The 57018-nt window shown below is 64.2% G+C and carries 52 protein-coding genes and 1 riboswitch (1 of these 53 only partly in view); of the genes, 31 read left to right on the top strand and 21 right to left on the bottom strand.

The genetic code is table 11. The features are described 5' to 3' along the window. The 3 genes in view from VSR72_RS16665 to VSR72_RS16675 are tightly spaced (at most 4 nt apart) and all read left to right on the top strand, a layout consistent with a single transcriptional unit that may run on beyond the window. Nucleotides 1-546: the final stretch of an efflux RND transporter periplasmic adaptor subunit gene (locus VSR72_RS16665; protein ID WP_342953430.1), read on the top strand. Its footprint begins 639 nt before the window's first position; 546 of the gene's 1185 nt are visible here — the last part of the coding sequence; its start codon lies beyond the left edge, outside the window; it ends in the stop codon at nt 544-546. Nucleotides 547-550: 4 nt separating this feature from the next. Then, nucleotides 551-3700, top strand: coding sequence for a multidrug efflux RND transporter permease subunit (locus VSR72_RS16670; protein ID WP_342953431.1), 3150 nt, complete (start codon nt 551-553; stop codon nt 3698-3700). Between the two features lie 3 nt (nt 3701-3703). Then, nucleotides 3704-5140, top strand: a complete 1437-nt coding sequence (locus VSR72_RS16675) for an efflux transporter outer membrane subunit (protein ID WP_342953432.1) — start codon at nt 3704-3706, stop codon at nt 5138-5140. A 117-nt stretch (nt 5141-5257) separates the two neighbouring features. On the opposite strand, the gene ugpB is transcribed toward VSR72_RS16675, so the two are convergent. The 8 genes from ugpB to VSR72_RS16715 form a co-directional block, all read right to left on the bottom strand. Beyond that, nucleotides 5258-6550, bottom strand: coding sequence for a sn-glycerol-3-phosphate ABC transporter substrate-binding protein UgpB (gene ugpB, locus VSR72_RS16680; RefSeq protein WP_342953493.1), 1293 nt, complete (start codon nt 6548-6550; stop codon nt 5258-5260). A 268-nt stretch (nt 6551-6818) separates the two neighbouring features. Continuing rightward, nucleotides 6819-7217 carry a VOC family protein gene (locus VSR72_RS16685; protein WP_342953494.1) on the bottom strand — a complete coding sequence of 133 codons (399 nt, stop codon included), beginning with the start codon at nt 7215-7217 and terminating at the stop codon, nt 6819-6821. Between the two features lie 123 nt (nt 7218-7340). Continuing rightward, on the bottom strand, nt 7341-7781 hold the full coding sequence (gene aroQ / locus VSR72_RS16690; RefSeq protein WP_342953433.1) for a type II 3-dehydroquinate dehydratase: 441 nt from the start codon (nt 7779-7781) through the stop codon (nt 7341-7343). A 19-nt stretch (nt 7782-7800) separates the two neighbouring features. Next, nucleotides 7801-8637, bottom strand: coding sequence for a shikimate dehydrogenase (aroE, locus tag VSR72_RS16695; RefSeq protein ID WP_342953434.1), 837 nt, complete (start codon nt 8635-8637; stop codon nt 7801-7803). A 6-nt stretch (nt 8638-8643) separates the two neighbouring features. Then, nucleotides 8644-9855, bottom strand: coding sequence for a CoA transferase (locus VSR72_RS16700; protein ID WP_342953435.1), 1212 nt, complete (start codon nt 9853-9855; stop codon nt 8644-8646). Beyond that, complete coding sequence (locus tag VSR72_RS16705) at nt 9855-10313, bottom strand: MaoC family dehydratase (RefSeq protein ID WP_342953436.1); 459 nt, start codon at nt 10311-10313, stop codon at nt 9855-9857. The genes VSR72_RS16700 and VSR72_RS16705 overlap by 1 nt, the downstream gene beginning before the upstream one ends. A gap of 2 nt (nt 10314-10315) precedes the next feature. Next, entirely contained in the window at nt 10316-10708 is a 393-nt protein-coding gene (locus VSR72_RS16710; protein ID WP_342953437.1) for a VOC family protein, read from the bottom strand. Further along, nucleotides 10705-11655 carry a ketopantoate reductase family protein gene (locus VSR72_RS16715; RefSeq protein ID WP_342953438.1) on the bottom strand — a complete coding sequence of 317 codons (951 nt, stop codon included), beginning with the start codon at nt 11653-11655 and terminating at the stop codon, nt 10705-10707. The genes VSR72_RS16710 and VSR72_RS16715 overlap by 4 nt, the downstream gene beginning before the upstream one ends. Before the next feature lie 106 nt (nt 11656-11761). Here VSR72_RS16715 and VSR72_RS16720 point away from each other — a divergent pair, with 106 nt between their 5' ends. After that, a complete protein-coding gene (locus VSR72_RS16720; RefSeq protein ID WP_342953439.1) occupies nt 11762-12667 on the top strand; it encodes a LysR family transcriptional regulator in 906 nt (301 codons plus the stop codon). A gap of 95 nt (nt 12668-12762) precedes the next feature. Here the strand turns inward: VSR72_RS16720 and VSR72_RS16725 are convergent, their stop codons facing one another. The 3 genes from VSR72_RS16725 to VSR72_RS16735 all read right to left on the bottom strand — a co-directional run bounded on the left by VSR72_RS16725 (nt 12763) and on the right by VSR72_RS16735 (nt 14046). After that, nucleotides 12763-13446, bottom strand: a complete 684-nt coding sequence (locus VSR72_RS16725) for a methyltransferase domain-containing protein (RefSeq protein WP_342953440.1) — start codon at nt 13444-13446, stop codon at nt 12763-12765. A 114-nt stretch (nt 13447-13560) separates the two neighbouring features. Further along, entirely contained in the window at nt 13561-13716 is a 156-nt protein-coding gene (locus VSR72_RS16730; protein WP_342953441.1) for a hypothetical protein, read from the bottom strand. Between the two features lie 96 nt (nt 13717-13812). Continuing rightward, the gene (locus VSR72_RS16735; protein ID WP_342953442.1) at nt 13813-14046 is read right to left on the bottom strand and encodes a DUF4148 domain-containing protein; all 234 of its coding nucleotides are present in this window, start codon (nt 14044-14046) and stop codon (nt 13813-13815) included. A 440-nt stretch (nt 14047-14486) separates the two neighbouring features. Here VSR72_RS16735 and VSR72_RS16740 point away from each other — a divergent pair, with 440 nt between their 5' ends. Together VSR72_RS16740 and VSR72_RS16745 are read left to right on the top strand one after the other, a co-directional pair. Further along, the gene (locus VSR72_RS16740) at nt 14487-15659 is read left to right on the top strand and encodes a porin (RefSeq protein ID WP_342953443.1); all 1173 of its coding nucleotides are present in this window, start codon (nt 14487-14489) and stop codon (nt 15657-15659) included. Nucleotides 15660-15731: 72 nt separating this feature from the next. Then, nucleotides 15732-15866, top strand: a riboswitch (yybP-ykoY riboswitch). Between the two features lie 146 nt (nt 15867-16012). Beyond that, complete coding sequence (locus VSR72_RS16745; protein ID WP_342953444.1) at nt 16013-17011, top strand: sodium:calcium antiporter; 999 nt, start codon at nt 16013-16015, stop codon at nt 17009-17011. A gap of 17 nt (nt 17012-17028) precedes the next feature. On the opposite strand, the gene VSR72_RS16750 is transcribed toward VSR72_RS16745, so the two are convergent. Continuing rightward, entirely contained in the window at nt 17029-18120 is a 1092-nt protein-coding gene (locus tag VSR72_RS16750) for an HPP family protein (RefSeq protein WP_342953445.1), read from the bottom strand. A 162-nt stretch (nt 18121-18282) separates the two neighbouring features. Between VSR72_RS16750 and VSR72_RS16755 the strand changes: the two genes are divergently transcribed. From VSR72_RS16755 to VSR72_RS16795, 9 genes are all read left to right on the top strand, one after another. Continuing rightward, a complete protein-coding gene (locus VSR72_RS16755; RefSeq protein ID WP_342953446.1) occupies nt 18283-18885 on the top strand; it encodes a TetR/AcrR family transcriptional regulator in 603 nt (200 codons plus the stop codon). 45 nt (nt 18886-18930) lie between these two features. Continuing rightward, nucleotides 18931-20370: an MFS transporter gene (locus VSR72_RS16760; protein WP_342953447.1), complete on the top strand. Its 1440-nt coding sequence runs from the start codon at nt 18931-18933 to the stop codon at nt 20368-20370. Nucleotides 20371-20590: 220 nt separating this feature from the next. Then, a complete protein-coding gene (locus VSR72_RS16765) occupies nt 20591-20968 on the top strand; it encodes a hypothetical protein (protein ID WP_342953448.1) in 378 nt (125 codons plus the stop codon). A 129-nt stretch (nt 20969-21097) separates the two neighbouring features. Next, complete coding sequence (locus VSR72_RS16770; RefSeq protein WP_342953449.1) at nt 21098-22033, top strand: LysR family transcriptional regulator; 936 nt, start codon at nt 21098-21100, stop codon at nt 22031-22033. A gap of 40 nt (nt 22034-22073) precedes the next feature. Further along, nucleotides 22074-22748 carry a response regulator transcription factor gene (locus VSR72_RS16775; protein ID WP_342953450.1) on the top strand — a complete coding sequence of 225 codons (675 nt, stop codon included), beginning with the start codon at nt 22074-22076 and terminating at the stop codon, nt 22746-22748. A 201-nt stretch (nt 22749-22949) separates the two neighbouring features. Then, nucleotides 22950-26210, top strand: coding sequence for an efflux RND transporter permease subunit (locus VSR72_RS16780; protein ID WP_342953451.1), 3261 nt, complete (start codon nt 22950-22952; stop codon nt 26208-26210). After that, complete coding sequence (locus VSR72_RS16785) at nt 26200-27417, top strand: efflux RND transporter periplasmic adaptor subunit (RefSeq protein WP_342953452.1); 1218 nt, start codon at nt 26200-26202, stop codon at nt 27415-27417. Before VSR72_RS16780 ends, VSR72_RS16785 begins: the two co-directional genes overlap by 11 nt. Continuing rightward, nucleotides 27410-28864 (top strand): efflux transporter outer membrane subunit, encoded by a 1455-nt coding sequence (locus tag VSR72_RS16790; protein WP_342953453.1) that lies wholly within the window; start codon nt 27410-27412, stop codon nt 28862-28864. The genes VSR72_RS16785 and VSR72_RS16790 overlap by 8 nt, the downstream gene beginning before the upstream one ends. Before the next feature lie 216 nt (nt 28865-29080). Then, complete coding sequence (locus tag VSR72_RS16795) at nt 29081-29365, top strand: DUF4148 domain-containing protein (RefSeq protein WP_342953454.1); 285 nt, start codon at nt 29081-29083, stop codon at nt 29363-29365. A 138-nt stretch (nt 29366-29503) separates the two neighbouring features. Here VSR72_RS16795 and VSR72_RS16800 read toward each other — a convergent pair whose 3' ends face one another. The 5 genes from VSR72_RS16800 to VSR72_RS16820 all read right to left on the bottom strand — a co-directional run bounded on the left by VSR72_RS16800 (nt 29504) and on the right by VSR72_RS16820 (nt 34719). Then, nucleotides 29504-30232, bottom strand: coding sequence for a response regulator transcription factor (locus VSR72_RS16800; RefSeq protein WP_342953455.1), 729 nt, complete (start codon nt 30230-30232; stop codon nt 29504-29506). Nucleotides 30233-30265: 33 nt separating this feature from the next. Further along, on the bottom strand, nt 30266-31696 hold the full coding sequence (locus VSR72_RS16805) for a HAMP domain-containing sensor histidine kinase (protein ID WP_342953456.1): 1431 nt from the start codon (nt 31694-31696) through the stop codon (nt 30266-30268). A 6-nt stretch (nt 31697-31702) separates the two neighbouring features. Continuing rightward, nucleotides 31703-32377 (bottom strand): response regulator transcription factor, encoded by a 675-nt coding sequence (locus tag VSR72_RS16810; RefSeq protein ID WP_028208339.1) that lies wholly within the window; start codon nt 32375-32377, stop codon nt 31703-31705. 149 nt (nt 32378-32526) lie between these two features. Continuing rightward, complete coding sequence (locus VSR72_RS16815; protein ID WP_342953457.1) at nt 32527-33225, bottom strand: response regulator transcription factor; 699 nt, start codon at nt 33223-33225, stop codon at nt 32527-32529. Nucleotides 33226-33240: 15 nt separating this feature from the next. Then, complete coding sequence (locus tag VSR72_RS16820; protein ID WP_342953458.1) at nt 33241-34719, bottom strand: HAMP domain-containing sensor histidine kinase; 1479 nt, start codon at nt 34717-34719, stop codon at nt 33241-33243. 433 nt (nt 34720-35152) lie between these two features. On the opposite strand from VSR72_RS16820, the gene VSR72_RS16825 reads away from it, so the two are divergent. The 9 genes from VSR72_RS16825 (at nt 35153) to VSR72_RS16865 (ending at nt 46507) form a co-directional block, all read left to right on the top strand. Then, nucleotides 35153-35467 carry a DUF4148 domain-containing protein gene (locus VSR72_RS16825; protein ID WP_342953459.1) on the top strand — a complete coding sequence of 105 codons (315 nt, stop codon included), beginning with the start codon at nt 35153-35155 and terminating at the stop codon, nt 35465-35467. A gap of 1524 nt (nt 35468-36991) precedes the next feature. Next, nucleotides 36992-38365: a replication initiation protein gene (locus VSR72_RS16830; protein ID WP_342953460.1), complete on the top strand. Its 1374-nt coding sequence runs from the start codon at nt 36992-36994 to the stop codon at nt 38363-38365. A 952-nt stretch (nt 38366-39317) separates the two neighbouring features. Then, nucleotides 39318-40007, top strand: a complete 690-nt coding sequence (gene parA / locus VSR72_RS16835; RefSeq protein WP_342953461.1) for a ParA family partition ATPase — start codon at nt 39318-39320, stop codon at nt 40005-40007. Beyond that, nucleotides 39997-41022 (top strand): ParB/RepB/Spo0J family partition protein, encoded by a 1026-nt coding sequence (locus VSR72_RS16840; RefSeq protein WP_342953462.1) that lies wholly within the window; start codon nt 39997-39999, stop codon nt 41020-41022. Before parA ends, VSR72_RS16840 begins: the two co-directional genes overlap by 11 nt. 516 nt (nt 41023-41538) lie before the next feature. Next, nucleotides 41539-43137, top strand: a complete 1599-nt coding sequence (gene ilvA, locus VSR72_RS16845; protein ID WP_342953463.1) for a threonine ammonia-lyase, biosynthetic — start codon at nt 41539-41541, stop codon at nt 43135-43137. 183 nt (nt 43138-43320) lie between these two features. Next, complete coding sequence (locus VSR72_RS16850) at nt 43321-44301, top strand: ABC transporter substrate-binding protein (RefSeq protein WP_342953464.1); 981 nt, start codon at nt 43321-43323, stop codon at nt 44299-44301. Nucleotides 44302-44320: 19 nt separating this feature from the next. Continuing rightward, nucleotides 44321-45295 (top strand): ribose ABC transporter, encoded by a 975-nt coding sequence (locus VSR72_RS16855; RefSeq protein WP_342953465.1) that lies wholly within the window; start codon nt 44321-44323, stop codon nt 45293-45295. Further along, on the top strand, nt 45292-46068 hold the full coding sequence (locus VSR72_RS16860; RefSeq protein ID WP_342953466.1) for an ATP-binding cassette domain-containing protein: 777 nt from the start codon (nt 45292-45294) through the stop codon (nt 46066-46068). Before VSR72_RS16855 ends, VSR72_RS16860 begins: the two co-directional genes overlap by 4 nt. Nucleotides 46069-46153: 85 nt before the next feature. Then, the gene (locus tag VSR72_RS16865; protein ID WP_342953467.1) at nt 46154-46507 is read left to right on the top strand and encodes a DOPA 4,5-dioxygenase family protein; all 354 of its coding nucleotides are present in this window, start codon (nt 46154-46156) and stop codon (nt 46505-46507) included. 42 nt (nt 46508-46549) lie between these two features. Here the strand turns inward: VSR72_RS16865 and VSR72_RS16870 are convergent, their stop codons facing one another. Next, the gene (locus VSR72_RS16870) at nt 46550-47908 is read right to left on the bottom strand and encodes an MFS transporter (RefSeq protein ID WP_342953468.1); all 1359 of its coding nucleotides are present in this window, start codon (nt 47906-47908) and stop codon (nt 46550-46552) included. A gap of 283 nt (nt 47909-48191) precedes the next feature. Here VSR72_RS16870 and VSR72_RS16875 point away from each other — a divergent pair, with 283 nt between their 5' ends. Then, nucleotides 48192-48452: a hypothetical protein gene (locus tag VSR72_RS16875; RefSeq protein ID WP_342953495.1), complete on the top strand. Its 261-nt coding sequence runs from the start codon at nt 48192-48194 to the stop codon at nt 48450-48452. A 15-nt stretch (nt 48453-48467) separates the two neighbouring features. Here VSR72_RS16875 and VSR72_RS16880 read toward each other — a convergent pair whose 3' ends face one another. Next, nucleotides 48468-49484 (bottom strand): aldose 1-epimerase, encoded by a 1017-nt coding sequence (locus VSR72_RS16880; protein WP_342953469.1) that lies wholly within the window; start codon nt 49482-49484, stop codon nt 48468-48470. 198 nt (nt 49485-49682) lie between these two features. On the opposite strand from VSR72_RS16880, the gene VSR72_RS16885 reads away from it, so the two are divergent. The 5 genes from VSR72_RS16885 (at nt 49683) to VSR72_RS16905 (ending at nt 55760) form a co-directional block, all read left to right on the top strand. Further along, the gene (locus VSR72_RS16885) at nt 49683-50771 is read left to right on the top strand and encodes a LacI family DNA-binding transcriptional regulator (RefSeq protein WP_342953470.1); all 1089 of its coding nucleotides are present in this window, start codon (nt 49683-49685) and stop codon (nt 50769-50771) included. A gap of 190 nt (nt 50772-50961) precedes the next feature. Further along, a complete protein-coding gene (locus tag VSR72_RS16890; protein ID WP_342953471.1) occupies nt 50962-51996 on the top strand; it encodes an ABC transporter substrate-binding protein in 1035 nt (344 codons plus the stop codon). Between the two features lie 14 nt (nt 51997-52010). Beyond that, complete coding sequence (locus VSR72_RS16895; protein ID WP_342953472.1) at nt 52011-53627, top strand: sugar ABC transporter ATP-binding protein; 1617 nt, start codon at nt 52011-52013, stop codon at nt 53625-53627. A gap of 44 nt (nt 53628-53671) precedes the next feature. Continuing rightward, entirely contained in the window at nt 53672-54700 is a 1029-nt protein-coding gene (locus VSR72_RS16900; protein ID WP_342953473.1) for an ABC transporter permease, read from the top strand. Between the two features lie 4 nt (nt 54701-54704). Then, complete coding sequence (locus VSR72_RS16905) at nt 54705-55760, top strand: ABC transporter permease (protein WP_342953474.1); 1056 nt, start codon at nt 54705-54707, stop codon at nt 55758-55760. A 39-nt stretch (nt 55761-55799) separates the two neighbouring features. Here VSR72_RS16905 and VSR72_RS16910 read toward each other — a convergent pair whose 3' ends face one another. Continuing rightward, on the bottom strand, nt 55800-56237 hold the full coding sequence (locus VSR72_RS16910) for a hypothetical protein (RefSeq protein WP_342953475.1): 438 nt from the start codon (nt 56235-56237) through the stop codon (nt 55800-55802). 143 nt (nt 56238-56380) lie between these two features. On the opposite strand from VSR72_RS16910, the gene VSR72_RS16915 reads away from it, so the two are divergent. Beyond that, nucleotides 56381-56611: a hypothetical protein gene (locus VSR72_RS16915; protein ID WP_342953496.1), complete on the top strand. Its 231-nt coding sequence runs from the start codon at nt 56381-56383 to the stop codon at nt 56609-56611. Between the two features lie 181 nt (nt 56612-56792). Here the strand turns inward: VSR72_RS16915 and VSR72_RS16920 are convergent. After that, the coding region (locus VSR72_RS16920) for a hypothetical protein (protein WP_342953476.1) at nt 56793-57018 on the bottom strand (226 nt) is incomplete at its 5' end.

Genomic DNA, 57018 nt, shown 5'->3' on the forward strand with positions numbered 1-57018 from the left:
TCGCTGTCCGAAAACGAGATGCTCGACGTGCGCACGCAAACGCAGAACGGCACGCTCAAGCTCCCGCCGCTCGGCAAGCTCGAGGTGCAGATCGTGCTCGCCGACGGCAGCACCTACCCGCAGGTCGGCCACATCTCGTTCACCGACGCAGCGCTGAGCGAGGAAACCGGTACCTACCGCATCCGCGCCGTGGTGATGAACAGCACGGGTTCGCTGCGCCCCGGCCAGTTCGTGCGCGTGCACCTGATCGGCGCGACGCGCCCGAACGCGATCGCCGTGCCGCAGAACGCGGTGCAGCAAGGGCCGCGCGGCGCGTTCGTGTGGACCATCGACAAGGCCGGCCGGGCGCAGCAGCGCGCAGTCGAGACAGGCCAGTGGAACGGCAACGCCTGGCTGATCCTCTCCGGCCTGCACGCGGGCGATCACGTCATCGTCGACAACACGTTGCGGCTCATGCCCGGCGTGCCGGTGAACGAGCATCTCGTACCCGCAGGGGTGCACGCCGCGCCCGCACCCAACGCTGCATCCAGCGCCTCGGGAGGCTAAAGCGATGAAGTTCTCCCACTTCTTCATCGAGCGGCCGATCTTCGCCTCGGTGATCTCGATCGTGCTCGTGGTCGCGGGCTTCGTGGCGATGTTCAATCTGCCGATCGCGCAGTTCCCGGACATCTCGCCGCCGCAGATCACCGTGAGCACGACGTATCCGGGCGCAAACGCCGACGTCGTGGCGCAAAACGTCGCTGCGCCGATCGAGCAGCAGGTCAACGGCGCGGACAACATGATGTACATGAACTCGTCGAGTTCCTCGACGGGCGACATGACGCTCACCACGTATTTCAACATCGGCACCGACCCGTCGCTCGCCCAGGTCGACGTGCAGAACCGCGTGAACCTTGCGCTGCCCAATTTGCCGGAGTCGGTGAAGTCGCAAGGCGTGTCGGTGCAAAAGCGCTCGTCGGCGTTCATGATGGTGATCGCGGTCTATGCGCCCGATAACGCCTACGACCAGGCCTACGTGGCGAACTACGCGAACGTGTACGTGCTCGACGCGCTCAAGCGCATTCCTGGCGCGAACCAGTCGGCCATTCTGGGCTCGGCCGACTACGCCATGCGCGTGTGGCTGAAGCCCGACCGCATGGCTCGCCTCGGCATCACCGTCAACGACGTGCAGAGCGCAATCAACTCGCAGAACCAGCAGTTCTCGGGGGGCCGCCTTGGCCAGGCACCGACCAACGGACCTGTGAACCAGACCTTCCCCGTCGCGACGCAGGGCCATCTGACCGAACCCGAACAGTTCGACAACATCATCCTGCGCGCGGGTGCCGGCGAGGACGCGTCGCTCGTGCGCCTGAAGGACGTCGGCCATACCGAGCTGGGGGCGAAGGACTACACGCTGCGCGGCCGCTTCAACGGCAAGACGGCCACGCTGATCGCCGTGTACCAGCAGCCGGGCGCCAACGCGCTGCAGGTGGCAAAGCAGGTGAAGCAAACGCTCGCCGATCTGAACAAGAGCTTCCCGCCGGGCCTCAAATACGAGATCGCGCTCGACACCACCGAGTTCGTGCACGAGTCGATCATGGAAGTCGTGAAGACGCTGCGCGACGCCGTGATTCTCGTGATCATCGTGGTGTTCCTGTTCCTGCAGAGCTTTCGCGCCACGCTCGTGCCGCTGCTCGCCGTGCCCGTGTCGATCATCGGTGCGTTCATCGGCATGTCGGCGTTCGGCTTTTCGATCAACATGCTCACACTGTTCGGCATGGTGCTCGCCATCGGCATCGTGGTGGACGACGCGATCGTCGTGCTCGAGAACGTCGAGCGCAACATGACGGAGTTCAAGCTCGCGCCGCGGGAAGCCGCCAAGCGCGCGATGGATGAAGTGAGCGGGCCGGTGGTCGCCATCGTGCTCGTGCTGCTCGCGGTGTTCATTCCGGTGGCGTTCCTTTCGGGCATCACGGGACAGCTCTACAAGCAGTTCGCGGTGACGATCGCCGTCTCGGTGGTGCTCTCGGGTCTCGTGGCGCTCACGCTCTCGCCCGCGCTCGCCGCCATCCTGCTCAAACCCGGCGAGCAGAAAAAGAACCGCTTCTTCCGCTGGTTCAACGACAAGTTCGAACGTCTCACCGAAGGCTATGCGAGCTGGGTGAAGACGGCGATACGGCGTGTGATGCTCTCGCTCGCGCTGATCGCCTTGATGCTCATCGCGACGGGCGGGCTCTTCAAGCACATTCCCTCGTCGTTCCTGCCTGTGGAAGATCAGGGCTATTTGTTCGGCGCGGTCGTTCTGCCCGACGCCGCGAGTCTCGACCGCACCGACGACCTCTCGAAGAAGGCCGAGGACTGGTTCGCGAAGCAGCCGGCGGTGAGCGCCGTTGCGAGCGCGCGCGGCTACAGCCTGATCGATTCGCAGTACAAGGCCAACGCCGGCACGCTCTTCATCGCGCTCAAGGGCTTCAATGCGCGCGGCGAGAACGGCACCGCCGCCGATTTGATCCGCGACGCGAGCAAGGTGTTCTCGGGCTTCAGGGACGGCGTGGTCGTGCCGCTCAATCCGCCTTCGATTCCGGGCCTCGGCACGACGGGCGGCTTCGAGTTCTGGCTGCAAAGCACGGGCGACGCCACCTATCAGCAGCTCGAAGACAAGGTGCGCGAGTTCATCGCAAAGGCGCGCCAGAACCCGGCGCTGCGCGGCGTGAACGCCACGATCAATTCGCGTTCGCGCCAGTTGATGGTGGAAGTGGACCGCGAACGCGCGGAGTCGCTCGGCGTGCCCGTGCAGGACGTGTATTCCGCGCTGCAAACGATGTTCGGGTCCTCGTATGTAAGCCAGTTCCCGAAGGACAGCCGCCTCTTCCAGGTGATCGTGCAGGCCGAACCGCAGTACCGCATGCAGCCTGAGGACATCCAGCAGCTTTACGTGCGCAATCACACCGGACAGATGGTGCCGATCAAGGCCGTGACGACCTTCCACTTTGTGCCCGGCTCCGACATCGTCACGCGCTTCAACAACTTCCCGGCGGCCCAGATCACCGGCGATGCGGCGCCGGGCCACAGCTCGGGCGAAGCGATCGCCGCAATGGAGCAGATCGCGAAGGAAACGCTTGGCGAAGGCTACAGCTACGCGTGGAGCGGGCAGTCCTATGAGGAAAAGAAGGCGGGCTCGACCGCGGGGCTGGTGTTCGGCTTCGCGCTGCTCATGGTGTTCCTGATCCTCGCCGCGCAGTACGAAAAGTGGTCGCTGCCGTTGGGCGTGCTGCTGGCCGTGCCGTTCGCGATTTTCGGCGCGCTCGTGGGTCTTCTGCTGCGCGGCATGGAAGACGACGTGTACTTCCAGATCGGCCTGACCGTGCTGATCGCGCTAGCGGCGAAGAACGCCATTCTGATCTTCGAGTTCGCCGTGGAGATGCGCGAGAAGGAAGGGCTTTCGCCGTTCGAGGCCGCGGTGAAGGCCGCGAAGATGCGCCTGCGTCCGATCGTCATGACCTCGCTCGCGTTCATCCTGGGGTGCGTGCCGCTCGCCATCGCGAGTGGCGCATCGGCGGCGAGCCGGCGCTCGCTCGGCACCGGTGTGGTGTTCGGCATGCTCGGCGCCACGCTGATCGCGCTCTTCTTCATTCCCATGTTCTTCTGGGGTCTCGAAACGCTTTCGGCGCGCAGCAAGGGTGAAGCCGCGACGTCTGCAACACGTTCACAGGAGGACTAAGCGATGACGACACGTTTCTATTGCACGCTGCGCCCTCTTGCGTTGATCGTTGGCGTGGTGTGCTTCGGCGGTTGCGCGGTTGGGCCTGACTATCATCGTCCGTCGGTTGAGACGCCCTCGTCCTTCCGTTACGCCTCGCCGCAGGCCGAGCCCGTCGATGCCTCGCTCGAGTGGTGGCGCCAGTTCAACGACCCCGTGCTCGACGACCTGATCGCGAAGGCGATCGCGCAGAACAAGGACCTCGCCATTGCGGCCGCGCGCGTCGAGGCGTTCTACGGTCGTTACGTCACGACGCGTGCGGGCCTCTTCCCGGAGGTGGGCGTGAATTTCGATCCGTCACGAAGCCGCGCTGTGCCTTTGGCCGGCTTTCCGTCCGTGACCACCAACCAGTTCCAGCTCAACGGCATGGTCTCGTGGGAAATCGATCTGTTCGGCCGGCTGCGGCGCATGACGGAGGCCGCGCGCGCCGACTATCTCGGCACGCAGGCCGCACAGCAGGCCACGCGCATCGCCATCATTTCGAATGTCGCGACGTCGTATCTGCAACTGCGCGACTACGACAACCAGGCGCAGATCGCACAATCGACGGTCACGAGCCGCAAGGCCGCGCTGGCGCTTTTCGAGGAGCGCTATTCCGGCGGTGTCGTCTCGCAGGTGCAGCTAAGCCAGGCACGCTCGGAGTACGAATCGGCGCAGGCTGCGCTGTTCGCCATCCAGCAACAGGTCGCGCGGCAGGAGGACGCCATTTCCCTGCTGCTCGGCCAGAATCCGGGCCCGATTCCCCGCGGCAAGGCAATCGCCGCCCTGAGCGCGCCGGCCATTCTCGCCGGGTTGCCCTCCACGTTGCTGGAGCGCCGCCCCGACGTTCTGCAGGCCGAACAGACGCTCATTGCAGCGAACGCGTCGATCGGCGCGGCACGCGCGCAGTACTTCCCCGAAATCTCGCTCACGGGCATGTTCGGCGCGGCGAGCACCGCGCTCTCCGGCTTGTGGTTGGGGCCGGCCCGCGTATGGTCGTTTGCGGGCGCGGTTACGCAACCCATCTTCAAGGGCGGTGCGATCGCGGGTTCCGTGCATCAGGCCGAAGCGGTGCAGCAGGAAGCGCTTTTCAGCTACGAGAAGACGATCCAGCAGGCATTCGCCGATGTCGAGAATGCGCTTGTGGGCGTGGCGCGCACGCGCGATCAACTCGGCGCGACCACGCGTCAGGTGGACGCGCTTGCGCAATACGCGTCACTGGGACGTGACCTGTACGAAGGCGGCTACACGAGCTATCTGGAAGTGCTCGACGCCGAGCGCAGTCTCTTCAATGCGCAGTTGCAGCAGTCGCAGCTTCAGGATCAGCAGCTCGCGGAAATCGTGAACCTGTACAAAGCGCTGGGCTACGGCTGGACGCCGCCTGCGCCTTCAACCGGGAACGGCAGCGCGAAGCCGTCATAGTCCTTCGCTACGCGCCGAAATGCAAAGCGCCCCAAAAGACCGGACCGGCGTCCGACTTTTGGGGCGCTGCCCGATGCCTCACCCGAAGCACCGGATCGCTTCACGAGCGTGCGAACGTCAGTTCGCCGCCTGCTGCTCGAAACGTCTGAGCAGTTCGTTGCCGCGCGAGTTGGCCGAGTCGAGCGCCTGCTGCGGCGTCTTCGCGCCCGTCCACACCTGTTCGAGTTCCTCGTCGACGATCGTGCGGATCTGCGGCATGTTGCCAAGGCGCAGGCCCTTGGTCCACGGCAGCGGCGCCTTGTTGAGCATCTGCTTCGTGGCCGTGTCGGCGCCCGGATGCGACGCGTAGAAGCCCTGCTGCTGCGTGAGTTCGTAGGCGGCCTTCGTGACCGGCAGATAGCCCGTGTCCTGATGCCACTTCGCGGCCACGGCCGGCGAGCTCAGGTACGAGAGGAACTTCGCCACGCCCTTGTAGACCTCGGGGTTCTTGCCGCCCAGCACCCACAGGCTCGCCCCGCCGATGATGGCGTTTTGCGGCGCGCCCTTCACGCTCGGGTCATACGGCATCATGCCGGTGCCGAACTTGAACTTCGCATATTGCTGGACGTTCGCGAGCGCGCCCGAGGAGCCCATCATGATCCCGCAGTCGCCGCTATAGAACTTGGCGTTGGCTTCGTCCTTGCGCCCCACGTAGGTGAACGTGCCCTGCTTCGCCATATCTTGCAGGAAGGCGATATGCGCGACCTGCAGCTGCTTGTTGATTTCGAGCTGCGCGTCGAGGCCGTCGAAGCCGTTGTTGCGCGTCGCGATCGGCGCGCCATGCCAAGCGCTGTAGTTCTCGATCTGGATCCAGCCCTGCCAGCCCGTGGTGAAACCGCAGCTCATGCCGGAAGCCTTGAGCTTCGCGGCGTCCGCGGCGACTTCGGGCCAGGTCTTCGGCGGCGCATCGGGAAGCCCCGCCTTCTTGAAGGCGTCGCGGTTGTAGTAGAGCACCGGCGTCGAGCTGTTGAACGGCATCGACACGAGATGGCCCGTCTTCGCGTCGCTGTAGTAGCTCGCGATGGTCGGCACGAAGCCCTTTTCGTCGAGCGGTACGCCGGCGGTCTTCATCACGTCGTACACGGGCAGCACGGCCTTCTTCGCGTTCATCATCGTGGCGGTGCCGACTTCATACACCTGCAGGATGGCGGGCGCGTCGCCGCTGCGATAGGCCGCGATGCCGGCGGCGAGCGTCTGGTCGTAGGTGCCCTTGAAGACGGGCACGATCTTGTATTCGCTCTGCGAGGCGTTGAACTGCTGCGCGATCTCGTTCACGCGCTCGCCGAGTTGGGACTCCATGGCGTGCCAGAACTGGATTTCGGTGGCGGCATGCGCGGCTTGGGCGCCGCCCGCCAGCAACACGGCGGCCATCGCCGTGCGCAAGCGGCCGCGCGCGCTTGCGCGTTGTGTGTCGTGCTTTTTCATCTGGGTCTTCTTCCTGTTATTGATCGTGGTCCCTGCGCATGCGCGCGATGCGGCGCGGCTCGGGACTTTTGGTTCAGGACTTCGATTTTCGACTTCGATGCACCGGGCCGTCCGCCGGCGGTCGTTCACACGCGCGCAAGCACCCTCGGCCCAAGGCAGGGCAAGGGTAGCACAGCGACCAGGACGCCCGTGTGATGGCTCGTGCCGCGGCGAGTCAATGACCGACGGGATCGTGGCAACAGACGCAGAGCTTGTTGCCTTCGGGGTCGCGGACGTACGCGCCGTAGTAGTTCGCGTGGTAATGCGGGCGCAGGCCGGGCGCGCCCTCGTCGGCGCCGCCGTGCGCGAGCGCGGCGGCGTAAGCGGCGTCCACGGCCGCGCGCGAAGGCGCGAGCAGCGCGACCATCTGGCCGTTGCCGGGTTGTGCGGCGTCGGCGTCCCACGGCCGCCCCACCAGAAAGAGCGGGCGCGGCACGCCCGGTTCCATCCAGCCCGCCCAGGGGTAGTCGGGCTCACGGAACTTCAGCGCAAAGCCCAGCGCCTGCATGATTGGGGAATAAAACGTAAATGCCTGCTCGAAATCGTTCACGCCGATGTAGACGTGAGAAATCATCGCCATCGTCTCTGCCTCCTCTTTTTCAGCGGCGCACAAGCCGGTGTCAGCCGCGATGCCTACGTCGTTGTGATTCGGCGCCAATTGTATTGCGCGCCGGCTGTTGAAGCCGCGGCGCGGCGCTCAACCACGGATCTCCGCACGGACCGCCCGCAAGGCGAGCAGATAGCTCTCGATCCCGAACCCGCAAATCTGTCCTTTAACGATATCGGTGAACACCGAATGGTGCCGGAAAGGCTCCCTCGCATGAATGTTCGACATATGCAGCTCGACGACCGGACAGGTCAGGACCGCGAGCGCGTCGCGGATACCGTAACTGTAATGCGTCCATGCGCCGGCGTTGATCAACACGGCGTCCTTGCCTTCTTCATAAGCGCGATGGATACGCTCGCACATCGCCGCTTCGCTGTTCGTCTGGAACGACTCGACCTGCACGCCCAGTTCTTCGCCCAGCGCCTGCAACCTGGCATCGATATCGGCGAGCGTCACCGTTCCGTACTGCGCGGGGTCGCGCTTGCCGAACATGTTGTGATTGATGCCATGAAGCATCAGGACGTTCTTCATCGGGTTTTCCTTTGCACGCTTAGTCGAGCGGCACGGTCAGACGATCGATAACGGCTGCCGTTTGCGGACGCACGCCGCGCCACCATGCAAACGCTTCGGCGGCCTGCTCGACCAGCATACCGACGCCGTCGGCGACGCCATGCACGCCTGCATTGCGCGCGAGCCGCAGGAACGGTGTGAGCCGCTTGCCGTACGCCAGCTCATACGCGGTGCCATCGGGACTGAACACGCTCGGGGGGACGGGCGGCAACTCACCCGTCAGGCTCGCGGAGGTCGCGTTGACCACGAGATCGAATCGGCCCATCGCCGGCAGATCGGCGTAGCCGCGAGCACGCAACGCAGCGCCACGTGCACCAAACTGGCCGGCCAAGGCCTCACCCTTGGCTACGTCGCGGTTGGCGATGACCAGTTCGGCGGGACCCGCGTCGAGAAACGGCAGCAACGCGCCTCGGGCCGCGCCGCCGGCACCGAGCATCAACACACGTTTGCCGGCGAGCGGAACGCCGAGATTGACCTCGATATCGCGCAACAAGCCAATCCCGTCGAAATTCTCGGCAAAGATCCGGCCGTTCTCGAACTTGAGTGCGTTGGCCGCACCCGCCAACGCCGCGCGTTCGCTGCGCTCGCCGGCAAGCGCGAATGCCTTCAGCTTGAAGGGCGCCGTGACGTTCATGCCTTTGCCGCCTGCGTCGGCGAACTGGTGCACTACCCTGGCGAAGCCATCCTCTGGGTCCACCGGGCCTTCGATCGCGACATAGGATATCGCCTGTTGCGTCGCTTCGGCAAAGAGGCCGTGAATCAGCGGAGACTTCGTGTGTCCGATCGGGTTGCCGATCACTGCATACTGGTCAATCATGGTGTCTCACTTCGAATAGAGAACGCCTTCACTTTGCATCGCGTCGATTTCGGCGACGGAAAAGCCGAGCGATTGCGCGACCTCCGTGTTGTGCTGACCGAGATCGGGCGCGACGTCGCGGATAGTCGTGTCGCAATGAGAAAAGCGGAATGGCAGGTTGGGCAGACGCAGCGTTCCGTAACGCGGATGATGCTGCTCGACCACCATGCCGCGCGCCTGGATCTGCGGATCGTCGAGCACTTCGTCGATGCGCTGCACCTTCGCGCAAGGCACATCGATGCCATCGAGCAATTCGAGCACCTTTGCGACGGGCCGTGCCGCGACCCACGGCTGCACGACGGAGAGAATCGCCTGCCGATGCGCGTTGCGGCCAACGCTATCGTGAAAGCGCGAATCGCTGCCGAATCCAGCGGGCCCGCCATGCAATTCGATCAACGCGGCGAGGCGTTTCCATGCATCGTCCACTTGCGCCGCGATCACAAGGTCGCCGTCTGCTGCGCGAAACACGCCATAAAGCGTCGAGGTCGGCATGTCGTGGCCCGTCTGTTCCGGCAGCACGCCTCGCAGCGTGTAGCACTGCACCGCGTACTCGTGCATCGAAACGAGCGTGTCGTACAGCGCCATGTCGATGTGCTGGCCGCGGCCGCTCTTCACCCGCCCGAGCAGCGCCGCGTTGATCGCCGCCACCGCGTGAATGCCCGTGTACATGTCGCCGAGCGAAATGCGCAGCAGCGGAGGCGGTTCGCCCGGCGTGCCCACCATCTGCATGACGCCGCTCTTCGCCTCCGCAATCAGGCCGAAACCGGCGCGATGTGCGTCGGGGCCCGTATGACCGTATGCCGAGATCGAGCAGTAGACGAGACCCGGATTGCGCGCCGATAACGCCTCATAGCCCAGCCCTAGCTTGTCCAGCGCGCCGGGGCGGTAGTTCTCGACGAACACATCCGCCGAGTCGCACAGGCGACGCATGAACTCCTTGCCGCGCGCATCTTTCATGTTGACGCTGACGCCGCGCTTGCCCATGTTCAGTTGCAGGAAGTAGCCGCTTTGCTGGTCGTCGAGCACGGTCGCGTGCTGGCGTCCCGCGTCGCCACTGCCGGGGCGCTCGACCTTGATGACTTCGGCGCCGAGCGCCGCAAGGCAGCGGCCCACGTAGGGACCAGCGAGGAAGTGGCTATAGTCGACAACGCGTATGCCTTCGAGTGGACGGGCCTGCATCAGAACGCCCGCGGCCGACGCGGCACCATCAGACGATGCTCGCCGCGTTGAACTACCTGGTCATCCTGATTGATCAGCTCCGATGGCAGCGCGACGATGCCCCAGCCCGGACGGCTGTTGCTCGGCCGCATCGCGCCAACGCGAAACTTCACATGCAGCACGTCGTTGACCTTGATGGGTAGCAGGAAATCCCAGGTCCACCCGAGTGACATGCCGGGCAGGAAGCGATAGTCGCTCTGGGTCTTGAGGCCATCCGCAATCGAGAGCCCGAAGAGTCCATGCGCGACGAGACAGCCAAAGTGGCTCGCGTTGGCATACGCCTCGTCCACGTGCACGGGCGTATGGTCGCCCGTGAGGTCGGCGTACGCGAGAATGCGCTCCTTCGTCACGATGTAGTTCGGGCTCACGCACTCGTCGCCTTCGCGGGCGTCGTCCCAGTACTTGTCGATGATCGTCATACTCATGCCTCCGCGCGCGGGTTGATGCTCAGCGCCTGCGCGACACACGACGCGGGCCTCGCCTGAATCAGTTCGACGGCAAGGCCATCGGGCAGGCGCAGCCAGTTGCGACCCTGCGGCATCTCGCTGACACCATAGGCCTGGGCCGCAGCCAACGCCGCTTCCAGGTCTTCACACATGACGCCAAGATGCGCGAGGCGCCCTTCAGGCCCTTCGTATTGCGGCGCATGAATGAACTGCAGGCCACCAATCGTCCAGTACTGACTCGGCGCGTCGACGGTGCCATCGACTTCGCGCAGGGTCATGCCGAGCGCGTCTTCGAAGAAGCGGATATGCCAGTGGACGTCCTTCACCCAGATCGCGACGTGCTCCAGATAAGCCTTCGAGCCGCTCATGCCGTTGCCTCCTTGCGCTGCTCGTCGGCCATCGCGCGTTCGATGCCCTTGATGCATGCCACCAGCGTCGCGTTGACGGGCGTCGGCACGCCGAGCCGTTGTCCCCAGCGCACCACCGAGCCGTTGATGAAATCGATCTCCGTGACTGAGCCTTTTTCGAGGCTTTGCAGCATCGACGTCTTGAACGCGGGAGAGAGACCTTCGGCCGCAAGTGCCCAAGCCTGTTCGGGGTCCGTCATCGAAAGCGTGATGCCCGCCGCCTGTGCTGCCGCCATGGCTTCGCCGATGGCAGCGAGCGCCGTCGCCTTCAACAACGGCTCGTCGTAAAGCTGGCCGTAGGTGAGACGCGTGATGCCAGTGATCGCGCCCGTGGCGACGTTGACGAGCAGCTTGTCCCACATCGTGCCCATGATGTTGTCGCTGACCGTGGTCATCAGCCCGGCGGCGTTGAAAGCCTCGGCGATCGCCTGCACCCGGGGCGTGATCCGCCCATCGAGTTCGCCGATATAGGTCGCTTTGCCGGTCACACCCGACTGGACATGCCCCGGACCGCGCAACACGCCGCCGACATACGTCTTGCCTGCCAGCACACGCTCGCGGCCCACGATATCGGCGAGCACGTCTTCGTGCCCGAGTCCGTTCTGCAGCGACAGCACGAGCGTTTCAGGCCCGATCAGCGCGAGTGCGCCGCGCATCGCCGCGTCGGTGTGGAAGGACTTGACCAGCACGACGACCACGTCGGCGACGCCGACGTCGCTCGCCAGGGTCGCGGCTCGCACAGGGACGCGTCGCGTGCCGTTCTCGTCGTCGACCTGCAGACCGTCGCGACGCATCGTTTCGACATGGACGGGCGAACGGTCCAGCAGCCAGGTTTCGTGGCCGCCGTCCGTGAGGGTGGCGCCGATCGCGCAGCCTAGTGCGCCGGCGCCGAGAATCGCAATCTTCACAGGGCTTCTCCTTGACGTGTAGGCACACGATAGGAGTTGGCGCCCATATCGGCAATGCAATGACTACAATGACATCATTACGCCAGACAATAATGCCCGCCGAGCCATGATGCCGCCCGATTTACCCGATCTGAAGCTGCTGCAACTCTTCGACCTGCTCTACGACACGCGCAGCGTCACGCGCGTCGCCGAGCAACTGGGGCAGAGCCAGCCGACTATCAGCATCTGGCTCGGGCGGCTGCGCGAGCATTTGCAGGACCCGCTTTTCATCCGCACGCCTGGCGGCATGGCGCCGACGCCGCAAGCCGACGCGCTGATCGGGCCTTGCCGCGAGATACTCGAATCGCTCAGGCGCTTCGTTGCGTGGGAGATCGCATTCGATCCTGCAACGGCGCAGCGCCGCTTTCGCATCTGCATGACGGATGCGAGCCACATTACGCTGCTGCCGCGCCTGCTCGCGCATGTGCGCGCGCAGGCGCCCGGTATCCGGCTCGAGGCGGCGGGAATCGACGGCAACACGGAGCGTGCGCTGGAGTCGGGTGAAGCCGACCTCGCGATCGGCTATGTGCCGTGGCTCAGCGGCGGCATTTATCAGCAGCAGCTCTATCTACAGGACTGGGTGTGCCTGACCAACCGCCATCACCCGCGCATTCGCGGGCGGCTCGATTTGAAGCAGTACCGTGCAGAGGGGCACGTCGCCATCGAATCGGGCACGGGTGCGCAGTTGCTCGAACAGGCGTTGGCGCGCGAGCGGATCGAGCGTGATGTCGTGCTGCAACTGCCGGGTTTCCTCGGGCTCGGAACGATCGTCCAGACCACCGACCTGGTCGCGACGCTGCCGCGTCACATCGGCGAAACGCTCGCGCAGGCGGGCGATCTGGCCGTCCATTCGTGCCCGATTCCCGTGGATGGATTCGCCGTGCGGCAACACTGGCATGCGCGATATCACCACGAGGCGGGGAATCGCTGGTTGCGTGGCGTGGTCGTTCAGCTGTTCGGCGTTTCGACGTGAGCAGCGCGCGGAGTTCATCGATCGAGGTCTCGACGTGGCTATGACGCCGATCTAGACGTGAGAAGTCATCGCCACTGTCTCGGCCTCCTCTTTTGTCAGCCGCGCCGTTGCGCCATCAACAACACCGAAGCGGGCTTGCCGCTGCGTGGGTCGAGCGGCTCGCGCAACGCGCGCAAAGCGAGACCGCTTGCTTCGAGCAACGCGATCCAGCTTTCCAGCGTGCGAAAGTACCACGGCGGCGCGTCGCGAAACGCAGGGCTGAATCCGGCCCACGATCCGGCGCGCCAGCCATCGACATAAGGTTCATCGCCGCATGCCATGAGCGGATGCAGCGTCTGCACGATGAGCGTGCCTTGCGGCTCCAGCAGCGTGGGCATCGCGCGCAGCAGATCATCGACGCAGGTCGCTCCGATCAGCGAGAAGTTGCACACCACCGCATCGGCGCGGCAGCGCAATGCGCCCTGCGCGACCTGCTCGTACGTCAGCAGGCGGCAGTCCGCGAGTCCCGCCTCGCGCGCGGCCTCCACGAGTTCGGGCACCGCGTCGACGCCCGTGACCGCGACGCCGCGGCGCGCGAGCGCCAGCGCGAGCCAGCCTTCGCCGCAGCCGAGATCGATCACGCTGCGCGGTGTGCACGCGAGCACGGCGTCGAGCACCGCTGCGTCCGTCGCGAGCCGGCGGCTCGCGATCTCGCCGCCGCGCACGGCGGCGATCCAGGGCGTCGCGTTGCGCTGCCATGATGCAAGGACTTCGGCGTCGGTGCGGATATCGCGATTCATGGGTCTCCTCGTACATGCGGATCGTGGATGTGCCACCCGAACGCGTATTATGCGCGCCGCCGCAGACCCCAAGCGGCGCGCGAACACGGCTGCAAGACGAAACGACCGCGCGAATCAGGAGCCAAAGAACGGCACGCAGAAGTCGGCCGGCCCGACGCAATCGCCGGGACCGTTGGGCTGCGGATGCAGGTTCGCGCATCCGGAGAAGGCAGCGGCGACAGTAACGCACAGCGTGGCGCGCAGCACGTAAGAAAGAATGCGTGATTTCATGAATGGTATGCGATGAGCCGACGTTGACAGGCCGCGTTACGAGGTTCCGTCACGACGCGCGGCCTGCTTCGCCGCGACGGGAGCACGCGGGCGGCGTTAGTGGTGCGCGTAGAGCGTTCGATCGAGCGTCTGGATCTGCCCGTCGCGCTCGGCATGCACCAGTTCGTGACGCACCTGTGCGCGCGTGATCGCCGCATCGGCCTGGGGGACTTGTGCGCTTGCCAACTGCTGCACGCTCGCTTGCGGTGCGCTCGCCGCCGTCTGCGCATGCGCAAGCGCCGATATCGACAGCATGATTGCGACGCACGCGCCGCTCTTGAATATCTTCACCTCGTTTCTCCTGTGCGGCCTCACGGGCCGGGGCCATCGGTTCATGGCCGGAAGCGTTGCCCGTTCCGGCATCGAATCGCGTTGCGACTCGTGAGGCAAGGATAGAGGCGCGACTTTCGCCAAACATCCGCACGAAAATGAAGAAATGTTTAATCGTTCACGGACGAATCTCAGTTTCGATATTTACTTAGTCATTCTTATCAATCAGGAAAGTTCGGCGCAAAAAAACAACGCCATCGCATCTCGAAGCCTTGCGAAGCCGCTCTGGCGGCACATTCGCGCTCATGCGTTTTCTGAAACTCAGTCTTTCCGTTTTTCAAATTCGTCCATGGAAGGCGTTACGCATAATCGCCGCTGAATTTCGGGCCGCCGGCCACACCGCGCCTTCTCGCGCCGCGAATTCACTCTCACACCTGCCACTCATTCACGAAGACCATTCAATGAAAAAAACCGCTCTCGCCGCCGCTTTCACGCTGGCATCGTTTGCCTCGATCGCCCACGCGCAAAGCAGCGTGACGCTCTACGGCTCGCTCGACACCTCCGTTGCCTGGTTCGGCAACCAGCAAGGCAAGAACGGCTCGGGCGGCACGTTCCAGATGATGTCCGGCAACATGTCGCCGAACCTCTGGGGCCTGCGCGGCACCGAGGACCTCGGCAACGGTCTTTCGGCGATCTTCAAGCTCGAAAGCGGCTTCAACGTCGACAACGGCAAGCAGGGCCAGGGCGGTCGTCTCTTCGGCCGTACGGCAATGGTCGGCCTGAATTCGGCCACCGCAGGCGCCGTCACGCTCGGCCGCCAGTACGATCCGCTCATCGACTTGCTCCAGCCGCTCACCAACGACGGTGCATTCGGCTCCGCGTTCGCCACGCCGGGCGACATGGACAACTACGACAACAGCTACCGCACCAGCAACTCGATCAAGTATGCGAGCCCTAACTTCGGCGGACTGCAGATGAGCGCGATGTATGCGTTCGGCGGCCAGCCGGGCAGCACGGGCGCGGGTCAGACGTGGGCCGTGGCGGCCGCATACAACCATGGGCCGTTCGGCTTCGGTGCGGGCTATTTCAAGGCCAACAGCAACGGCGGCACGGTCGCGACGTTCGACGGCCTGAATCCGAACACCGATGTCAACGTAGATTCCGCCGCCATTACGGGCGGCTTCGTTTCCGCGAACTCGCTGCAGATCATTCGCGCAGCCGGCGACTACACGTACGGACCGGTGACGGCGGGCCTCGCGTACAGCAACGTCGAATACGCCAACTATCAGAGCGCAGCTGGCGCAAACAGCAACACGAAGTTCAACACCGGCCAGGCCTTCATCAACTATCAGGTCACGCCGGTCGCGCTCGTGGGCTTCGGCTACAACTACACGAAGGGTCATGGCAACGGCGTGGACGCGAGCTACAACCAGTTCAGCCTGGGCGGCGACTACTTCCTCTCCAAGCGCACCGATATCTATGCGCTCGCGGGCTACCAGAAGGCGTCGGGCAAGACGATCGATGCGGAGACCGGTGAGCTCGTGAACGCGGTCGCCTCGTTCGGCGACTTCGGTAACGACTCCACTAACGACAAGCAGGCAATGGTGATGGTCGGCCTGCGTCACAAGTTCTGAGTCTGATGCTGCGCAGCGGGAACGGCGCGCGCGCTGAAAATCGCTCGCCGCCATGAACTTCGGCTATAATCGCCCCCTGTCTTAGGGGAGTAGTCTGCAACGCCTGCCTGGGTGTTGCGCCGCCGTCAACATAATTGGTGCTCCTGCACCATGGCGTCGGCAGCCGTATTGCGAGTGACTGCAGCGTATCGCTGCAACTGCGCGGCCTGACGAGACCTATGACGTTTTCCCTTTCACCCGAGCCGGGCGAAGGGAAGCGTCATGGTTTCGGTGCCCGGCTCGCACATCACGGCAAAAATAATGACTCGTCTCGCCCCGCATCCCTTCTTCATTTGCGCCACGGAGCGTTCGTCATGATCTTGACGTTCGCCCTGCTCATTGCCGCGGCCGGCATCATCTATTTGTCCTGCGAGACCTTCGTCAATAGCGTCGAGTGGCTCGGCCAGAAGCTCAAGGTCACGCAAACCGCCACCGGCACGATCCTCGCCGCCTTCGGCACGGCGCTGCCCGAGAGCGTGGTCACGCTCGTTGCCGTCGCTTTCGGCGGCGATCCCGCGCACAAGGAAATTGGCGTGGGCGCCGCGATTGGCGGGCCGCTCGCGCTCAGCACGATCGCGTATGCCGTGGTGGGCGTCGCGTTGCTCGCGACCGCGAAGCGCGTGGGCCGCGAGCGCGCCGCCCACGTCGATGTGAATACGCGCCGCCTGCGCCGCGACCAGCTCTGGTTCCTCGCGATCTTCGTCGCGAAGATCGCGCTCGGGCTCGTGGTGTTCAGCTTCAAGCCGTTGCTGGGGATTGCGTTTCTCGCGGCCTACGCGTTCTATTGCTGGAAGGAGCTTTCCGCCGAAGACAGCGGCGAAGTCGAAGGCGACCTCGAACCGCTGAAGCTGCGCCCGCACGACGAGAATCCAGCGATGGTGTGGATTCTCCTGCAGACACTGGGCGCGCTCGCGGTGATCTTCGCGGCCTCGCATCTGTTCGTGCAGCAGATCAGCGCCGTGGGGCCGTGGCTCGGCCTGAGCCCCCAATTGACCGCCGTGCTGTTCAGCCCGATCGCAACCGAATTGCCAGAGATCATGAACGCGATCATCTGGGTGCGTCAGGGCAAGGAGCGGCTGGCGCTCGCGAACATCAGCGGCGCGATGATGATTCAGGCCACCATTCCCACGGCGTTCGGCCTCTTCTTCACGCCGTGGCATCTCGGCACGCCTTCGATTCTCGCGGCTGTGACGACCATGGTCGCCATCCTGTTCCTGCAGTGGGCGTTTCGCGCGCCGAAGGTGCGCAGCCGGCAACTCACGCACGTCGGCTGGCTCTATGCGGTGTTCGCAGCGTTGCTGTTCGTGGTGTAACGCGGCACTGAGCAACCTCAGGCTGCTGCTGCTGCGGCCTGAGCGGCGCCTGCATGGTGATGGAGCCAGCGGATCATGTCCGAATGCCTGACCACCCCAACGAGCCGCCGCGCATCGTCCATCACGGGGATGTCGTGGTAGGCGTGCTCGATGAAGATCGGCACCAGATGCGCGAGCGGCGTGGCCCGATGAACCGCGTGCACGCCGGCCGCCATCACCGCTTCCACCGTTTCTTCCACGCGCGCCGACTCGCGCAGCACCGTGCGGCGCAGCGCGATCCAGAGGCGCTTGAGGCCAGCCGCTGGCGCGAGGTCACCGAGCGCGTGGTGCGTGACGACGCCAACCACACGGTCCATGGCATCGACCACGGGCAGCGTCGAAGCCCCGTGACGGCGAAACATTTCGTGCGCCGCTCGCGCACCCATTGTTGCGGGCACGGCGGGACAGCCGATCGACATGATTTCCTCACAAGTGAGTTGTTCGAACGATTTTTGCGGGAAATCCAGCGGCTCCAGCAGATGTTGCGAGAGCGCGGCAAGTGGCGCGGCAGCGGCCTCTGGCGTCGGACGAAATGCGGCGCGTGGATAGCGGTGCCCGGTCAGCGCATGGAACGCGAGCGCGGCGCTGAGCAACGCGACGGACTGGAACGCAATCGGCGCGAGCACGAAGTGAAAACCGAGCGCGTGGACAGCGGGACCGCCGAGCACGGCGGTCAGCGCGACGGCGCCTGAAGGCGGGTGCACGCAGCGGCACAGGAACATCGCGCAGATCGCGAGCGCCACGGCCACGGAAGCCGCTGCGACCGGCGAGGCGATCCATTGCGCACACGCCACGCCGACCAGCGCTGAGACGAAGTTGCCGCCAAGAATCGACCACGGCTGCGCGAGCGGGCTATCCGACGCGCCGAAGAGCAGCACAGCAGAAGCGCCCATCGGCGCCACGAGGAGCGGGATATCGCCTGCCGCGCCAAACATCAAGTGCGTCGCAAGACCCGTGAACGCGATGCCTATCAACGCCCCGCCACAGCGCCGCCCCCGCTCGCGCCATTGCGGCGCGGCCGGGTTGGGCACGAAACTCGTCAGCCATTCGATGAGTGCGGTGCGGGACATAGTGGGGCTTGCTGGTCGGTATGTCAGCCAGATTACCGATGCGCGCCAAATATCAACAATTGATATTTCTGTGCGTACATATAATTCATCCTGTATGCATGTTTGGACTCACTCCACGCATTTTTCTCAGTAATTCGGAATCGTTTGGTCTAGAATAAAGCCATGAAATCCGATACCCGTTCTGGCCCCGGCCGTCCGCGTGAATTCGACGAGCAAGAAGCCGTGCAGAACGCGCTCGAGGTTTTTCGCGCGCGCGGCTATGCCGCCACGTCGCTGCCCGACTTGATCGAAGGCACGCAGCTTTCGCGCGGCAGCCTCTACAAGGCGTTCGGCGACAAGCACCAGCTCTTTCTCGCGGCGCTCGACTTCTATACCGAGCGCGGTATCGCACGGCTCACGCGCAACCTGCGGCACGCCTCGGCGCGCACCGCGCTGCGTGAGGCGCTGCGTCACTACGTGCGCCTTTCCGCCGGCCTCGAAGGGCTTGCGGGCTGTCCGGTCACGGCCGCCGCCACCGAATGCCTGCCCTTCGACGCCGAGGTGAAAGCGCGCGTCACGGACATGTTCGCGCGCATGCAGGCGCTGCTTGCCGGCGCCATCCGCCGCGGCCAGGCAGCGGGCGAACTGGCCGCCAACCAGAACGCCGACGACCTCGCGCGCTTCCTGCTCTGCACGATCGAAGGCATGCGCGTACTGGGCAAGACCGACGCCGGCGAACAGGCGATGGACGCGATTGCTGAAATTGCGCTGAGCGCCATCCGCTAGTTTTTTTGGTTAATTTGGAACCAATTAGTCCCATATGGAGGCCGCATGACGAACCTTTCGACTGTGGAATTGCCGCCCACGCGAGCGGGCGCACGCACCTGGTCGGCGTTGACCGTGCTGCTGATGGGCACGCTCTTGCCGCCGCTCGACTTCTTCATCGTCAACGTAGCGCTGCCGTCCATGCAGACCGATCTGCATGCCAGCGCCGCCATCGCGCAACTGGTGATTTCCGCGTATGCGGCGACCTACGCTATCTTTCTCATCACGGGCGGGCGGCTCGGCGACCTGTACGGCCGGCGGCGCATCTTCCTCGTGGGGATAGTCGCGTTCGCAGCCGCTTCGGCCGTATGCGGGTTCGCCGGTTCGCCTGGTGCGCTGGTCGTGGGGCGCGTCCTCCAGGGCGGTGCCGCAGCCGTCATGGCGCCCCAGGCGCTCGCGTCGATCCACGCGCTTTTTCCGGCGCATCAGAAGGGGCTCGCGCTCAGCCTGTTCGGCACCGCCTATGGGATCGCATCAGTGGCGGGGCAGGCGCTCGGCGGCGTGCTCGTTTCGGCTAATGTATTCGGGCTTGGCTGGCGCAGCATTTTTCTGATCAACCTGCCAGTCGTGATCGTGGCCGCGCCCGCTGCGTACTGGCTCGTGCGCGAAAGCCGCTCGGAGCAACCCGCGAAGCTCGATCCCGGCGGCATGGCCTTGCTCGCCGTGGCGCTGGCTGCGCTCGTAATCCCGCTGATCGAAGGCCGCGAGCGCGGCTGGCCGGTCTGGACGTGGGCGCTGCTCGCGTGCGCCGCACCGCTGTTCGCGATCTTCTGGCGTTACGAGGCGCGTGTCGCGAACGCCGGGCGCGATGCGCTCGTGCCGCCCACTATTTTTGCCGCGCCGGGTCTCGTGCGCGGGCTCGTCGCCACGCTCTTCTTCTATTCGCTCGCACCGTTCTTCATGATGTTCGCGATTTACGTGCAGCGCGCGCTCGGGCTCGCGCCCCTCGAGGTCGGGCTGCGTATTCTGCCCCTGGGCATCGGCTTTTTGATCGGGCCGCTGCTCAACCCGCTGATCGCGCGCCGGTTCGGACATCGCGCGGCAGCGGCCGGCATGGCAATCGAGGGTTGCGGATTATTTTGGACTGCGATGCTTGTTCATGATGAACGATTGCACGCGTTGAGCGCGTCGCTCTTTCTGATCGGTTTCGGCCAGGGCGTGGCACTGCCCGCACTCGTCAGGCGCAATGTCGAATGTGTCGACAGGCGCTGGTCAGGTCTTGCCGCTGGGCTCGTCAGCTCGGTTTTGCAGGTAAGTGCGGCGCTCGCGGTGGCGCTGCTCGGCGGCTTGTTTTTCGCGCTTGCCGGGCCGCAAACGAACGGCGCGCAGGTGGCTCACGCATTTGCGACGACCGTGGCGATTATCGGCATTCTGCTTTTCGTTGCAGCGTTTCTCGCCGGCGGGCGCAATAATCACGCGCCGCAATTGCGCAAACAGCACGTATAAGAATAAGCACTTCCAACGCGCTGCATGAAACGATGGCCATTCTCAGGGCCGCGTTATTAACACGCGCAGCTCATGACTGCGCTGTTGCGGGAAAGCGAGTTGTCGTTTTCTAAATTTGTTTTCATCTGGAGTGCGCCGCAACTTAAAGCATGCGTTCCGATTGGGCACCGATAATGGCTTCCAGTTTCAGCACTGCGAGGAACGCAATATGCAAAAGCCGATGTCTATCGAACTCGTCAACGAATACGGCCAGCACGCGGTTTGCGTGAAGGTGGGCAGTCAGGTCGCGCTGCTCGATACGCCCGATGTGGATGGTCTGATCGAAGAACTCAGCAAGCTGCGCGCGCACATGCAGCCAGCGGTACCCGAGCAACCTTTGCGCTCGCATCAATATGTGCTCGAGATCGATCCGTGCTGGTACACGGAACGCAATCCGCTTTTTGACGGCACCGTGGTGTTTCTGCGTCATACCGGCCTCGGCTGGGCCGGCTTCGCTATTCCCACCGAAAGCGCGCATCGGCTCAAGGCCGCACTCTCGGCACACGAGGCCGCCGCGCAGCGCGACGCGCATGTCTTCGCGCAAGCGCTGCCAAATTAGGCGCGCTGCCAGCCTACTCATTCTTCCCGTCTGACCACGCTCGAAGCGTGTACGAAACGTCGCCGCCATGCGCGGCGTCGATGCCCGCGCTCGCCCTCGTGCTGGCGCGTCTGCCCAGGAATATCGCCCATGAACCAGCTCCAAGCCATGCGCGTCTTTACACGCGTCGTCGATCTGAGCAGCTTCAACCTTGCCGGCAAGCAGCTCGGCATGTCGGCTGCGGCCGTCACGCGCAGCGTCGGCATGCTCGAAGCGCATCTGAACATGCGCCTCTTGAACCGCTCAACGCGCAGCCTTTCGCTTACCGAAGCCGGACGCCTTTATCTGGACGGCTGCCGTGCCGTGATCGATAAACTCGACGAAGTCGAATCGGAACTCGTGCGCGCCACTCGCGACCCCAGCGGCGTGCTGCGCATCGCAGCGCCTGCCGTGTTTGCAAGTTCGGGACTGCCCGCCGTGCTCGGCGCGTATCGCGCGATGAATCCGCGCGTGGAATTCGACGTCACGGCCTACGACACGCACATCGACCTGATCGAAGGCGGTTTCGACGTGTGCTTCGCTACCGACCGCCAGAGCGTGAATGCCTCGCTCGTCAGCCGCAAGCTCACTTCGATCAAGGAAATGCTCGTGGCCACGCCCGCCTGGCTCGCGCGCCACGGCATGCCGCGCACGCCTGCCGAACTTGCCGAGCACGGCCTGCTCGCGGTTTCCGATGCGCCGCGCCACTGGGAGTTCTCGAACGCCGAGGGCGTGCAGCGCATCAACGTGAACGGCCCGATGACGGCCAACGGCTACGCAACCGTGCGCGCAGCCGCGCTCGCGGACATGGGCATCGCGCTGCTGCCGCTGCCGCTCGTAGCCGACGACCTCGCGCGCGGCGCGCTCTTGCCGGTGCTCAACGCGTTCGACGTGAACGGCGGGGTGCAGCACATCTCGATCATTTATTCCGGCCGCAATTACCTCACGATGAAGATCCGCAGTTTCATCGACTTCGCGGTCGAGCAGTTCCGCACGAATGTGGCGCAGACGCGGTCTGCGCCGGCGCCGCTGCGCGCTGTTGCCTGATGCTGCTTCTAGTTCTTTTCGTCACAACGGGTGGAAAGCCATGCCCAGAATACTAACCATTGAAGACGACGCCGTGACCGAGCGCACCGTCGTCCCCACGCTCGCTTCGACCGGCTTCACTGTGGACGTTGCCCGCTCGGGGCGCGAAGGCATTGCGATGGTGATGGCGGGCGACTACGACGTCGTCGCGCTCGAGCGGCGTCTGCCCGACCTCGACGGTCTTACGATCGTCACCACCATGCGCGGCGTGGGGATCGAAACACCCGTGATCGTGATGAGTTCGACCACCAGTGTGGAGGAGCGCATCCAGGGTCTGCGCGCCGGCTGCGACGATTACCTCACACGGCCGTTTTCTATCGACGAGATGTCCGCTCGTGTCGAAGCGCTCGTGCGCCGTCGCACGCGCCCGGCAACAACGGAAACCGTACTGCGCGTGGGCCCGCTCGAACTCGATCTCGTCAAGCGCCGGCTCAGTTGCCGCGACAAGGTGCTGCGCCTGCGTCCCACCGAGTTGCGCGTGCTCGAATTCATGATGCGCCATGCGGGCCAGGTGCTCACGCGCACCATGATCTTCGAAGGCGTGTGGGGCGGCCGCTTCGACCCCGGCACCAATCTCGTGGATGTTCACGTGGGACGTCTGCGCAATCGTGTGGACACCCCCGGCCAACCCTCGCTCATCCGCACGATACGCGGCTCGGGTTATCTGCTCGGTTGACGCAATCCTCAATGCTGCTGCCGCCTTCTCTGCTTCGTTTCAATTCGTAGTCCTTCTTTATAACGAAGCCTCGCGCAGCTAAATCTTTTTTCATTTGCCTGGCTCCCGCGTGTTAGGACGCGCCCGACACAATACCGGCGTCGGCTGCACCCACGCGGGGCGCGCAGCTTGGCGCCGATGTTCTGAACGGAGCCCCATCTGATGCTGAAAATCGTCCGGCTAGCCTTGAACCGTCCGTACACGTTCATTGTGCTGGCCCTCCTGATCCTGATCGCGGGCCCGCTCGCAGCGTTACGCACGCCTACCGATATCTTTCCCGATATCCGCATTCCCGTCATCAGTGTCGTGTGGAACTATGCGGGCCTGCAGCCCGACGACATGGCGGGCCGCATCGTCAGCTATTACGAGCGCACGCTCGGCACCACGGTCAACGACGTGGCGCATATCGAGTCGCAGTCGTTTCGCGGCTACGGCGTCGTGAAGATCTTCTTCCAGCCGACGGTCGATATCCGCACGGCCACCGCCCAGGTCACCTCGGTTTCGCAGACGGTGCTCAAGCAGATGCCGCCCGGCACCACGCCGCCGCAGATCCTCAACTACAACGCGTCCACGGTGCCGGTGCTGCAGCTCGCGCTCACGAGCAACACGCTCAACGAGCAGAAGCTCGCTGACTACGCGACGAACTTCATCCGGCCGCAACTGCTTTCCGTGGCGGGCGTCGCCATTCCGACGCCCTACGGCGGCAAGGTGCGCGAGGTGCAGATCGACCTCGACCCGCAAGCGCTGCAGGCGAAGAAGCTCTCGGCGCAGGACGTAGCTACGGCGCTCGCGCAACAGAACCAGATCATTCCCGCCGGCACGCAGAAAATCGGCCGCTACGAATACAACGTACGCCTGAACAATAGTCCACTCACGATCGATCAGCTCAATGCGCTGCCCATCAAGACCGTGGATGGCGCCGTGATCTATATGCGCGACGTGGCCCACGTTCGCGACGGCTATCCGCCTCAGTCCAACATCGTACGCGTGGACGGTCACCGCGCCGTGCTCATGAGCATCATGAAGAACGGCTCGGCCTCGACACTCGACATCATTGCCGGGGTGAAGGCGAAGCTGCCGCTCATCGAGCAGTCGTTGCCGCCGGGGCTCAAGCTCGTCGCACTCTCCGACCAGTCGGTGTTCGTGAAAGGCGCAGTGAGCGGCGTGGCGCGCGAGGGCCTGATCGCGGCCGCGCTGACCTCGGCGATGATCCTGCTCTTTCTCGGTAGCTGGCGCTCGACGCTCATCATCGCCGCCTCGATTCCGCTCGCCGTGCTCGCCGCGATCGCGGGCCTGGCCGCGTGCGGCGAAACGCTCAACGTGATGACGCTGGGCGGTCTCGCACTCGCGGTCGGCATACTGGTGGATGACGCGACGGTCACCATCGAAAACATCAACTGGCACCTCGAGCAGGGCAAGGACGTGCGCAGCGCGATCCTCGACGGCGCCGCGCAGATCGTCATGCCGGCGCTCGTTTCGCTGCTTTGCATCTGCATCGTCTTCGTGCCGATGCTGCTGCTCGACGGCATTGCGCGCTTTCTGTTCGTGCCGATGGCCGAGGCCGTGATCTTCGCCATGATTGCCTCGTTCGTGCTCTCGCGCACCTTCGTGCCGATGATGGCGCGCTACCTGCTCAAGCCGCACGCTTCGCAAGGTCACGCTTCGGGCGAACTGGCCGCGGTCATGGCGCCGCATGGCTCACACGACCACGCGCCGCCCACGCGCAATCCACTCGTGCTGTTTCAACGCGGCTTCGAGCGACGCTTCGAGCGCGTGCGCGCGGGCTATCGCGTCGTGCTCGGCCTCGCGCTCACGAACCGGCGGCGCTTCGTCGTGGGCTTTCTCGCTATCGTCGCGCTCTCGTTCGCGCTCACGCCGTTCCTTGGCCGCAACTTCTTCCCCGACATCGACTCCGGCGAAATCGCACTGCACGTGCGCGCACCCATCGGCACGCGCGTGGAGGAAACCGCCGACCTGTTCGACCATATCGAAGACACCGTTCGCGAGGCCATTCCGCCCAACCAGCTCACCAGCGTGATCGACAATATCGGACTGCCAAACAGCGGCATCAACCTGACTTACAACAACAGCGGCACGATCGGGCCGCAGGATGGCGACATCCTGATCTCGCTCGCCAAATCTCACGCGCCCACCGCGCAGTATGTGCGCGAACTGCGCACGGAACTGCCGCGCCGGTTCCCTGGCACGACGTTCTCGTTCCTGCCCGCCGATATCGTGAGCCAGATTCTCAACTTCGGTTCGCCGGCTCCGATCGATGTGCAGGTGAGCGGACCGAACCAGGCTGCGAACAAGGTCTACGCGAATGAACTGCTGCACCAGATCGCGAGGATTCCCGGCATTGCCGACCCGCGCATCCAGCAGGCATCGACGTATCCGCAGCTCACGGTTGCCGTTGACCGTTCGCGTGCCGACGAACTCGGCATTACCGAGCAGGATGTGACCAACTCCGTGGTGGCGAGCCTTTCCGGCACGAGCCAGGTGTCGCCGACCTACTGGCTCAATCCGAAGAATGGCGTGTCCTATCCTATCGTCGCGCAAACGCCGCAGTACCGCATGACTACGCTCTCCGACTTGCAGAACCTGCCGGTCACGGGCAAGAGCGGCGGTTCGCAGATTCTCGGCGGTATCGCCACGATTACGCGAGGTGTGAGCGACGCCGTCGTCTCGCACTACAACATCGAACCGCTCTACGACATCTACGCGACTACCCAGGGCCTCGACCTCGGCGCCGTCTCCTCGCAGATCAACAAGGTGATTCACGCTACGGCGAAGGACTTGCCAAAGGGCTCGACGGTCACCATGCGCGGCCAGGTGCAGACCATGAACAGCGCGTTTACGGGTCTTCTGCTCGGTCTTGCCGGTGCAGTGGGGCTTATCTATCTGCTGATCGTCGTGAACTTCCACTCGTGGAGCGATGCGTTCGTGATCGTGAGCGCCCTGCCCGCCGCGCTTGCCGGCATCGTCTGGATGTTGTTCACGACGCACACGCCGCTCTCCGTGCCAGCGCTCACAGGGGCAATTCTCTGCATGGGTGTGGCGACCGCGAACAGCATTCTCGTGGTGTCGTTCGCACGCGAGCGCCTGGCCGTCACCGGCGACGCCATGCGCGCCGCGCTCGAAGCGGGCTTCACGCGCTTTCGCCCCGTGCTCATGACGGCACTTGCGATGATCATCGGCATGGCGCCGATGGCGCTCGGCATGGGCGACGGCGGCGAGCAGAACGCGCCGCTCGGCCGCGCCGTGATCGGCGGCCTGCTCTGCGCGACCTGCGCGACGCTGCTGTTCGTGCCCGTGGTGTTCAGCCTCGTGCACAAACGCGACAAAGGCAACGACAATATTACGCATACCGAATCATCCACGGATCAACCTGCCCTCGAATCGGGAGAAGCCCATGTCTACTGAAATCGACATCGCCTCGCCGCAGCCGCTGCGCCACCTGAAATCTACTGCCGCCATTGCGCTCATGGTCGCGGCGGGCATCGTGTCCGGCGGCATATTCAGCCGTGTCCACGCGCACCAGGAACTCGCCACGTGGACCGACGCGCAGGCCATTCCCACCGTCGCCACTGTGCAGCCGCAAGCGAGCCCGGCGTCGCAGCCGCTCGTGCTGCCGGGGCGTCTCGCCGCCTACATCAACGCGCCCATTTATGCGCGCGTGTCCGGCTACCTGCACGCGTGGTACGCCGACATCGGCACGCACGTGAAGGCGGGCCAGCTGCTCGGCGTGATCGATACGCCAGACCTCGACCAGCAGCTTCAGCAGGCGCGCGCCGATCTGCAGAACTCCGTCGCGAACGAAAAGCTCGCCGCTACCACCGCCAAGCGCTGGACCGAGATGCTCAAGCAGGATTCGGTTTCGCAGCAGGAGGCCGACGAGAAAACCTCCGATCTGATTGCAAAGCAAGCCACCGTAGAGGCGAACGAGGCCAACGTGCGGCGGCTCGAAGCGCTCGAATCGTTCAAGCGCATCACGGCCCCGTTCGACGGCATCGTCACCGCACGCAAGACCGATGTGGGCGCGCTGATCGACGCGGGCAGCGGCAGCGGCCCCGATCTCTTCACCGTCTCCGATGCGAGCCAGTTGCGCGTGTACGTGAGCGTGCCGCAAAGCGACGCCGCCTCGATCAAGCCCGGCATGCACGCCACGCTCACCGTGCCCGAGCGCCCAGGCGTGAAGTTCGACGCGAAGCTCGTGGACACCGACCAGTCGATCTCGCCCGCTTCGGGCACGATGCTCGTGCAACTCGCCGTGGACAACAAGCAGGGCCTGCTCTTCCCCGGCGAATACACCGAAGTTCACCTCGCGATGCCGGGCGACGCGCACGCGCTCTTCGTGCCCGCGAGCGCGCTGATCTTCCGCGCGCACGGCATGCAGGTCGCTGTCGCGGACGCGCATCAACACGTGCAGTTGCGCGACGTGACGATAGGCACGGATCTCGGCACGCGCGTGGAAATCACCGCCGGCCTGCATGCAGGTGAGCGTGTGATCGACAACCCGCCGGATTCGCTCGCGAACGGCGACCTCGTGCGCCTCGCGTCGACCAGCGCGCCGGGCGCGCAGTCGACGCAGACCGCAGCCGTGCGCGACACGGAGCGTGCGCATGGCTAAGCAGTCTGTGCGTGCGCACCCGTTGCGCGCCGTTGCGCTCGCAGCGGCCCTGCTCCTCTCGGCATGCTCGTTCGCGCCCACGTATCACGCGCCCGCCACCGCCATCCCCACGCACTTCAAGGAAGCGGGCGACTGGCAAACGGCACGCCCCGCCGACCAGCTCCCGCGCGACGGATGGTGGCATGCGTTCGACGACCCCGTCTTGAATCAGCTCGAGCCGCAGGTGGCGAAGGCGAATCCGAATGTCGCCGCAGCGCTCGCGCGTCACGATGAAGCCGATGCGCTCGTGGCGCAGGCTCGCTCGGCGCTGCTGCCGACCATCGGGGCGGAGGCGAACGTCTCGCGCGAACGCCAGTCGGCGCTGCGCCCGCTGCGCGGCTCGGATCAGCCGAACGTGTACAACTCGAACACGCTAGACGTGGGCATCGGCTACGACCTCGATCTGTGGGGCAAAGTGCGCAACGAGGTGAAGGCAGGCCAGGCGTCGAGCGTAGCCAGCGAGGCCGATATCGCTTCGCTGCAACTGAGCCTGCAGGCGAATCTCGCCACCACATGGTTCGACCTGCTCGGGCTCGACCAGCAGTCGAAGCTGCTCGACGACACCATCGCCGCCTATCGTCATGCGCTGGAGCTGACTGAGAGCCGCCATCGCGGCGGCATTGCTTCTTCGCTCGACGTTTCGCGTGCAAAAACGCAACTCGCCTCGGCGCAGGCCGCAGCCGACGATGTGAGCGCGCGCCGCGCGCTCTACGAGCACGCCATTGCCACGCTCATCGGCGTGCCCGCCTCGCAATTCAACGTCGCGCCGGACACGATCCGCCCGCATCTGCCGAATCTGCCCGCGGGTCTACCCTCGGCGCTGCTGCAGCGGCGGCCCGACATCGCCGCGGCAGAACGGCGCGTCGCCGCCTCCAACGCGCAGATCGGCGTGGCGAAGGCCGCGTTCTTCCCCGATCTTTCGCTCGGGCTGGACGGCGGCTTCCAGAGCGATACGTTCTCGCCGTGGATCGTCGCGCCCAACGAGATGTGGTCCATCGGTCCCACGCTCATGATGACGATCTTCGACGGCGGCCGCCGCGCGGCGGTCGTGCGCGGCGCGCAGGCGAAGCTCGCCGAAAACGGCGCGCAGTACAAGGCCACGGTGTTGAGCGCGTTCCAGCAGGTCGAGGACAATCTCGCGCTGCTGCATCATCTCGGCGACGAAGCGCAGCGCGAAGACGAGGCGCTCACGGCGGCGCAAAGCACCCTCACGCTCTCGATGTCGCGCTACCGCGACGGCGTGGTGAGCTACCTCGACGTCGTGACGGCGCAAACGACCGAGCTTTCGACGCAGATTGCCTCGCTGGAACTGGACACACGGCGCCTCGATGCCACCGTCGGCCTCATACAGGCAATAGGCGGCGGCTGGAGCACACAGGACCTGCACGAGGGCAAGGCGGCTTCCTGAACGCATCTGAAGCAGCCGTAGCGGCTTTTATCATCCCTCGAACCCCGCCCTTGCGCGGGGTTTTTCTTTTCACCGAATCCTCTCAGCCCGATAAACATTTCTTCATGGTGCTGCATCGGGTTCGATAGGGTGACCTAACTATTCTACTCACACCGGGATGCGATTTATCGCATTCGCTAACCGGCTAACCGATCTCACTCCTGGAGGAATAGTCACATGAAGGCTCTCATGATCATCGCTGCGCTCACCGGTGTTGTCGCCACCACGTCCGCTTTTGCGCAAACCACAGCGCCCGCGGCCGGCACGCAGGCGAGCCAGCCCGCGGCTGCCACCCAGGTCGCGTCGAACGATACGGCCCCCACGGTCGCGCCCGGCGGATGGGTACCGCCTTATGGGCAAGCGGTGCATGAAAAGACGCGCGCCGAGGTGTACCACGAACTCGTTCAAGCGGAACAGGACGGTCAGCTTGCGTACCTGAATTCCACGCTCTACGCGCACTGAGCACGACAGGCGGGGCTTTGCGAGCACAAGCGAACGGCACGCATTCAGCGTGCCGTTCGCTTTTTGATGTTAACAAACGCATGTGCCAGGATCCGGATAGGTAACCGGTTCCCACAAACGGTTACCTCTGCGCGCGGATCAGTCGAACGTGGGTAACGTCAGTTGATAGCCGTAGCGACTGATGGTTTCGATGCGCACTTCGATGCCCTGGCGCGCGAGCTTGCGCCGCAGCCGCGAAACAACGAGGTTGACCGTCGACGCGTCGATGTCGTCCTTCTCAGGCCACGCGTAACGGATCATCTGATCGCGCGGCACAGGCACGTTGGTCTGACGCAGCAGGCATTCGACGAGCAGGTACTCGCGGCGCGTGAGTTCCGCGCGGCGCGAACCCTCCACGATCTCGCGCGTACCCGCGTCGAGTTGTGGCGTGTTCTGGAGGGGCTGGGCGCCGTTTGTGGCCTGCGCGGGCTGTGCGCCCTGCACGCCGCCGCCAGGCGCCGCCGTGGTGCGCAATAGCGCATGTATGCGCTCGTGCATCTCGATGAACGAGAACGGGTAGCGAAAGCACGCGTCGGCGCCCGCGCGCAGCACTTTCGAGCGCTCGCTCGCGCTCGCTTCGATGCCGAGCACGGCGATGATCGTCGCGCCGGCGCCGACCTTGGAGAGTCCGGGAAGGATGCCGTGCAGCGCGGGCAGCAGCGCGCCGTCGAGCGCCATGACGATTACCGCATCGAAGGGTTCTTCGCCAGCGACGAACAGACCATCGCGCAAGTCTTCCGCGCGCTGCAGACTATGTGCGCTTTCCTGCAGGGCCTTTTGAAGCCAGGCGCCTTCGGCGTGATTCGGGGAGATGAGGAGTATGCGCATGACGGCGATTGCCCGGCGGCTGGACGGGAGGTCTCAGGCGAGCGAGCGCGGCCAGCATTCCACGCTCATGCGCGTCCCCGGACCGCCCGGCTTTTCGCCCGCCAGTTCGCGCGCGTCGTCGATACGCAGCGTGAAGTCGTGAACGCGCATCACGGCGGCCACGACGGAAAGCCCCAGGCCCGAGCCGGCAATGTGACGGACCGCCTCGCCGCGATAGAAGCGCTGCAGGACCGCCGCTCGCTCGGCAGGCGCTATGCCGGGACCGTTGTCCGCCACTTCGAGCAAGGGGCCGAGCGGCGTCGAGCGCAGCGTCACGCTCACCACGCCGCCTTGCGGCGCGAACTTGATGGCGTTGTCGATCAGATTGTTGAACGCTTCGAATAACAGCGCGCGGTCGCCGTGAATCTCGGCAACGGGTTCGGCTGCGATACGCCATTCGAGTTCGCGGCTCTCGGCGAGCGGCTCGTAGAGGTCGGCGAGTTCCTGCACCAGTGCGTGCAGATCGACGGTCGCAAAGCCGCCGCGCCTTTGCAGCGTGCCGATCTCGGAGATGCGCAGCATGGCGCGAAAGCGCTCTAGCAACTGACCGGTTTCGGTGCGTGCCTGATCGAGCAGCACCGCACCGGCGGCGTCGCCGCGCACGCTGTCGCGCTCGGCTACGCGCGCGAGCAGCGTGTGCAAATGCACGAGCGGCGTGCGCAGGTCGTGTGCGATACCGTCGCAAGCGCCCTTCACTTCACTCATGAGCCGCTCGACTTCGTCGAGCATGTGGTTCACGAGATGCGCGAGCATGTCGAGCTCGTCGTCGCCGCCCACAGGCAGGCGCCGGTCGAGGTCGCCGCGCGCGATGCATTCGGTCACGCGGCGGATCTCGCGCACGCGCCGGATCTGTCGCATGCCGAGCACAAGACCGCCCGCCGCGGCACCGAGCAACGCGAGCACGGCACCTGCCGCGAGCGTGCGCACCATGATCTTGCGGATGCGCAGCACGCTAGTCATGTCGCGCGCGACGACGAGGTGCATGCCGCTCGGGCGCACTTCGCCCATCGCGCGGACCACGGGCGATACGTCCTGATTGAGCAGCTTCAGCGTGTGGGCATGCGTGCTGCCTTCGCGCGTATACGTGAGATGCGGCGGCGGCGCCAGCAGGTCGCCCGCGACGTAGCGGCCGTCGCTCGTAAAGAGTCCGTAGTAATTGACATGCATATGCTCGTGTTCGAGCCGCTGATAGATGGCTTCGGGCAACTGCGCGTCGGGGATCGAGTCGAAATAGATGAGCTGCCAGCCCATGATCGTGTCGGCGTCCCGCTCGATCGTGCTGCTCGCGGTCCACGCAATGAAGCCGACCAGCAGCGTGAGAAAGACGCCGAACAGCGCCGTGTACGCGCACAGCCAGCGAAACGTCGTGGTGTGCCAGCGCCTGCGCAATGGCGCGGACGCGGCGGAAGAAGAACGGCTCGACAAAGCGGTTTATCCGAGAATGTAGCCGGAGCCGCGCACGGTCTGAATGAGCGGCGGCACGCCCGGCGGATCGATTTTCTTGCGCAGGCGGCCCATATGCACGTCGATCAGGTTGGTGCCCGGATCGAAGTGATAGCCCCATACGGCTTCGAACAGCATGGTGCGGGTGATGGTCTTGCCCGCATGGCGCATCATGAATTCGAGCACACGGTACTCGGTGGGCAGCAGCACGACTTCTTCGCCGTCGCGGCGCACCTTGCGCGAAATGAGGTCGAGTTCGAGCGGTCCCACGCGCAGCGCGGTCTCTCGCGCAACGCTCGCGGCCTGGCGGCGGCGCAGCAGCACCTCCAGGCGCGCGGTGAGTTCTTCGGGGTCGAACGGCTTGGTGAGGTAGTCGTCGCCGCCGGCGCGCAGGCCTCGCACGCGCTCATCCACGTCGCCGAGCGCGCTCAGCATGAGCACCGGCGTCTGAATGCCGACCGTGCGCATGGCCGTGAGGATCGACAGGCCATCCACGCCCGGCAGCATGCGGTCGAGCGTGATGGCGTCGTATTCGTCGCTCATCGCGCGGGCCATGCCGTCACGGCCGTTGTCGACCCATTCGACGGCAAAGCCGCGCTGCGTCAGCTCGCTGACGATCTCGTTGGCTGTGACGGCATCGTCCTCCACCGTCAAAACGCGCACCTGACTCATCTTTCTCGCACTCCGTCGTGCCGGCGGCACGACTATTCAAGAGCCTCGAGTTTACCGTTGCCCCCGCGCCGCGCCGCGAATCCTTTCATGAAATTAAATTTAAGGTTGCAACGGCAATACGGTCTCGCGCGCTTCGGCGCTTACATACTGATTACGCCGATGATTGCCTGAGGCGCGTGCAGGTCGAGTTGATAGCCGTACCGGTTCACCGTCTCGACGCTCGCGTGCGCGCCGTGCGACGCGAGTTTGCGCCGCAGACGCGAGACGACGAGGTTCACGCTCGACGGCTCGACGTCGGCTTTGTCGGGCCACGCATAGCGAATCAGATGCTCGCGCGCGACGGGCGCCCCCGCGTGACGGAGCAGGCATTCGACGAGGAGATACTCGCGCGTGGTGAGCGGCACGCGGAGCATGCCCTCCACGAGGTCGCGCGTGGACGGGTCGAGGCGCACGAGCGGCGCGCTCGCGTGTACGAGTGCGCCGCGGCGTAGCGCGAGCATGCGCTCCTGGATTTCGAGAATGGACCAGGGTTGCACGAAGCAAGCGTCGGCGCCCGCGCGCAGAAGACGCGCGCAGTCCGCGGGTCTCGCGCGTGCGAGCGCAACGACGATCGCCGGCGCGTCGTGCATACGCGTGAAGACCGCAAGCGCGGCGGCGATGCCATCGTGCGCCTCGGGCCCGGCAGCGCAGAGGAACACCGTATCGAACGGCTCCTGCGACGCGAGATAGACGGCGTACTCGACGTTGTCGGCAACCTCGACGCTGTTCAGGCTCTCGCTCAACGCCTTGTACAGATAACTTCGCTCGGTCGCCGAGGACGAGCACAACAGGACTCTCATCGATCAAGGGCCCGTTTATGCGTGTTGTGCGTGGTGCGCTTGATGCGTCCAGCAGTCGATCGTGACGATCGTCCCCGGATGCGCCTCGCCAATGGCAAGGCGATAGTCGTGCAGCCGCACGATCGCCGAGACGATGCCAAGCCCGAGGCCGGTGCCCGGGAGGTGACGGGTGCGCTCGCTGCGATAGAAGCGGCTCAGCACCGCGGCACGCTCGCCGGGCGCGATGCCGGGTCCGTTGTCGCCGATTGCGAGCTGAGGTCCGCTCGAGCCCGCGCGCAACTCGACATGGACAGCACCACCATGTGGCGTGAATTTGATGGCGTTGTCGAGCAGATTGCTCAAGGCCTCGAAGAGCAGCGCGCTATCGGCGTGAATGGGTTCGACCGGCGCCACGGCGACGTGAAGGTCGACGGCTTTTTCCTCGGCTAGCGGAGCATAGAGTTCGCATAGCTCGCGCACGAGATCGGAGAGCGCCACGCTTGAAAAGCCGCGGCGGCGATCCATCGCGCCGATCTCCGAAATGCGCAGAAGTGCAGAGAAGCGGTTAAGTACAGCATCGGCCTCGCCTCGTGCGCCAACGAGCACGCCGGCGAGCACCGCTTCGCCGCGCTGCTCCATCGCAACGGCCGCGTGCGAGAGGCGCAGGCGCAGTCGTGTGAGCGGCGTGCGCAGATCGTGAGCAATACCGTCGCATGCGCTTTTCACCTCGCCCATCAGGCGCTCGACTTCGTCGAGCATGCGATTCACGAGGTGCGCGAGCATGTCGAGTTCGTCGCGCCCGGCTACCGGCAGCCGCATCGCGAGGTCGCCGTTCGCGATATGTCGCGTGGCGCGCTTGATCTGGGCGACGCGCCGGATCTGCCGCATGCTCAGCACGAGTCCGGCGCACAGGCTGCCGGCGAGGCACAGGAGGCCGCCGCCGAACAACGCCTTCATCAACTCGTCATGAACGTGACGCACGTCGGAGAGCGTGCGCGCGACGACGAGGCGCGCGCCATCGGGCCGAATCTCGCCCATGGCGCGCAGGGACGATCGCGCGGAACCGGGTTCGAGCACGAGTGTCTGGCCGCGCGTATGCTCGTGCGACTGTCCGTAGCGCCCCAACGGGAGGTCCGTGGGCATGACGCGGATATCGCCGGCGAGCCAGCGCCCGTCCGGCGCGAACAAGCCGTAGAAGTTGTCGCGCCGGTCGGGGCGCCTCAGGCGCGCGTCGATTGCGCCGGCCAGGCCCGCGTCGCTGCGCGAATCGAAGTAGCGCAGTTGCCAGCGCAGGCCGCTGTCGGTTTCGCGCGTCATCGCGCGCGTCACCGAGTACTCGATCACGCCAAGCAGCGCCATGAACGCAAGCGAGAAAATCGCCGCGTAGGCGGTGAACCAACGGAACGTGGTCGTTTGCCAGTGGTCACGGGCAATGTCGCGTGCGTTCGGCGCGGCGCGCGAGGACGCTGGAACGAACAGGCCTCGCCCGAGCGCCACCCAGGCGGACAGGTTCATCGCGCGCCTCGCCAGCGGACACCCGAGTCGCGCATGGCCGACACGCGTGCGGCCGCGCTGCGCGCATGCACTGCTTTCTCGCTGACTGACATGGCTACCCCCGATGGCGATGAATGGTCGGCCCGACGGCTCGCTGGCAAACCTGCGAACGCGGATGCGCTCGTGCCCGGCAATCATAGTGGCGCGCCCTCGACGTAACGGCATCACGGCAATGAAGAGCGCGTCATCTTCTTACTGGCGCGTGACGCGCACCTGTCATTTTGTCAATTCGTGCGTACGCGGGGCCTCGTGTCATGCGCGGGTGGGGCAGATGAACCTTCTGTCATTCCGCTGAGCCCGATCCAGCATCGGCACTTCCTTATTCTCGAATCCGCTTTTTCGCGCGTTCGCGCTTTTTCATTTCGTTGCGGGTTCATCAAAAGGAGGATTCATCATGAGGTCATGGCTGAAGTTCGCATGGGTACCGTTTGTGGGAGCGCTGAGCGTAAGTGCGCTCGCCGCACCGCATCTGACACAGCAGGAATGTCACAGCTACCCGTTCGTCAAACCGGCCCACGAGGTCACGCATGCGGATCTGATGCGGGAACTGACGGAACTCGAGGCAGTAGGCTACGAGCCGCACGCGGAAGACGACAACTATCCTGCCGATATCGAGGCCGCCCAGCAGCGTCTCGCGGACGTGTATCACAGCGATTGCCTGCCGCAGCACACTGCGGCTGCAGTGACCGATCCCGCGAATACGGACTGAGACCGCAGACGGGGATCGGACCGGCTGGTGCGCCGTAGGTCACCGATGTACTTTGTGCAGTGCACCTTCACCGGGACCATTGGGGCTTTCTGCGATCCCTTCCGGTGGTGGTTCATGTGTACCTTCGGCGGCTCCCATATTCGGTAACCTGAACTGGGTAACCGGCAATGGGAGAAACCGTCGGTAATCGACTGCGTTTTCCAGATCAGTTGTCTCCGCGACCTGGATGGGGGCGGGTCCAGGGCAGCCAGCGAGCATTGCGGTTGCTTTGCGATGGCGTTCGTGGCGATCCAGTCGATCCCATAGGCAGTTACCTTGAACGAAGAATCGCCCCATATTCGGAGACCATCCGATCGTTTCTTTATAAAAATCATAGGCCTAACCTAACATCTGAATGTCAGATCTGAAGAATGGGCGAGTTAGGTGGTGGCCTATGGGACCCGCAATGCCTTGGTAGACGGGCTAGGTAACCAAGGATGGGGTTACGGAGGTTGGTGACCACTCACATGCATTAAGGTCCCCGGTTTTGGGAGACGTCTTTCTCATCGAACGCGTGTTTCAGTGTTTACCTTTTACGCTTTAACATCTTTAGTAAACCTTTAGGCGCGGCAAACCCTTACCAGGCAAGGTTTTGCGGCCGATTTGGTGGCTGGTTATGGGATCTGCGGTCCCGGGTATGGGAGTTTGGGGTTGTGGATATGGGACTTCGGTAGCCGGGCATGGGGTTTACGGGTTGTGGATATGGGGAGAAGGTCGCCCGCTATGGGAAAGAAAGCGGTTTGGCCTTGAGGTGACTGTTTATGGGAGTCAGGGAAGGTCGCCGCTTATGGGGCAGTTTGCGTGATCTGAGGATGTTGGGGCGGGCGGTTCGGTCGGATTTAGGTAACCATTCTTGGGATACTCCTTGGGTAACCAGATATGGTGGCTTTTCAGGAGAGGTATACCGACGTCTTCGAGGCGCAAATTGGCTGCCCCGCATGAATCCTTGCATGTAACGAAGCGAGCCGGAGCAAGGTAACAGGTTATGGGATCCGCTACGGGTCACCTGTTATGGGAGGGAATGCGGATTCGCAGCTCCCCGACGGCGTATTTTGCGCTTGCATGGGTAACCCGCTGTGGGAGCCGCCTCAGGTCACCGTTTATGGGCGACATGTGTGTGCCGACGCGTGGCTTGCCAGCACCATGGAACAACCGTGAAGGCAGCGCGGAAAATCCCATAGACGGCTACCTGTTATGCGCAAATCTATGGAGTGAGTACTCACATTCGGCCTAAAGGTCACTAGCTATGGGGTAGTTTTCAAGGCACGGCAAGGCAAAGGTCACCAGTTATGGGTTCCTGCGCAGAGTCGGCGACGAGTGCCGCGCAGGTGTTCGCAGTGGCCTTCGAGACGGGAAATCTTCGGCTGTCAATGCTCTTCGCCCTTGGGTGTCGTGCCGTGTCACGATTGCGTTTGCGGCCTTGAGTCACCTGGTCGGTTGGTATACAGTTACCAACCGACCAGGTTCCCTTTCAACGTGGGTCATATGGCAAGAAAAAAGGCCGAAGCCGGCGACGCCGACAAACAAGGTGCACTCGTATTCCAGCAAGGCCAGCCGCCTGATCTGTTCCGCAAGGCCGTCCCGGCGATTCACATCGCGCCGAAGTCCGGGTCGATCAGCCTGCAGCAGCGCAAGATGTTCAGCTCGCTGATCAAGAACGCCATTCGCCAGGATTCCCTCGACCGCGGCCGCTCGTCGTTCGAGATCACGATCTCCGCCCTCTCCCAGGACGTCGATCTGAACAGCAACAACACTGAGTACGTCAAGGAAACGATCAACTCGCTGATCAGCACGGTCGTCAACTGGGACTACCTCACGCAGGACAAGCGCAGCATCTGGAAGGCGTCCGGCTTGCTGGCCGGCGCCGAGCTCGAGCGATCGGTATTGCGCTACACCTTCTCCGAGCAGATTCGGGGCGAACTGCTCAATCCTGAAATCTACGCGATGATCGATATGCGCATCACGCGTCAGTTCAGGAAGGCGCATTCGCTCGCGCTGTGGGAGAACGTCGTCCGCTACGAGGCCGTGGGCGTGACCGCGCGCTTTCCGCTCGCGACGCTGCGTGACCTGATCCTCGGGCAGGACACTTCGGCGCAATCGTACAAGCTTTACAAGCAGTTCAAGAGCCGTGTGCTGGTGCCCTGCATCAAGGAAGTGAACGAGATTTCGGACCACATGTTCGAGCTCATCGAGCACAAGGTGGGACGCTCGGTCGTCGCCCTGCAGTTCCGTGTGACCCGCAAGCCGGAGACCGATCCGTCCCAGGAACTGCGTGCAAACGAGACGCTGCTGATTGGCGAGATGTCGAAGTTCAGTATTCCGGTTTCCGAGGCACGGCGCCTACTCAAGCAGTACGGCGAGGAGAAGATTCGCACGGCGGTGGCTTATACCGCGGCGCGGGTCGCACAGAAGAACGCCGCGCCGCTCGCAAACGTTGCAGCGTATTTCCGCAAAGCGCTGACGGAAGGCTACGAGTTACCTGGTGCGAATGCCGCGGCACCTGCCGCCGATGCGGGCCGCGCGCGCGAAAGCCAGGATCAGGTGAAGGACCGCTATATCGCGGCGAAGATCAATGAGGCGCGCGCCTACTTCAACGAGCTCGAGTACGACGACCAGACTGCGCTGATCAAGCGCTACAACGAGACGGTCGGCATGGACAAGCTCAAGGTGTCGACGGCGAAGGTGCCAAGCAAGATGGCATCGACGAACTTCTTCCGATGGGTGGTGCTGGACACCTGGGGGCAACCGACTGCTGCCGACCTGCTTGAATTCCTGTTGAGCGGGCAACAGGCGCCAGCGGGCGGCGAGGGTCTGCAGGCTGCGGAAATCGATCTTGCGTTGAAAACGCGGGACGAGTGACGGCGATGGAGGAAACGAGACGGCGGCTTCGGTCGCCGTTTTTTTGGCCAATTCGTCGTGCGCGCGCAAGAAAATTTAGCTAAATATAACGACCTAGAAATCGTAGATAAATATACATTATGAAGCTTCTGCGCGTGAGAGAGACTCTCGTTTTCTTTCGTGATGCATTAGGTTCCGACTATGTGAGTGTCTTGGGCTAACGTATGTGCTTCGTCGCCGGGCGCGTCAGATTTTGATGCCACTATGCTGTTTCGTGCGATCCACATTGATCTCCACGTGGAGAGTCTCTGCTTCAAAGGAACAGGTCCTTGCTAGTGCGGCGATGGACTCGAAGCCAGTATCTGCTTGTCGCCGCAACCTACGCTGGCCGCCACCTGTTCACGCGTAACGCTCTTTCCGAATGCTTATTGATGAATCTCCACGTGGAGATTCGATGGTTGCATGTGTCGGCGGGTCGCTTGCACTTCGTCCCACGCTCGTAGCACCCTTCCTGGCTGAGAACAGGGCGGCGACACTCTCCACGTGGAGATTTACGCGGCAACCCTCAGTCGCCCAATCGCCGAAAGTTTTCTTCAGCACTGTCGCAAATCTCGAATCATCTACGTACCGTCACGCTTGCATTACACGGCTATGCAAAGATGTTCCGATTCGCCGAGGTGTGAGACGACGGCCTCCGCCCATTCGATGACATCCTGCGATCTCCACGTGGAGATCGACTTCTGCCGCCGTTGAAACATCATGATTCAGCTCGCCCGCCCACTCGCCAATTCATCGTGCAGCCTGAGATCCTTATCCGTTTGGCCAATTGGTTGTGAACTGGCAACGTCTGAGGCGGAAATCCTAGAATTTACTTTAAGTTGCCGTTAGACTCCCGAGTGACTTGCTGAAGTCTCCACGTGGAGAGAGTGCCCGGGAGGCTTGTCCGCCGTTGAACAATTACATGGAGAAACGAATGGGTCTCGTGATAGCCGTAGCGAACCAAAAAGGTGGGGTTGGCAAAACCACCACCAGCATGAATCTGGCCGGGGCATTTCAGGCTGAAGGCTATAAGGTCTATGTTGCAGATGCAGACGGCCAGCAATCTTGCATGAGTTGGTGTGCAGCGGCCGGTCCCGAAACGCCCTTGCCGTTCCGCGTCGGCAGCATTCACAAGCTGGAGAAGATGATTGGGCCGGAAATCGCAGCGTTGGCGAACGACTACGACGTCGTCATCGTCGACTGCCCGCCTAATATCAACGACCTCACTACCGCGCGCGTTCTTGCCGTAGCCGATGCAACGGTCATTCCGACGGATGCGTCGCCGATCGACATCTGGAGTAGCGAAGGGATGATGGAGTTGGTCGAGCGCACCCGGGTCGCCAATCCAGCCGGAAAATTCGCGATTTTGCTGAATAAATCTAATTCGAAGACGCTGTTGCATACGCAGATGAGCGCCATCCTCGCCGAAAGCAACGTCCATGTGTTCTCGGCAACGATCAAGCAACGAGAACTGTATCGGCAGACGGCAGCGCTTGGCCGCACCGTCTTCGATGTGCGCGGCGTGCGCGGGACCAAAGTCGCGAAGGATGAAATCAGCGCCGTCTACAACGAGATCATTGCGCTGATTCAGGAAGAAGAAGAGGAGGTCGTCGATGGCCGCTAAGCTGAATTTCACCAGCAAGGTTCGCGCAGGCATGGCTGCCGAGCGCGTTTCGGCTGGCGAGCGTCTCGCCGAAGCCGATGTCGTCAATATCGCGCAGCGTGACGCGGTCGCACCAAACACCGCGGAAGCTCCGGTTGTCCAGCCTGCCGAAGTCATCGAGGCACCGCTTTCGATGCATGCGGTTCGGAAGATCTCGGTCGAGGACGTCGTCTCCAATCCGTATAACCCGCGCGCGTTTTACAGCGCCGAGACGATCGACGAACTGGCCGAGAGCTTTGCGACGCAAGGGCAGATCACGCCAATCCTGGTCACGAAACTCGCGGCGTTTCCCGGCCAATATGTGATCGTCGACGGCGAGCGGCGTATTCGTGCTGCGCGTTCGCGCGGCGACAAGTTCATCGATGCCGATGTCCGCGAGGGGCTCGACAACCAGAACCTGTACCTGCGCGCCTATCACGCCAACAAGGAGCGCGAAGAGCAGACAGTATTCGACGATGCGCTCGCGTGGAAGAAGCTACTCGACGATCGTGTCTACGTCGACCAGGTCGAGTTGGGGGTGGCCGTGGGCGAAGATCCGAAGCACATCAGCAAAGTGATCGCCCTTACGTCGCTGCCGCCTTATCTGCTGCAGCGGATGGCACAGAATCGCAAGGATGTCGGGCTCGGACACGCCTACAACATCAAGCTGATCTTCGATCGCGCGGGCGCCACGGTTGCCGAGCATTGGCTTCAGCAGGTGGTCGAAGGGAAGGCGAGTGTGCGCAAACTCGAGGCGGCGGCTTCGGCGGAAGCGGGTGCGCGCAGCGTGGGACCGCGCCGCACGCATTACCAGTCGCGCGTCCAGTTCAATCGACCGGACGGTGTCGCGCTGGGCGAACTGAAGCTGTTCGGCGACGGGCGCGCAGAGTTGAGCCTTAAGGGCATCGCGCCCGCCGATCAGCAGCGCCTGGCGGAGCGCGTGAAGGCCGTCATCGAGCAGTGGGCCTCGGAAATGGACACGTCTGAGGCGACCTGAGCGTCGCGCGCATCGGCCAACAGTAGCAGGGGAGGGCGTCGTCAGACGCCCTTTTTTGTTGTGCCGACCATGCGCCCCATGCATGAAATGCGACCGGGGTCGAATCCGTGAAACAGACGCGAAAGAATGCAAGAATAGAGATAATCATTTAAAATCAACGAACTAGGCGGGATTTCCTAGAATGTTTCACGAAACATGTTAGCCGGAGGAGGCGTAATTCGTGTTTTTTGCCTCTCTCGCCATGGAGACGCCCGGCTTAATCGAAAAACGTAGCAAATAAAACGTAATTTGTAGTGCGTTACGAATAACCAGGTTGTGAGCAATTGACAACGCCCGTCCCCCAGGTCATTCTTAGCAAGATGAACTGCCGCCTTTTCACGATTGCGCTGATTATTCGCACCATTCAACGAATGGTGGGTTAGCGTACGTCTGGCAGCAGTGACAACAACCCGCCCCAAGAGGCGGGTTTTTTGTTTCCGCCTCCTGGCCAAAACGAAAGTGAGTACAGGAGCCGCCATGCAGTTGCATCAAAGTCGTCCCGCAGCCGAAGCCACCGAAGTCGCCGAAGCCACTGATCCCGCTCAGCCGCGACGCGACGAAAACGACTATCTCCGAAAGATTCTCACGGCGCGGGTGTATGACGTCGCCCGCGAGACCGAACTCGAACGCGCCCCGAATCTCTCGGCGCGTCTGCGCAACGCCGTGTTCCTCAAGCGTGAGGACAACCAGCCGGTGTTCTCATTCAAGCTGCGTGGCGCCTACAACAAGATGGCGCACCTCACGCCCGCGCAACTCGAGCGCGGCGTGATCACCGCGTCGGCGGGCAATCACGCGCAGGGTGTGGCGCTTTCGGCGGCGAAGCTCGGCGTGAAGGCCGTGATCTGCGTGCCCGTCACCACGCCGCAGGTCAAGGTCGATGCCGTGCGCGCCCACGGCGGCGCGACCGTCGAGGTCGTGCAGGCGGGCGAGTCGTATAGCGATGCCTATGCCCACGCCGTGCGCCTGCAGGAAGAGCGCGGCCTGACCTTCGTGCATCCGTTCGACGATCCCTTCGTGATCGCCGGCCAGGGCACCGTGGCGATGGAAGTGCTCAGCCAGCATCAGGCCCCGATTCACGCGATCTTCGTGCCGATCGGCGGCGGCGGGCTGGCTGCGGGCGTGGCGGCCTACGTCAAGGCCGTGCGCCCCGAGATCAAGGTGATCGGCGTGCAGACCGACGACTCCTGCGCGATGGCGCAGTCGATCAAGGCGGGCAAGCGCGTGGAACTCACCGAGGTCGGCCTGTTCTCGGACGGCACGGCAGTCAAGCTCGTGGGCGAGGAAACCTTCCGCCTGTGCCAGCAGTATCTCGATGAAGTCCTGACCGTGGACACCGACGCCCTGTGCGCCGCGATCAAGGACGTGTTCCAGGACACGCGCAGCGTGCTCGAACCCGCCGGCGCACTGGCCGTGGCGGGCGCGAAGCAGTACGCGGAGCGCGAGGGCATCGAAGGGCAAACGCTCGTCGCGATCACCTCGGGCGCGAACATGAATTTCGACCGCATGCGCTTCGTGGCCGAGCGTGCCGAGGTCGGTGAAGCGCGCGAAGCCGTGTTCGCGGTGACGATCCCCGAGGAGCGCGGCAGCTTCAAGCGCTTCTGCGAGCTGGTCGGCACGCGCAGCGTGACCGAGTTCAACTACCGTATCGACGACGCCGAGCGCGCGCACATCTTCGTGGGCGTGCAGATCCGCAACCGCGGCGAGTCGCAGCAGATCGCGAAGACCTTCGTCGATCACGGCTTCCCGAGCGTCGATCTCACCGGCGACGAGCTTTCGAAGCAGCACATCCGCTACATGGTGGGTGGGCGCTCGCCGCTCGCGCACGACGAACGTCTGTTCCGCTTCGAATTCCCCGAGCGGCCGGGCGCGCTCATGCGCTTTCTCTCGTCGATGGCGCCGAACTGGAATATCAGCCTCTTCCACTACCGCAACCAGGGCGCCGACTACAGCTCGATTCTGGTGGGCATCCAGGTGCCCGCAGCGGAAGACGCAGAATTCCGCCGATTCCTCGCGACGCTCGGTTATCCGCACTGGGAAGAGACGCAGAACCCGGCGTATCGGTTGTTCCTGCAATGAAAATAGTCAGTCATCCCACCAATCGGGATGTCTGCATCCGAAGCGCATAAACAGCGCAAAAAGTGCAGGAAAACACCAGGCCCCGCAGCAGAGCGCGTCAGTATACTGACCCACTGCTGCCGGGCGTGGTCGCCTCGGGAAGATTGGGCGCCGTGCGTCGGACTCACCTGGAGGAAGACAAACATGTTGCGCATCGCTCTTGGCTGTCTGATGGCTCTTTCCACGATCGCCGCCGGCACGCTGCCTGGCGTGGCGCATGCGGATGCGGCGCATCCCGTCGTCGCGCTGCTGCCCGGCGTCACCGATCCCTTCTACTTCACGATGCATCGCGGCGCCGAGCGCGCAGCGAAGGAAGACAACATCCAGTTGCTGTTCCAGGTGCCGAAGGCCTGGAACACCACGGAGCAGGTGCCGATTCTCAAGGCATTCATCGCCAAGCGTCCCGACGTCCTGCTTGTCTCACCGGTCGACAAACAGCAGCTCATCGGCCCGCTCAAGGAAGCCGCCGACGCCGGCATCAAGGTCATCACCGTCGATACCTATATCGGCGACGGTCGCTATCAAACCGGCAAGGGCGACGCCGATTTCCCGCTCTCCTATATCGCTTCGGACAACCTGGAAGGCGGCCGCGTGGCGGCGCGCTCGCTCGCCAAGGCGATTGGCGACAAGGGCACCGTCTATTGCGAGAACAACAAGCCGGGCATCTCCAGCACCGATGCGCGCGCGCAAGGCTTCATGGAAGAGATGAAGAAGCACCCCAACATCAAGGTGCTTGAAACGCAATACAACGAGGACGACGCCAATCGCGCCGCCTCGCACGTCGCGGCGGTGCTCGCGCGCAATCCCGATCTCGCGGGCGTGTTCGGCGCCAACACGTTCTCGGGCGCGGGCGCGGCGCAGGGCGTAAAGAACGCGGGCAAGCAGGGCGCGGTGAAGGTCGTCGTGTTCGACGCCGTGCCGGGCATCGACGAACAGATCAGAAGCGGTCTCGTCGATATCGCCATTGCGCAGCTTCCCGACGAGATGGGCTATGACGCCGTGAAGTTCGCCGCCGACGCCATCCACGGCAAGAAGATCCCCACCTACAAGGGCACGGGCTTCGTGGTGCTGGACAAGTCGAACATCGACAAGCCGGAGATGAAGCAATACATCTATTCGAACTAAGCCACGCGAACAGAGCCACATGAACGACAAACGACTCGACAGGCTCGCGCTCGTCAGCAAGGTCTGGCCGTGGCTCTTTCTCGGCACGCTGCTCGTCTTTTTCGAGGCGTGGGCGCGCATCTCGGCGCACCGGTCGTTCGTGTTCAACGCGTACAACCTGCAGTCGATCGGGCTTGCCGCGAGTGCGCCGCTCCTGCTCGCCATCGGCCAGACCTTCGTGATCATCACCGCGGGCATCGATCTTTCGGTGGGCTTCGTGATGGGGCTCGCGGCGGTGTGCGTCGCGCAGTTCACGATTCCCGGCGGCGAATCGCCGTGGATTTTGCTGATGTCGATCCCTCTCACGGTTCTCGTGTGCCTGATTCCGGGCTTCGTGAACGGTGTATTGATCGCGCGCCTGAGCGTGCCCGCGTTCATCGGCACGCTCGGCATGTATGGCGTCGCGCGCGGCGTGGGCTTTCTCGCAGCGGGCAGCGGCATGACCGTCTCCGTCAACAACCCTGGGCTCGCGTGGCTCGGCAGCGGCTGGACGCCCGTGATCCTCACGGCCGTGCTGCTCGTCGTCATGCACTTCGTGCTCTCGCAAACGCGCTTCGGCCAGTACACCTACGCGATAGGCGGCAATCCGCAGTCGGCGGTGCGCGCGGGCATCAACGTGCGCCGTCATCTGTTCGCGATCTATCTGATTGCAGCGGCTTTCGCGGCGGTCGGCGGCATCGTCTACACGGCGCGTTTCGCGGCGGGTGCCGCCAATGCGGGCGAGCCCATGCTGCTCGATTCGATCGCTGCCGTCGTGATCGGCGGCGCGAGTCTCTTTGGCGGCACCGGCAACGTCATCGGCACGCTGATCGGAGCGCTCATCATCGCCGTGATCGAATTCGGGCTCGTGTTCATCGACGTCAACGCGTTCTGGCAATTCATCGTGGTCGGCATCGTCATCATTCTTTCAGTGCTGATCGACCAGTACAAGGATCGGCTCGGAGGCGCGCAATGAGTGGTGCAAGCGCCACGCCGATTCTGGAGGCGCGTGACGTCTCGATCCGCTTTGGCGGCGTGGAGGCGCTCAAGCGCGTTTCGTTGCGGGTCATGCCCGGCGAAGTCCTTGCGCTCGCGGGCGACAACGGCGCGGGCAAGTCCACGCTCATCAAGATTCTTTCGGGCGTCTATCGGGCCGACGCGGGCGATCTGCACTTCGAAGGGCGTCCGCTGCAACTGCGCGATCCACAGGACGCGCGCTCGCAGGGCATCGAAACGATCTATCAGGATCTCGCGCTCGCCGACAATCTCGACGTGGGCAGCAACATCTTTCTCGGCCGCGAGCCGGTGCGACGCCTACTCGGTTTCCAGGTGATCGACCGGCCGCATATGGCGCGGGTGGCGCGCGAAGTGCTCGAGCGGCTCGATATCGTGATTCCGCCGCGCAAGCTCACGGGCCCCGTGAAAATGCTCTCGGGCGGCCAGCGCCAGGCCATCGCGATAGGCCGCGCAATCTACTGGAATGCGCGCGTGCTGATCATGGACGAGCCGACCGCGGCGCTCGGCGTGCCCGAGCAGCGCAAGGTGATGGAGTTGATCCGCGGACTCAAGGCGCAGGGCGTGGCCGTGATTCTCATCTCGCACAATCTGCACGATATTTTCGCGGTGGCCGAGCGCATCGTCGTGCTGCGGCGCGGCGAAGTGGCGGGCGAGCGGCGCGTGGCCGAAACCGACGGCGACGAGATCGTACGGCTGATGGTGGGCGACACGTATTCGAACGGCGCGCATTGAAACGTCGCGTTGTGCGCTCGCCTGCGCCGCGCGAGCATTCGATGGACAATGGCGGTTCGAACCTTCACCGCAGTCCCGTCCCGCCATGAACTACCTCGATCCCGCCGATATCACGAGCTGGCACGCGCACGTCTATTTCGACGCGGCCACGCGCGACGCCGCATGGACCTTGCGCGAGGCGATCGAAGCCCGCTTCGGCGAGATCGTGCAGATCGGGCGCTTTCACGAGCGCCCGGTTGGGCCGCATCCAATGTGGTCGTATCAACTCGCCATTTCGCGCGAGCGCTTCACGACGGTCGTCGAATGGCTCACGCTCAATCACGGCGCACTCGACGTGTTCATCCATCCGAACACCACCGATGCCCTGCGCGACCATCGCGACGCTGCCGTGTGGATCGGCCATTCGCACACGCTCAATCTCGGCGCGCTCGGCGGCTAACTCCTCCGCGCAACGTGCCGCAACGCACAAGTCGCGCGGGCCTCAGTGCCCGAACGACTCCGTCTTTGCCGCCGACGAGCCGCTCGCCTGCGGACGCGCAGCCTGCTTGATGAGCAGCGCCGCGCCGGCAATGAGACCGGCGACGGCCACCGTCGCGAAGATGCCGGCAAACGTGAAGTGCCGGCGGGCCAGTTCGGCCACGAGGAACGAGCCCGCGATGCCGCCGAAGCGTCCGATGCCGAGCATCCAGGCCACGCCGGTGCCACGGCCCTGGGTGGGATAGAACGCCGCGGCGAGCGCGGGCATCGACGATTGCGCCGTGTTCATCAGGACGCCGGCCACGAACACCACGAGCACGAGCAGCGCCACATTGCCCGCCGCCTGGCCGATGAGCCATACCGAAAGCGCGGTGAGCACGTAGCACGCGGCGATGATCCGGTTCGCGTTGAAGCGGTCCATCAGCATGCCGCTCAGCACCGCGCCCACGCCGCCGAGCGGGAAGAGCGCCGAGATCAGCGTGGCGCTCGAGGCCGTGAGGCCGGAGTCCTTGAGCAGCAGCGGCATCCAGTTGATCGACGCGTAAAAGATCACGAGCCCCATGAAGTACGCGACCCACAGCATGACCGAGCCGACGAGGTACATCGGCGAAAGCACGACGCCGAGGCCCTTGCTTTCCGTCTGCGGGGCGTGCTCAGTCATCGTGAACACCTGCGCTTTGGCGGCGTCGGGCGAAATGCGGGCGAGCGCGGCGCGAATACGCTCGACAGGCTTTTGATTCGCCACCATGTAACGCACCGATTCCGGCATACGCAGGAAGAGCGGCACGGCGAGCACGAGCGGCGTGATGCCGCCAAGCATGAGCACGCTGCGCCAGCCGAAGTGCGGAATCATCCACGCCGCGAGAAAGCCTCCGCAGGCCGCGCCGAGCGGAAAGCCGCAGAACATCAGATTGATCACGGTGGCGCGGTTCCGGTCGGGGCAGTACTCGCCCATCATTGTGACCGCATTCGGCATGGCGGCGCCGAGGCCGACCCCCGTAATGAAGCGCAGCCACGTCAGTTCGCCAATGCTCGTGGAGAACGCCGAAACGAGGCAGGTCACGCCGAACAGCAGCACCGAGCCGACCAGCATTGAGCGTCGCCCGATGCGATCAGACAGTGGCCCTGATACGAGTGCGCCGCAGGCGAGGCCGAAGAGCGCCGCGCTCAGCACGGGTGCGAGTGCGGGCTTGGGGATGCCCCATTCGCCGAGCAGCGAGGGCGCGATGAAGCCGATCGCGGCCGTGTCGAAACCGTCAAGCAGGACGATGACGAAGCACATCGCGAAGATGAGCCACTGGAACGGCGAAAACGGATGTTCGTTGATGAAGGTTTGGACGTCGACGGCACGTGGCTGGTCCATGGTTTTGTCTCCTGTCGACCGAGGTTGTCGTTGTATCGGCTCGCTGTGGCGAGCCGCTTTTTTTTGGTTTGCCTTACAACCTTGAATAGTAACCGCTGCGTGGCGTTTTCTGGAGATCCTCTTTGGGCGAGGCAGGCGGGTGTCTGCTAGCCTGAAAGCAGCACGGCGAGTATGCGCGTGCTGCAAGCGTGTCGCGTTGCGCGACAAGGAGTTCCAGATGAAGCCTTTCTTTGCCCACGCGGCCATGCCGTGGCTCATGGCAAGCGCGATGCTGGCAGGCGCGATGCTGGCAGGCGCGTCCAGCCCGGCTTTTGCCCAGCTCGCGCCGAGCGACAACTTGCGCGCGCCGGAAAACAGCCTCGCGCTCATGCCGGGTGCCCAGCCCGGCAGCGAATACCCGACCCACGGCAACCGCCAGGCTGGCGAGATGCCGGTTGGTCCGACCGATCCGCGTGGGCAACTCGCGAACGGCCACCCGAACAACGCCGAGGCGGGCGGCTACGGCGCGCCGTTGGCGGGCGTCCGAAATGGCGCGGGCATGTGAGGACGGCTAGCTGCTTCAGGACCGCTCGGGTTGCCAGGCAAGTTGGGCTTCGAGCGCTTCGCCGGGCGCGAGCACGGTGCCGCCCACGTCGATACGCTTCACGGTTCCCTCGTGACGCAGGTTGAGCCAGTCGGTCGTATTGCTGACGGGTTCCGCGCAGAAGTACGGCAGGCCGGGCGGGCAGAAGACCACGAAGAAGTCGAGCGGGGTGCTCGCGCGCAGCGCGAGACGCCGGCCTTCGTGCGGCCATTCGATGACCGCCTCGCGGCGCCAGCCGGAGAAGTTGTTGTCGAGATCGAAGTCATCGACGATCAGGCCGGCCTGCAGGGCGTCGACAGCCGGGTGGGCGCTGAGCGAAACCGGCAGGACTTCCGTGTCGATTTCCCACATGGCGCGCACGCGCGCGGCAATGCGCGTGCCGGGCGGACGCGGATAGTACGGGTGATGGCCGAGACCGAACGGCATGGGCCGCGCGGCCAGGTTGCGGGCCCACAGGCGCACGGTGAGGCCGCTGGCGTCGAGCGTGAGGTGCTGGCGCGCTTCATAGCGAAACGGCCAGCCGGTCCGGGCGTCGCTGCCGCGCGAGCCTTGGGACTCATGTGTTTCATGAGGCTCGTGCAGGAAATGCAGCGTGAGCGTATCGGCCGTTTGCGCCTCGACCGTCCAGGGGCGCCGCCATGCGTGACCATGCAGCGCGTGGCGCAGCGCGCCCGTGCCGCTCGGCAAATCGATCATCTCGCCTTCGAAGCGGAATCGCCCGTCGCGAATGCGGTTGCAATACGGCATCAGCGGAAAGCTCGCCATGCCGAGCGGGTCGCGCGCGTCGATGGCGTCACGCGTGGCGGGGCGCAGCCAGTGTGAGGCTGAGGTCTTGCCCGCAGCGTCGTAGAACGCGGCGATCGAGCCGCCCACGTGCGGCGCGACGAGCACGCGCGCATCGCCATGGGCGAGCGTGACGAGCTGGCCGTCGTCGAGCGCCGCGGCGTCGAAGGCGATCGCTGGGTACGGCGAGGGTGTCGGTCGATCAGTCAAATGAGCGTTCTCCAGTGAATCGAATTATTACTAATAAAAGATAATATAGGCGTTGAAATCGCTGATGATGGCGCCAAAAAATGGTGACATACTCCAATTGATGGTCCAAATTATTAGTGCTACGCTTCGGGCCAACAGCGCGGCTCCGAGCGCGCGCCGCCGCGCCGCGCAGCCCTCTCGCAGTCCTCCTCACACCCGATGAAAAAATCGACGCAACGCCGCCCGACCATGACCGACATCGCGAAGGCCGCGGGCGTGTCGCAATCCACGGTGTCTCTCGTGCTCAACGGCGCGGTGGGCGCCAAGCTTTCCGAAGCGACGCGCCTGAAAGTGCACGAAGTCGCGCAGTCGCTTGGCTACCAGTTGCCGATCCGCGCGGTGCAGACGCCCGCGCCGGCAGGCGAGCGCAATCTCATCGTCTATCTCGCCGACGAAGTTTCGACGAGCCCGCACCCGGTCGTGAGCATCGACGGCGCGCGCGACGCCGCCTGGAACAACGGCTGCCTGCTCGCGGTGTTCTCGACGCACGGCAACGCGCAGATGGAGCAGCAGGTGCTGCAAACGCTCGCCATGCCGAACGTGCTCGGCGTGATCTACGCGACTGTGTACACGCGCAAAGTTACGGTGCCGCCCGCGCTGCTGAAGGTGCCGGCCGTGCTGCTCAACTGTTACGTGTCCGATCACGCGCTCTCTTCGGTCGTGCCGGCCGAAGTGGCGGGCGGCCATGCGGCCACTGAATACCTGATCGAAGCGGGGCACCGGCGGATTGGCTTCATCAACGGCGAAACCTGGCAGGACGCCGCGAAAGACCGTCTGAAGGGTTATCGCCAGGCGCTCGCGACCGCCGACCTGCTCTTCGACGAACGCCTCGTGCGCGACGGCGACTGGAGCTCGGGCAAGGGTTTCGAACTCACGCTCTCGCTCATGCGCGAGCCGAATCCGCCCACGGCGATCTTCTGCGCCAACGACCTGACGGCGATCGGCGCGATCGAAGCGCTCAAGCAACTCGGGCTGCGCGTGCCCGAAGACGTCTCGGTCATGGGCTACGACGACCAGGAAATCGCGCGCCACACCCATCCGCCGCTCACCACCGTCGTGCTGCCCAACTACGAGCTTGGGCGCTGGGCCGTCGAGACGCTGCTGCAGGAAGAACAGAACCGCAGCGCCGGCGCGCCGGTGCGCCACCGCACCGTGAAGCTCGACGGGCCGCTCATCGAACGGACCTCGGTGTGCGCGCCCGCCCCCGCCTCCCCCGTGAATACCCTCATTAATATCTCCGAAAATTGACTGGTAATATTAGTTGAAGCGATCGCCGTAATTATTTGGTGCGGTGCGTCGCGCGTCGTATCGGATGAATCAAGAAAGACAAAAAAGCCGCGGTCGGGCCCAGGGCCCGCACTGCCGATGTCATTCATCGCTTTGCGTCGGACCGGAGTCAGTGCGAAGGCATGGGCTCTGGCCGACACAGGAGACAGCCATGCGTCATCAACGAATCCAGTCCGCCCTCATTGCCGCCGGTCTTTGTTTCGCGAGCGCGTTCGCCGCGAGCGCTTACGCGCAGTCCGACAACAGCGCACAGAAAGTCCAGTCGAATTCCAGCGAGAGCTGCACGAACCCCAAGCCGGGCGGCAAGAAGCTGAGCGACATGGTGGTGGGCTTCTCGCAGTCGGAGAATGAACAGAATCCGTTCCGCGCGACCGAAACCGCGTCGGTGCGCGCCGCGGCGAAGGAAGCGGGCGTGAAACGCCTCCTCTATACGAACGCGAACGCCAATCAGGCCAAGCAGGTCGCCGATATCGAAAGCATGATCAACCAGGGTGCTGAAGCGCTCATCATTGCGCCGAACGACTCCACCGGCCTGCAACCGGCGCTCGCCCAGGCGCGCGCGAAGGGCATTCCCGTCGTGACGATCGACCGGCAGACGGCCGGCACGGTGTGCGACGACTTCATCACGTTCCTCGGCTCCGACTTCTACAAGCAAGGCGAGCGCGCGGCGAAGGCGCTGGCCGACGCTACGGGCGGCAAGGCGATCATCGCCGAGATTCAGGGCGGCTACGGCAACACGGTGGAAAGCCAGCGTACGGACGGTTTTGCGAACGGCCTCAAGCCCTATCCCGGCATGAAGATCATCGCGGCGCAAACCGCGAACTGGTCGACGACCGAAGCGCAGAAGGTGATGGAGCAGATCCTGCTCGCGCACCCGGACGTCAACGCCGTCTACACCCACGCCGACACGATGACGGTCGGCGCGATCAAGGCGCTGCGCCAGGCTGGCAAGCTCAACGGCGTGAAGATCGTCTCGATCGATGGCACGAAGGAGATCGTCACGGATATCTCGAACGGCATCGTCGCCGCCGACGTGGAGACGAACCCGCGCTTCGGTCCGCTCGCCTTCAAGTCGCTGGAAGACTATCTCGCGGGCAAGCCGGTGCCGCAAAAGCAGATCATGGACGACGCGCTCTTCGACCGGACCAACGCGCAGCCGTCGCTCGCGCAGGGCAAGGTCTACTGAGCGGCGAGCGCACGATGACGACGAGCGCCCCCGCCAATCGCACCGATTCCGCCATGAAAACGCCGCGCGCCGTGCTCGAAACGCACGGCGTTTCGAAGACCTTCGGCGTGGTGCGCGCGCTGCGTGACGTCTCGCTCACGCTGCGCGCGGGCGAGGTGCACGGCCTCGTGGGCGAGAACGGGGCGGGCAAGTCCACGCTGATCAAGGTCCTCACCGGGTTTCATCAGCCCGATGCGGGCGCGCTCACGCTCGACGGCGCGGATCTCGCGTTCGACAGTCCGCGCGCGGCGCAGGGCGCGGGCGTGTGCGCCGTGTATCAGGAAATCAACCTGATACCGGAGCGCAGCGTGGCCGACAACATCTTCCTGTGCCACGAACCGAAACGCTTCGGCATCCTGATCGACAGAAAGCGCATGCTCGAACGCGCCGCCGAGATTGTGCAGCGCTACCGGCTCGCCGTCGACCCGGCCGCGCGTCTCGGAACGCTTGGGCTCGGCGCACAGCAGATGGTGGCGATTGCGCGCGGCGTTTCGCTGGGCGCGCGCGTGCTGATCCTCGACGAGCCGACTTCGGCGCTAAGCGGCGCAGAAGTAGACGTGCTGTTCGAAGTCGTCGATCGCCTGCGTGCCGAGGGCATTGCGCTGCTCTTCGTGAGTCATCGGCTTTCCGAATGCTACCGGCTGTGCGATCGCTTCACGGTGATGCGCGACGGTGCGGTGGTGCGCACGGGCACGCCCGAGGAGCTGCCGCGCGCGGCATTGATCGCGGCCATGCTGGGCCGCGAAAGCGCGGGCGAGCACGCGTGGGCCGAACGCTCGGGCAGCGCCGATGCCGATGCCGACGCGAACGCCACGCCAGCGCTGGCTGTCGATCATTTGCAATGGGGCAACCGCGTGCGCGACGTATCGCTGCGCGTGGCCCGCAAGGAAATCGTCGGGCTCGCGGGCCTGCTCGGCTCTGGCCGCACGGAAACGTTCAAGACGATCTTTGGCGCGCAGAAGGCCGATGGCGGCGAAGTCGATATCGCGGGCCGTGCGCTCACGCATGCAAACCCGGCGCGCTCGATCGGGCGCGGCCTCGCTTTCCTCTCCGAAGACCGCCGCGCGGAAGGTATTTTTCCGCGTCTCTCGGTGCGCGAGAACATCGTCGCGAGCCTGCTGCCGCGCATTTCGCGCTTCGGCTTCATCTCGCGTGCGAAGGAAGCGCAAGTGGTGCGCGAGGCGATCGAGCGGCTTGGCATCAAGACGGCCGGCCCCGGCGCGCTCATCACGACGCTCTCGGGCGGCAATCAGCAAAAGGCGCTGATCGCGCGCTGCCTCTCTACGCGCCCAACGGTGCTGCTGCTCGACGATCCCACGCGCGGCATCGACGTCGGCGCGAAGGACGAGGTGCATCGCGTCGTGCAGGAACTGGCGCAGGAGGGGCTTGCGGTGGTAGTGACTTCATCGGAGATGGAGGAACTGCTTGCGCTCACTGACCGCCTCGTCGTGCTCAACGAAGGCGCGACCGAGGGCGGCATGCCAACCGCGGGCGCGCACCCCGACGACGTGCTTGCCGTGCTGGCCGGCGCCGGTGCCAGCAATGGCAACAACGCTGACAACGGCGCAGATCACGGCGGCGGCACCGCGTGAGCAACGCCGCACCCAACCCGCCACAATCCACGACAACCGCTCCGATGGCGACCAACCTTGAATCGAACGAGGCAAGCTTGAGCCCCTCGAATCCTTCGAATTCCTCGAGCCGCTCCGTTGCGCCTGCGTCTGGCGCCGCGTCGCGCGCGCAGACCTGGCGCACCGTGCTGCGCGAGCACAGCGTGTACTTCGCGCTCGCCGCGCTCGTGGCGTTCAATCTCGCCGTCACGCCGGGTTTCTCGAATCCCTTTGCGGCGCGCAGCCTGCTGTTCGAGGCGGCGCCAATCGTCTTGATCGCGCTCGGCCAGAATCTCGCGATCGCGACGCGCGGCATCGATCTCTCCGTGGGATCGGTGATGGCCCTCGCTAGCGCATCGATCGCGGTGTTCCTGCCGTATGGCGTGGGTCCGGCGCTCGTTGGCGCGGTCGCGGTGGGCGCCGTAGCCGGCTTGTGCAACGGGCTCCTCGTGTCGCTGCTCGCCATCGATCCGCTGATCTCGAGCCTCGCCTTGCTGGTCGCCGCGCGCGGGCTCGCACAGGCGCTGCTGGGCGGCTCGCGCGTGAACCTGCCCGACACACCCGCGTTCGATCTGCTAGGCGCTGGCGCGCTCGGCCCGCTGCCCATCGTCATGCTGATCGCGATTGCGCTCGCGGTCGTGGTGGCGTTCGTGGTGCGGCGTACGACCTTCGGGCGCTACGCGATTCTCGTGGGCGCGAGCCGCGGCGCCGCGTTCCTCGCGGGCATTCCCGTGCGGCGCACGCTCTTTCTCGTCTATGCGGTGAGCGGCACGCTTGCCGGACTCGCCGGTGTGTTCGCGTCGTCGCGGCTTGGCGCTGCGGATCCCAACTATGTGGGCGTGAACTTCGAACTCGATGCGATCGCGGCCTCGGTCATCGGCGGCACGCCGCTTTCGGGCGGGCGCATCTCGATCGTCGGCGCGGTGTTCGGCGTGCTGCTGCTGCAGGTGCTCGACGCGAGCTTCATCATGAACAACATCAGCTTCACTTACGCGCAGATTCTCAAGGCGGTGTTCATCGTCGTCGCGCTCTATCTGCAACGCCCGGGAGGCTGACGCGATGCAAAAGGCTAAACCGGCGGACGCACAAAGCGCCGCCGCACCCGGTGCCAATCGGCGCGCGCAAGTGATCGCGCTCGTCCAGTCGCGCGGGGCGATCGCCATGCTCGTGGTCGTCGCGCTCGTGGCGGGCATGGTGTTTCCCGACTTCCTGCGCCCCGCGAACCTCGCCGACATCGCCTCGAACGGCGCGTTTCTCGGGCTCGTCGCCGTGGGGCAGAGCATCGTCATCATCCTGGGCGGCTTCGATCTTTCCGTCGGGTCGATGGTCGGACTCGGCACGGTGCTGGCCGCCTATGCTGCGCCCTATGGGTGGGGCGCAGCGATGCTCGCGCCGGTGGCGGCGGGTTTCGTCGTGGGCCTGGTGAACGGCGTGCTGATCGCGCGCGCGCGCATGGCACCGTTCATCGTCACGCTCGCGGCGCTGCTCGGGCTGAAGGGGCTCGCGCTCGTGCTCGCTAGCCAGGATCTGCTGATCGCCAATCCGGGGTTCTTCGCGCGCATCGCCAATGGCTCGGTGTTTGGCGTCAACAATCTCATTTGGGTGCTGGTAATCGTTTATGCGCTCGGCGGCGCGCTGCTCAATCACACGCGCTTCGGCGCGGCGATCTTCGCGATTGGCGGCAACGAAGAGGCGGCGCGCATGCTGGGCGTGCGCGTGGAGCGCGTGAAGATACTCGCCTATGGATTGTCCGGCGCGCTCGCCGGTCTCTCGGGGGCGCTGCTGGCGTCGCATCTGGACTCGGGGTTGTCGGGCGCGGGGACCGGATATGAATTGCAGTCGATTGCCGCGGCCGTGATCGGCGGCGTGTTGCTCACGGGCGGCGTGGGAACGATGGCCGGACCGCTGGCCGGCGTGCTGCTGCTCGGTGTCATCGATAACGTGATCAATCAGGTCGGCACCCTGAGCCCCTACTATCAGAACCTCGCGAGCGGGGCGTTCCTGCTCGCGGCGGTGATCGTGCAGACCGTGCTTACCGGCCGCCGGCATGGAGCCGCGCAGGCTGCGGCGGGCGGGACTCGGCGGCGTGCGGTTGCGGGCGGCGCGGGGTCGTGATCCTTAGCGACCTGAATGGCGGATTGGCGGTCAGTCCGGTTATTGACGCGAAATGCTCAGCTTCACCCGCGTTGAGCCGACGGTCTGCGCCGTGATTTCAGTGCGGCCGCCGCGCTGCCCGAGGTAGAAGTGCTGACGGCCCGGTGAGTTCACGTCGTGTGTCGCGTCGGGCAGGCACGAGGCTATGTCGGCGCCGACTCCTTCCAGGGCGTTCGTTCCCGAGCCTGCTTCGTGTGCGCTCCACACGCACTGGTAACTGGCGTCGTTCGTCGCGCACTGGGCGTCGTCGCCATAGGGTTGCGCGACGGCGCGTCCGTCGTCAGGACTCAATGTGGCGAAATGCTGCGGTGCAGCCGCGACGATGCGTTTTAGCGCTGCGCAGGGGCTTGCGCTATCGTCCGCGCGAGCGGCCAGGGGCACGCCCGGTATGACGATTGCCGAGCAAAGCGCAAGGAACCGGATGATCGGTGGTTTCATAGTGTCTCGCTGCATGAGAGCAGCGCCTCATCGTGGCACGTGAGGGTAGCGGTGCAAGCGGCGTGCCGGGAACAGCCCTTGCAGGGACACGTCGGACGACTCATCACGAGGAGAGCGCCATGACCAAACCGTTCGATCGCACGATGAAAGCGGGCGCGTTACTGATGGGCCTGGCGTTTGCGATTGCGGGCAGCGGCGAATCGCGCGACGAGCAGGACCATGCGTGCCGCGGCGATGCGTTCCACTTTTGCGCGAGCGCGATTCCGAACAAGGAGAAGATCGCGGCGTGCATGAAGCAGCATTACGACGAGCTCTCGCCGCCATGCAAGGCGCTGTTCGACCCGCCGCCGGCGAAGGCCAACCCGAAGCCATGAGCGCTAATGCCGCTCGGTGCGAAGAGGCGCAGCGCGCCTCTTTTTCATTGAGTCGATAGGAAAGGGCTTGCGGACTCGCGATCGAGGCGATAAGATTCGCCCCCTTCGCAGTTCGATGTCTCTGATGTCGGTGCAGCGAAGGCCGCCGCGGAAACCGGTGGTTGGCGAAGTCGACAGCTTTTTAAGCGGTAAGCGAAAAAAAGCAGTTGACGAAGCGAAAAAGATTCTTCATAATCTCGTTTCTCTGCTGCTGACGCAGCAACGCAGAAAACGCCGGGTGGTTCGATGGTTTAACGGCGCTTTCGCGATCGATCTTTAAAAATTTACAGCCGATAAGTGTGGGCGCTTGATGCGGTGGCGGCCTGACCTTGTTCTCCGGAATGAAGTCGGGAGCAGCAAAAGTATCA

The organism is Paraburkholderia sp. JHI869 (assembly GCF_038900775.1).
Lineage (GTDB): Bacteria > Pseudomonadota > Gammaproteobacteria > Burkholderiales > Burkholderiaceae > Paraburkholderia.

What these genes read in the sequence shown, in the direction of transcription:
- VSR72_RS16885 (WP_342953470.1), top strand. Translation starts at nt 49,683, where the DNA reads ATGAAAAAATCGACGCAACGCCGCCCGACCATGACCGACATCGCGAAG.
- VSR72_RS16830 (WP_342953460.1), top strand. Translation starts at nt 36,992, where the DNA reads ATGGCAAGAAAAAAGGCCGAAGCCGGCGACGCCGACAAACAAGGTGCA.
- parA (WP_342953461.1), top strand. Translation starts at nt 39,318, where the DNA reads ATGGGTCTCGTGATAGCCGTAGCGAACCAAAAAGGTGGGGTTGGCAAA.
- VSR72_RS16865 (WP_342953467.1), top strand. Translation starts at nt 46,154, where the DNA reads ATGAACTACCTCGATCCCGCCGATATCACGAGCTGGCACGCGCACGTC.
- VSR72_RS16870 (WP_342953468.1), bottom strand. Translation starts at nt 47,908, where the DNA reads ATGGACCAGCCACGTGCCGTCGACGTCCAAACCTTCATCAACGAACAT.
- VSR72_RS16915 (WP_342953496.1), top strand. Translation starts at nt 56,381, where the DNA reads ATGAAAGCGGGCGCGTTACTGATGGGCCTGGCGTTTGCGATTGCGGGC.
- VSR72_RS16860 (WP_342953466.1), top strand. Translation starts at nt 45,292, where the DNA reads ATGAGTGGTGCAAGCGCCACGCCGATTCTGGAGGCGCGTGACGTCTCG.
- VSR72_RS16700 (WP_342953435.1), bottom strand. Translation starts at nt 9,855, where the DNA reads ATGCAGGCCCGTCCACTCGAAGGCATACGCGTTGTCGACTATAGCCAC.
- VSR72_RS16685 (WP_342953494.1), bottom strand. Translation starts at nt 7,217, where the DNA reads ATGATTTCTCACGTCTACATCGGCGTGAACGATTTCGAGCAGGCATTT.
- aroE (WP_342953434.1), bottom strand. Translation starts at nt 8,637, where the DNA reads ATGATTGACCAGTATGCAGTGATCGGCAACCCGATCGGACACACGAAG.
- VSR72_RS16840 (WP_342953462.1), top strand. Translation starts at nt 39,997, where the DNA reads ATGGCCGCTAAGCTGAATTTCACCAGCAAGGTTCGCGCAGGCATGGCT.
- VSR72_RS16770 (WP_342953449.1), top strand. Translation starts at nt 21,098, where the DNA reads ATGAACCAGCTCCAAGCCATGCGCGTCTTTACACGCGTCGTCGATCTG.
- ilvA (WP_342953463.1), top strand. Translation starts at nt 41,539, where the DNA reads ATGCAGTTGCATCAAAGTCGTCCCGCAGCCGAAGCCACCGAAGTCGCC.
- VSR72_RS16785 (WP_342953452.1), top strand. Translation starts at nt 26,200, where the DNA reads ATGTCTACTGAAATCGACATCGCCTCGCCGCAGCCGCTGCGCCACCTG.
- VSR72_RS16825 (WP_342953459.1), top strand. Translation starts at nt 35,153, where the DNA reads ATGAGGTCATGGCTGAAGTTCGCATGGGTACCGTTTGTGGGAGCGCTG.
- VSR72_RS16675 (WP_342953432.1), top strand. Translation starts at nt 3,704, where the DNA reads ATGACGACACGTTTCTATTGCACGCTGCGCCCTCTTGCGTTGATCGTT.
- VSR72_RS16705 (WP_342953436.1), bottom strand. Translation starts at nt 10,313, where the DNA reads ATGACGATCATCGACAAGTACTGGGACGACGCCCGCGAAGGCGACGAG.
- VSR72_RS16800 (WP_342953455.1), bottom strand. Translation starts at nt 30,232, where the DNA reads ATGCGCATACTCCTCATCTCCCCGAATCACGCCGAAGGCGCCTGGCTT.
- VSR72_RS16905 (WP_342953474.1), top strand. Translation starts at nt 54,705, where the DNA reads ATGCAAAAGGCTAAACCGGCGGACGCACAAAGCGCCGCCGCACCCGGT.
- VSR72_RS16670 (WP_342953431.1), top strand. Translation starts at nt 551, where the DNA reads ATGAAGTTCTCCCACTTCTTCATCGAGCGGCCGATCTTCGCCTCGGTG.
- VSR72_RS16720 (WP_342953439.1), top strand. Translation starts at nt 11,762, where the DNA reads ATGATGCCGCCCGATTTACCCGATCTGAAGCTGCTGCAACTCTTCGAC.
- VSR72_RS16910 (WP_342953475.1), bottom strand. Translation starts at nt 56,237, where the DNA reads ATGAAACCACCGATCATCCGGTTCCTTGCGCTTTGCTCGGCAATCGTC.
- VSR72_RS16855 (WP_342953465.1), top strand. Translation starts at nt 44,321, where the DNA reads ATGAACGACAAACGACTCGACAGGCTCGCGCTCGTCAGCAAGGTCTGG.
- VSR72_RS16750 (WP_342953445.1), bottom strand. Translation starts at nt 18,120, where the DNA reads ATGTCCCGCACCGCACTCATCGAATGGCTGACGAGTTTCGTGCCCAAC.
- VSR72_RS16755 (WP_342953446.1), top strand. Translation starts at nt 18,283, where the DNA reads ATGAAATCCGATACCCGTTCTGGCCCCGGCCGTCCGCGTGAATTCGAC.
- VSR72_RS16780 (WP_342953451.1), top strand. Translation starts at nt 22,950, where the DNA reads ATGCTGAAAATCGTCCGGCTAGCCTTGAACCGTCCGTACACGTTCATT.
- VSR72_RS16725 (WP_342953440.1), bottom strand. Translation starts at nt 13,446, where the DNA reads ATGAATCGCGATATCCGCACCGACGCCGAAGTCCTTGCATCATGGCAG.
- VSR72_RS16775 (WP_342953450.1), top strand. Translation starts at nt 22,074, where the DNA reads ATGCCCAGAATACTAACCATTGAAGACGACGCCGTGACCGAGCGCACC.
- VSR72_RS16900 (WP_342953473.1), top strand. Translation starts at nt 53,672, where the DNA reads ATGGCGACCAACCTTGAATCGAACGAGGCAAGCTTGAGCCCCTCGAAT.
- VSR72_RS16730 (WP_342953441.1), bottom strand. Translation starts at nt 13,716, where the DNA reads ATGAAATCACGCATTCTTTCTTACGTGCTGCGCGCCACGCTGTGCGTT.
- VSR72_RS16815 (WP_342953457.1), bottom strand. Translation starts at nt 33,225, where the DNA reads ATGAGAGTCCTGTTGTGCTCGTCCTCGGCGACCGAGCGAAGTTATCTG.
- ugpB (WP_342953493.1), bottom strand. Translation starts at nt 6,550, where the DNA reads ATGGCCGCCGTGTTGCTGGCGGGCGGCGCCCAAGCCGCGCATGCCGCC.
- VSR72_RS16875 (WP_342953495.1), top strand. Translation starts at nt 48,192, where the DNA reads ATGCTGGCAGGCGCGTCCAGCCCGGCTTTTGCCCAGCTCGCGCCGAGC.
- VSR72_RS16895 (WP_342953472.1), top strand. Translation starts at nt 52,011, where the DNA reads ATGACGACGAGCGCCCCCGCCAATCGCACCGATTCCGCCATGAAAACG.
- VSR72_RS16820 (WP_342953458.1), bottom strand. Translation starts at nt 34,719, where the DNA reads ATGAACCTGTCCGCCTGGGTGGCGCTCGGGCGAGGCCTGTTCGTTCCA.
- VSR72_RS16790 (WP_342953453.1), top strand. Translation starts at nt 27,410, where the DNA reads ATGGCTAAGCAGTCTGTGCGTGCGCACCCGTTGCGCGCCGTTGCGCTC.
- VSR72_RS16760 (WP_342953447.1), top strand. Translation starts at nt 18,931, where the DNA reads ATGACGAACCTTTCGACTGTGGAATTGCCGCCCACGCGAGCGGGCGCA.
- VSR72_RS16740 (WP_342953443.1), top strand. Translation starts at nt 14,487, where the DNA reads ATGAAAAAAACCGCTCTCGCCGCCGCTTTCACGCTGGCATCGTTTGCC.
- VSR72_RS16795 (WP_342953454.1), top strand. Translation starts at nt 29,081, where the DNA reads ATGAAGGCTCTCATGATCATCGCTGCGCTCACCGGTGTTGTCGCCACC.
- VSR72_RS16745 (WP_342953444.1), top strand. Translation starts at nt 16,013, where the DNA reads ATGATCTTGACGTTCGCCCTGCTCATTGCCGCGGCCGGCATCATCTAT.
- VSR72_RS16710 (WP_342953437.1), bottom strand. Translation starts at nt 10,708, where the DNA reads ATGAGCGGCTCGAAGGCTTATCTGGAGCACGTCGCGATCTGGGTGAAG.
- VSR72_RS16890 (WP_342953471.1), top strand. Translation starts at nt 50,962, where the DNA reads ATGCGTCATCAACGAATCCAGTCCGCCCTCATTGCCGCCGGTCTTTGT.
- VSR72_RS16765 (WP_342953448.1), top strand. Translation starts at nt 20,591, where the DNA reads ATGTCTATCGAACTCGTCAACGAATACGGCCAGCACGCGGTTTGCGTG.
- VSR72_RS16850 (WP_342953464.1), top strand. Translation starts at nt 43,321, where the DNA reads ATGTTGCGCATCGCTCTTGGCTGTCTGATGGCTCTTTCCACGATCGCC.
- aroQ (WP_342953433.1), bottom strand. Translation starts at nt 7,781, where the DNA reads ATGAAGAACGTCCTGATGCTTCATGGCATCAATCACAACATGTTCGGC.